This is a genomic window from Collimonas sp. GW821-FHT07E08 (assembly GCF_059418905.1).
Genome location: NZ_JBWKQR010000001.1, coordinates 55,803 through 113,473 on the forward strand (window position 1 = coordinate 55,803; position 57,671 = coordinate 113,473).

Genomic DNA, 57,671 nt, shown 5'->3' on the forward strand with positions numbered 1-57,671 from the left:
GACGTATCGAACAATGATTGCACAAAATGCAATTTCGCGTCGGCGAGTGTAAATAACTTGAGTGATGTTAGCGTTATCAGCTAAAGTTGCGCTCTTTTTTCTATCTTTTCCTGTCCAGTGTCATTCAGGGAGAATGCAAGGACAGTGCTGTCGATGGACGTAGGCAGTATGATCGGCGCTGGCTGCAGCGAGCAGCGGCGATATTCTAAAAAAAACGTAATCTAATCGGAGAGGACAAATGGCAAAACCAGCGCTCTACAAATCCCTTTATGTGCAAGTATTGACCGCCATCGTGATCGGCGTCGTGCTTGGACATCTGTACCCGGAAACCGGGGCGGCGATGAAGCCGCTCGGCGACGGTTTCATCAAGCTGATCAAGATGATCATCGCGCCGGTCATTTTCTGTACCGTGGTGATCGGCATCGCCGGCATGGAAGACATGAAGAAAGTCGGCAAGACCGGCGGCCTGGCCCTGCTGTATTTTGAAATCATGAGCACCGTGGCCTTGATCCTGGGCCTGGTAGTGGTCAATGTCTGGCATCCGGGCACCGGCATGCACGTCGACCTCAGCGCGCTCGATACCAAGAGCATTGCTGCATATACGGGTCCGGGCAAGATGGAATCCGCCAGCGACTTCCTGTTCCACATCATTCCAAGCAGTTTTGTTGATGCTTTTGCCAAGAACGAGATCTTGCAAGTATTGCTGATCGCGATACTGTTCGGTTTTGCGCTGCATAAATTCGGCGGCCGCGGCACGCTGGTGTTTGATTTTGTCGAAAAATTCTCGCATGTGCTGTTCGGCATGGTCGGCCTGATCATGAAGGTCGCACCTATCGGCGCCTTTGGTGCGATGGCTTTCACTATCGGCAAATACGGCCTCGGCTCCTTGCTGTCGCTGGGCCAGCTGATGGGCGCGTTCTACCTGACCTGCCTGTTGTTCATTTTCGGCGTGCTGGGAGTAGTCGCCAAGGTGCACGGCTTCAGCATCTGGAAGTTCGTCAAGTACATCAAGGAAGAACTGCTGATCGTGCTCGGCACCTCGTCGTCGGAATCGGTGCTGCCGCGCCTGATGGGTAAGATGGAAAACCTTGGCGCCAAGAAATCGGTGGTCGGCCTGGTGATCCCGACCGGTTATTCATTCAACCTGGACGGCACTTCGATCTACCTGACGATGGCGGCGGTATTCATCGCCCAGGCTACCGATACGCCGATGAGCCTGTTCCAGCAGCTGACCTTGCTGGCAGTCTTGCTGCTGACATCCAAGGGCGCCGCAGGCGTCACCGGCAGCGGATTCATCGTGCTGGCGGCGACCTTGTCGGCAGTCGGCCATGTGCCGGTCGCCGGCCTGGCGCTGATCCTCGGCATCGACCGTTTCATGTCGGAGGCGCGCGCCTTGACCAACACCATCGGCAACGGCGTGGCGACGATCATCGTGGCGAAGTGGACCGGCGAACTGGATGAGCAGCAGTTGCATCGCCAGCTGGATAACAAGGGCATCGATGCGGAGCAGGAACTGGCCAAGCACGATGCCGCGGTTGAGCAGGCGGACCAGCGCACGCATTCGTAAGTGTGTTTTCAGGGCTGGCGCCCTGAAATGAAAAAAAGGAGATGCGATCGCATCTCCTTTTTTTACGTCCGCAGCTTGCCGGATCAGTTCAGCTTGACCGCATGCTCCCGCGTTTCATGGAACACCACCTGCGGCCAGCGCTCCTGCGTCAGGCGCAGGTTCACGCCCGAGGTCGCCAGGTAAGCCATGTTGCCGGCCGCGTCGTAGGCAACGTTATGGCCGGCCGAGGATTTCTCGAAATCGGCCAGGATCTTCTTGTCGTCGCAGGTGATCCAGCGCGCGCTGCTGATGCTGGTGCCTTCGAATACGGCGTCGACGCCATATTCGTTGAGCAGGCGGCTGGCCACCACTTCGAACTGCAGCACGCCGACGCCGCCCAGCACCAGGTCGCTGCTGGTGACCGGCTTGAAGACCTGGATCGCGCCTTCTTCGCCGAGCTGCTGCAAGCCCTTGTGCAGCTGCTTGATCTTGAGCGGATTGCGGATCCGCACCGAGCGGAAGAAATCCGGCGCGAAGTAGGGGATGCCGGTGAACTGCAGCAGTTCGCCTTCGGAAAAGCTGTCGCCGATCTGCATGTTGCCGTGGTTGGGCAGGCCGATGATGTCGCCGGCGTACGCCTCTTCCACCTGTTCGCGGCTGGAAGCCATGAAGGTCACCACGTTCGATACCTTGATTTCGCGGTTCAGGCGCAGGTGCTTGATTTTCATGCCGCGCTGGAAATGGCCGGAGCAGACGCGCAGGAACGCAATGCGGTCGCGGTGCGCCGGGTCCATGTTGGCCTGGATCTTGAATACGAAACCGGAGAAGCTGGCTTCTTTCGGCTCCACGGTGCGCACTGTCGCATCGCGCGAGCCTGGCGGCTGCGCCCAGTCGATCAGCGCGTTGAGGATTTCGCGGATGCCGAAGTTGTTGATGGCGGAGCCGAAGAATACCGGGGTTTGCACGCCGGCCAGGAATGCTTCCTGGTCGAACGGATGCGAGGCGCCGTGCACCAGTTCGACTTCCATCCGCAGCTGTTCGATTTCGCGCGGGAACATTTCATCGAGGCGCGGATTGTCGATGCCCTTGATCACTTCGAACGTCTGGTCGGCCTTGTCGTTGCCGGCGGCGAACAGCAGGATCTCGTCGCGCAGCAGGTGATACACGCCGCGGAAAGTCTTGCCCATGCCGATCGGCCAGGTCACCGGCGCGCACTGGATCTTCAGCACCGATTCCAGCTCGTCCAGCAGTTCCAGCGGATCGCGGGTTTCGCGGTCCATCTTGTTCATCAGGGTGATGATCGGCGTGTTGCGCATGCGGCAGACGTTGAGCAGCTTGATGGTCTGGGTTTCGACGCCCTTGGCGGCGTCGATCACCATCAGCGCCGAGTCGACCGCGGTCAGCACGCGGTAGGTGTCTTCCGAGAAGTCCTGGTGGCCCGGGGTGTCGAGCAGGTTGACCACGTGGTCGCGGTATTCGAACTGCATGACCGAGCTGGCGACCGAAATGCCGCGCTGCTTTTCGATGTCCATCCAGTCCGAGGTCGCGTGGCGGCCGCTTTTGCGGCCCTTGACGGTGCCTGCCAGCTGGATCGCGCCCGAAAACAGCAGCAGTTTTTCGGTCAGCGTGGTTTTGCCGGCGTCCGGGTGGGAAATGATGCCGAATGTACGGCGGCGCGCCACTTCGCTGGCGATCTGTTCGACGGAGACATTGTGGGCGACGATGTCGGCGCTTTCGGCCGCGTCATTGTCGTTTGGCTGCTCGGAGACGGGTTCTTGCATGATGCGTGGTTCAGGCGATCTCGGCCGCCTGCCTTGAGAATAAATAATGGATGCGAGAAAAAAGACGGAAAACCTGCCGGCCGCGGTTGCGGCTGCATGTTGGCAGAGCCGGGCGGTTTCACGCAGTTTCGATAACCCGCGATTATAACGTATGTAGTGTAGCGGACGGCGGTTGGCAAAACGGCCATGGCTTTAATTCGCTGCCTGCTGGTTTCCTCGGTGTTGTTATTGTAGTAATTTCATGCGGCAGCCAAAACAGTTGCCGATATGCCGAGGCGTTAGCTATGGCGCTCTGTATAATTCCATCCTCATGTCAGTATCAGAATCCAACAAACCAGCGCGATCAAGTGATCGCCCAAGTTCCCAGCGCACCGCTGGCCGTCCATCCCAGCCGCGCCCGGCATCGCCACGCCCGGAGCCTGTGCGGCCGTTACCTGAGCGCAACCCCTTGCCGCCGGTCGTGTTTCCCGAGGAACTGCCGGTTTCCGGCAAGCGCGGCGAAATTTCGGCGGCGATCGCGGCCAACCAGGTCGTCATCGTCTGCGGTGAAACCGGTTCCGGCAAGACTACCCAGCTGCCGAAGATCTGCCTGGAACTGGGACGCGGCCAAACCGGCCTGATCGGCCACACCCAGCCGCGCCGGATCGCCGCTTCGTCGACCGCCAAGCGCATCGCCCAGGAACTCAACTCGCCGCTGGGCGAACATGTCGGCTACAAGGTGCGTTTCAACGACACCCTGACCAAGGGCGCCTGGATCAAGCTGATGACCGACGGCATCCTGCTGGCCGAGACCCAGACCGATCCCCTGCTGCGCCAGTACGACACCATCATCATCGACGAGGCGCACGAACGCAGCCTGAACATCGATTTCCTGCTGGGTTACCTGAAGCAGCTGCTGCCCAAGCGTCCCGACCTGAAAATCATCATCACTTCGGCCACCATCGACGCCGACCGTTTCGCCCGCCATTTCGGCACGGCTGACAAGCCGGCGCCGGTGATCGAGGTGTCCGGCCGCCTGTACGCGGTTGAGGTGCGCTACCGGCCGGTCGACAACGCCGACCGCAGCGGCGTCAATCCCGCTGCCGCGGCGGCCAAGCCGAACGCGCCGCAAAGCGCGGCCCAGCGCGACCGCGAGCAACGCGACCTGATGGATGCGGTGGTGGACGCGGTCGACGAACTGGCGCGCATCGGCTCCGGAGACGTGCTGGTGTTCCTGCCGGGCGAACGCGAAATCCGCGATGCCGCCGAGGCGCTGCGCAAGCATCATCCTGCCCACGTTGAAATCCTGCCCTTGTTCGCGCGGCTGTCGGCGCAGGAGCAGGAGCGCGTATTCAAGCCGTCCAATGCGCGCCGCATCGTGCTGGCGACCAACGTGGCGGAAACTTCGCTCACGGTGCCGGGCATCCGCTATGTGGTGGATGCCGGCCTGGCGCGGGTGAAACGCTACAGCTACAGGAACAAGGTGGAGCAGCTGCAGATCGAGCCGATTGCACAGTCAGCGGCTAACCAGCGCGCCGGCCGTTGCGGCCGGGTTGCCGCCGGCGTCTGCATCCGCCTGTACGAAGAGCAGGACTACCTGCAGCGGCCGAAATTCACCGAGCCGGAAATCATGCGTTCGTCGCTGGCTTCCGTCATCTTGCGCATGAAGTCGCTGCACCTGACGGACGTCGAGACTTTCCCGTTCATTGAACCGCCGCCGGGACGCGCCATCGCCGACGGCTACCAGCTGCTGCAGGAACTGGGCGCGGTCGACGACAGCAACCAGCTGACCAAGACCGGCCGCCAGCTGGCCAAGCTGCCGCTCGATCCGCGCGTCGGCCGCATGATCCTGGCGGCGCTGGACAATGTCTGCCTGAGCGAAATGCTGGTCATCGCCGCCGCCTTGTCGGTGCAGGATCCGCGCGACCGGCCGCTGGAAGCGCAGGGCGCGGCCGACCAGGCGCACAAGAAGTTTGCCGACGAAAAGTCGGAATTCCTGAGCTACCTGAAAATCTGGAAATGGTTTGAAGAGGCGATCGAGCACAAGAAAACCAACCGCCAGCTGATGGATAACTGCCGCGCAAATTTCCTGTCGCAACTGCGCTTGCGCGAATGGCGCGACGTCCATTCGCAGCTGCTGACGATCGTGCGCGAGCAGGGCTGGCGCCTGAACGAAGCGCCGGCTACCTATGAACAGCTGCATTGCGCCTTGCTGACCGGGTTGCTCGGCAACGTCGGTTTCAAGGCCGACGAAGACACGCATTACCTTGGCGCGCGCGCCATCAAGTTCCATCTGTGGCCGGGTTCGCATTTGTCGAAGAAAGCCGGCAAGTGGGTGATGGCTGCGGAACTGGTCGACACCAGCCGCCTGTATGCGCGCTGCATCGCCCAGATCCAGCCGGAATGGCTGGAGAAGGTCGGCGCCCACCTGTTGAAGAAATCGTATGGCGAGCCGCGCTGGGAAAAGCGCACGGCGCAGGTCTCGGCGTCGGAGCGCGCTACCTTGTACGGACTGGTGGTGTATAGCCAGCGCCGCATCAATTTCGGCTTGATCAATCCGCAGGAAGCGCGCGAGATATTCATCCGCGATGCGCTGGTCGGCGGCGAATTCGAGACCAAGGCGCCGTTCTTCGCACACAACCAGAAACTGATCCGCGAGATCGAGAACCTGGAGCACAAGTCGCGCCGGCTGGATGTGCTGGTGGACGACGAGCTGATTGCCGCCTTCTACGACAAGCTGGTCCCGGCCGATATCTGCAACGGCATCGCGTTTGAAAAATGGCATAAAGATGTCAGCGTGCAAACGCCCAAGCTGCTGTTCCTCAACCGTGACGACCTGATGCGGCATGAAGCGGCCGGCATCACTACCGAGCTGTTCCCGAAAGTGATGCGGGTGGCCGGCATCGAAATGGCTTTGTCCTATCATTTCGAACCCGGCACGCCGCGCGACGGCGTGACGCTGACGGTGCCGCTGTATGCGCTGAACCAGGTATACGCCGATCGCTGCGACTGGCTGGTGGCCGGCATGCTGAAGGAGAAAGTCCATCTGCTGCTGAAATCCCTGCCGCAAAAGATACGCCGCAATTGCGTGCCGCTGCCGGACTACGCTGCCGGCTTCTGCGAGCGGATACAGGCGCGCCATGTGTTCGGCCACGGCAGCCTGCTGGACGCCCTGATGGCGGACATCCGCACCGAAACCAGCGTCGCCGCGCGCAGCACGGACTTCAAGCTGGAAACCTTGCCGGCCCATCATTCGATGAACTTCAAGGTGGTCGACGAGCATGGCCGCCAGCTTGACATGGGGCGCAACCTGGCTGCCTTGCAAGCTGAGTTCGGCGGCCAGGCGCGCGAGAGTTTCCAGAAGCTGGCGAGCGTGACGGTGGCTGACGACAGCGCAGCCGCAGCCGACGCTGATGCGCCGCAGACGGGGAAAACGGCGGCGCCGGCGGCAAACCGCGTTGCCACCCAATCGGCTGCAAAATCAGCCGTGAAATCGGCTGTAAACCCCGGCGACAGCGCCAACGCGCAATTCAGCAACCTGACCGGCTGGACCTTCGGCGAACTGCCCGAACTGCTGGAAATCCAGCAGGGCAAGCAGACCTTGATCGGTTTTCCGGCGCTGGTGGATCGGGTCACGCACTGCGACCTGGAAGTTTTCGACGATCCGAACGAGGCGGTGCGGATCCATCATCTTGGCCTGCGCCGGCTGTTCGCCCTGCAGCTCAAGGAACAATTGAAATTCCTCGAGAAAAACATCCCCGGCCTGCAGCAGATGGGCATGCAGTTCCTGGCGCTGGGATCGCAGGAAGAGCTGCGCGACCAGATCATTCATGCCGGGCTGGAACGTGCCTGCATGCAGCTGCCGCTGCCCAGGACCGCGGCCGAGTTCGCCCAGCGCAAGGATGAAGGCAAGTCGCGCCTGGGTTTGCTGTGCAATGAAATTGCACGTCTGGCGGCGCTGATCCTGGCCGAATACCACGGCTTGCCGAAGCGTTTGCAGGGCGCCAAGGGCCATCCGCAGGCGATGGCCGATATCCAGGCGCAGATGCAGTCGCTGGTCGGCAAGCGTTTCATTGCCGACAACGACTATGCCAACCTGACCCATTTCCCGCGTTACCTGAAGGCGGTCAACGTGCGGCTGGAGAAGCTGCGCGCCGATCCGAGCCGCGATACGCGGCTGATGGCTGAATGGATGCAGGTGGCGACGCCCTGGCAGCGGGCGCAGAAGGACCGCTGCGGCAAGAGCGATCCGAAGCAGGCCGAGTTCCGCTGGCTGCTGGAAGAGCTGCGGGTGTCGCTGTTTGCGCAGGAATTGCGCACGCCGATGCCGGTTTCGGTCAAGCGCTTGCAGAAAGTATGGGAAACCATGCAGCGTTAGAAGCAATAGACCGCCGGTAGCGCGTGAAACCGCTGTTTTAAAAGGGTTTTCGCGTAAAATTGCGCCAAATACACACCATAAACTATTGCAGGCAGAACAAGAGGAAATACGCAATGAGCATCAAGTCCGACAAATGGATACGCCGCATGGCGCAGGAAACCGGCATGATCGAGCCTTTCGAGCCGGGCCAGGTGCGCGAGGCCAACGGCCACAAGATCGTGTCCTACGGCACGTCGTCGTACGGCTACGATATCCGCTGCGCCAACGAATTCAAGATTTTCACGAATATCAATTCGACCATCGTCGATCCCAAGAATTTCGACGAAAAATCGTTCGTCGACTTCAGCGGCGATGTCTGCATCATCCCGCCCAATTCGTTTGCGCTGGCGCGCACCATGGAATATTTCCGCATCCCGCGCAGCGTGCTCACCATCTGCCTCGGCAAGTCTACCTACGCGCGTTGCGGCATCATCGTCAACGTCACGCCGTTCGAGCCGGAATGGGAAGGTTATGTCACGCTGGAATTCTCCAACACGACGCCGCTGCCGGCCAAGATCTATGCGGGCGAGGGCTGCGCCCAGGTGCTGTTTTTCGAGAGCGATGAAATCTGCGAAACGTCCTACAAGGACCGCGGCGGCAAGTACCAGGGACAGCACGGCGTGACGCTGCCGAAGACCTGACATGCCGAAGAACAAGCGCCCGGCGCCGCGGAAATCCAGCATTTCCCCCGAAGATAAAGACGAAGCCGTCACCCAGCAGCTGTGCAACCTGGCGATAGACCTGGCAGAGCAGGATGGCGACGAAGCCGACGGCGTTGCCGCCGGCGCCGTCTTGCAGCAGGCCGGCATCGATTTCCACAAGATCATCAAGAAGAGCCTGCAGCAAAAAAAGGATGACATCCTGTATGACGCGATCGAGCGTGCCAAGTACGCCGATCTCGACGCCTGGCGATTCCTGAAAGAGCAGGTCGAAGAGGCCTCGGAGATTTTGCTGGTGCGCCGGGATGAAGGCAAGGTGCTGGAGCTGAATGCGTTCGTGGTGCCGTTCTTCGCGCATGCCGCGGGCGGCCTCAAGCGCGAGCAATGCTTCCAGGACCAGGAAGCCTTCGATGCGTTGTCGGCCAGCTTCAAGCAGGCGCAGCTGGAGGGGCCGGACGCCACCGTAGTGCTGGTCAGCCATGCCTACCACCTCGATGAAATCGACAGCATCCGCTACAGCCATCTGTTTGAAATGAACCGCGATGCATTCGGCGCCATGGCCGACAAGAAACTGGCGGCGACCACCGCCATTGAGCGCAGCATCAGCGGCTGGCCGGAAAACCTGTTCGGGCCGGACGACGAGGCGGTCGAACTGCGTTTCTTGCTGGGCTTTTCACTCAAGGCGACCGACGATGCATTTTATGCAGTGCCGGAAGATGAAGCCGGCGCCGACGCATACTTCGGTGCGCGCGAAGAGCGCTTCCACAGCTGGACCGAGCAGGTCGCGCCTTTGCTCAAGCGCTGCCTGGTGACCGACGGCAGCGAAATCGAACTGCATTTCCTGTACCAGGACCTGTTCCACGGCGGCAAGGAACGCGGCATTGCCGAGTACTTCACGCTGCAGATGATGTCCGAGCTGAACCATGGCCTCGACCAGCATGGCGTTGCGTCTTTCGACGCCAACGCCGTGGTCGGTCCGGCCGATGTGCGCGGCGACATGATGCTGCGGGTGAATTTGTACGGCAAGGACGGCGCCTTGCTGGCTTCCTCGGAGAAGCCGCTGGCCGCCGGCGCCGACCTCCAGGTGGAAGTCGACGATACCTACGATGCGCTGCGTACCATCGGCGTCACGGCGCTGGCGGTGGCGCTGCGATTTGAAGCCGACGGCCAGCCGTCGGAAGTACAGCCTTACGGGGTCGCCTAGACGGGGTCGCCGAGACGCGGCAGCCTGAGGCTGTCGCGGCATCAGGCAAGATATTCTGGAGAGTTGAGTGACTGAAGAAGACGCAAAGAAGATTGCCACCCATCGGCATTACAAAGGTGGCTTGTACCGCTATATCGGCCTGGCAAGGCATTCGGAAACCGAAGAAGCCATGGTGGTCTACGAGCACCTGTGGCCGCATGCGCCGGGCCTGTGGGTGCGGCCGGCGGAGCTGTTCAACGGTTTGCTGGAAAACGGCGCACGACGCTTCGCGCCGCTGTAAAGCCGGGATCGGAGATATAAAAAAACCGGGAGGCTCGATCGAGCCTTCCGGTTTTTTGTTGGCCATGCCGATGACCGGGGTTACTGCCGCACGCAATCCACGAAGTAATCGCGCTTGCCGTTCACCTCCCGTTTTACCAAGCCATGCACGTCGGTTTCAAAGCCCGGGAATTTCTCGTTGAAATCACGCGCAAACTTCAGGTAGTCGACGATGGTCTTGTTGAAGCGCTCGCCCGGGATCAGCAATGGAATGCCCGGCGGATAAGGCGTCAGCAGGATCGAGGTGACGCGGCCTTCGAGCTGGTCGATAGGGACGCGGTCGATTTCACGGTGGGCCATCTTGGAGAAAGCGTCGGATGGCTTCATGGCCGGCTGCATGTCGGACAGGTACATTTCTGTGGTCAGGCGCGCCACATCGTATGACTTGTAGGTTTCATGGATCTGCTGGCACAGGTCGCGCAGGCCGAGCCGCTCGTAGCGCGCGTTCTTGCCGTGGTTGGCGGCGGCGAACTCGGGCAGGATGCGCCAGATCGGCTGGTTCTTGTCGTAGTCGTCCTTGAACTGCTGCAAGGCGGTCAGCAGCGTGTTCCAGCGGCCCTTGGTGATGCCGATGGTGAACATGATGAAGAACGAATACAGGCCGCATTTCTCGACGATAACGCCATGCTCGGCCAGGTATTTGGTGACGATCGAGGCCGGGATCCCGCTCTCGCCGAACTTGCCTTCCAGCGACAGGCCCGGCGTGACGATGGTGGCCTTGATCGGGTCGAGCATGTTGAAGTTGGGCGCCAGGTTGCCGAAGCCGTGCCAGTCGTCCTCGGCGCGGATGACCCAGTCTTCGCGGCTGCCGATGCCGTCTTCCGAGAAGCTGTTCGGTCCCCACACCTGGAACCACCAGTCCTTGCCCCATTCTTCGTCGATCTTCTTCATGGCGCGGCGGAAATCCAGCGCTTCCAGGATGCTTTCCTCCACCAGCGCAGTGCCGCCAGGCGCTTCCATCATGGCCGCGGCGACGTCGCAAGAAGCGATGATCGAGTACTGCGGCGAAGTCGACGTGTGCATCAGGTAGGCTTCGTTGAAAGCGTCCTGGTCCAGCTGCACGCTCTCCGATTCGCGCACCAGGATTTGCGAGGCTTGCGACAGGCCGGCCAGCAGCTTGTGGGTCGACTGGGTCGAGAAGATCATCGATTTCTTGGCGCGCGGGCGATCCTTGCCGATGGCGTGCATGTCTTTGTAGAAATCATGGAAGGTGGCGTGCGGCAGCCACGCTTCGTCGAAGTGCAGGGTGTCGATCTCGCCGTCGAGCATGTTCTTCAGGGTTTCGACGTTGTAGATCACGCCGTCGTAGGTCGACTGCGTGATGGTCAGGATGCGCGGCTTCTTGTTGGCGGCTTCGCGCGCGAACGGATTGGCTTCGATTTTCTTGCGGATGCTTTCCAGCGTGAATTCTTCCAGCGGGATCGGGCCGATGATGCCGAGGTGGTTGCGGGTCGGCATCAGGAATACCGGGATCGCGCCGGTCATGATGATCGAGTGCAGGATCGATTTGTGGCAGTTGCGGTCCACCACCACGATATCGCCCGGAGCCACGGTCGAGTGCCACACCATCTTGTTGCTGGTGCTGGTGCCGTTGGTGACGAAGTAGCAATGGTCGGCGTTGAAGATGCGCGCAGCGTTGCGTTCGGAATCGGCTACCGGACCGGTATGGTCGAGCAGTTGGCCGAGTTCTTCCACCGCGTTGCAGACGTCGGCGCGCAGCATGTTTTCACCGAAGAATTGATGGAACATCTGGCCGATAGGCGATTTCAGGAAAGCCACGCCGCCCGAGTGCCCTGGGCAGTGCCAGGAATAGGATCCGTCCTGGGCGTAATGCACCAGCGCGCGGAAGAAGGGCGGCGACAGGCCGTCCAGGTACGATTTCGCTTCACGGATGATGTGGCGCGCCACGAACTCCGGCGTGTCCTCGAACATGTGGATGAAGCCGTGCAGTTCGCGCAGGATATCGTTCGGGATGTGGCGCGAGGTGCGGGTTTCGCCGTACAGGTAGATCGGGATGTCGGCGTTCTTGTGGCGGATTTCTTCGACGAAGGCGCGCAGCGATTTCAGCGCGTGGTCGGTTTCTTCGAACGAACCGGCGCCGAACTCTTCGTCGTCGATCGACAGGATGAACGCCGATGCCCGCGACTGCTGCTGGGCGAACTGCGACAGGTCGCCGTAACTGGTGACGCCCAGCACCTCCATGCCTTCTGCCTCCATGGCGTCGGCAAGTGCGCGGATGCCGAGGCCGGAAGTGTTTTCGGAACGGAAGTCTTCGTCAATGATGACGATGGGGAAGCGGAATTTCATCAAGGTCTCCAGGAGACGGTGGTTGATAACAAGGCTGCCAATCGAAATGGCGCTTAAAAGTCGTTGTCCCGGCTGGCGCTAAAAAGCGCTCCGGGAACTGCTTGGGTATAGAGCACGTGCAGCCTGCTGTTCCAGCACAGCCGCAGATGGCGGCTGCACCAGAATCGTGATCAATTTCAGCCTCGCGGCCGCTGAAAAAAGAAAGTCGAATTTTCGCAGATATGCACGGATTAGGGGATAAAGATGAGGGAATTCCTGCAGAAAACAACAGTTGTCATTCCATCACCGGGCCGGGTCAGCTGCTGGCCCCGTCGAGGCTGGGCGAACGGCGCTGGTAAACCACAAACGCGTAGTCGAAACCGTTGGCCTCGGAATGGTGGGTTTCGCGCGAGATTTCCTGCCACTGGAGCGGATCGCGCGCCGGGAAAAAGGCGTCGCAGTCGAAACTGTGCTGGATTTCGGTGACGATCAGCCGCTGCGTCAAGTCCTGCGCCGCGGCGTAGATCTCCGCGCCGCCGATGATGAAGGCTTCGGCGTCGCCGACCATGGCGGCAGCCGCGGCCAGCGAAGGCGCGCTTTCGACGCCGTCATGGCGCCAGCCGGGATTGCGCGTGATGACGATATTGCGCCGTTGCGGCAGCGGCCGGCCTATCGATTCAAAGGTTTTGCGGCCCATGATGATGGGGTGGCCCGAGGTAGTGCGTTTGAAATGCGCCAGGTCCTCCGGCAAATGCCAGGGCAGGGTGTTGCGGATGCCGATGCCGTTGCGGGCGTCGGTCGCGACAATAATGGTGAGGCGAGGAGTCATGGGCGCTGTGGTGCATAGGCCTGCTTATTTGCAGGCTGGGTAAAAAAGGGTGATATTACTATAAAGTCTTGCAAGGAACTTTGTCCGCTTGTCATTGCTCTTAAATGCCAGGGCCTGTTAACCTGGGGGCAGGAATTTTTCTTCATTTTTCACTTGTATGGTGTTATTTTGCTGCCGGTTTGGCAATTCTTGCCATGGCGCAGTCTTTGCATGGCTGGTGATGCAAGGGCCGATACAAAGTGTTGCCAACCAGTTTCTTGATGGACATAAAAAATTATAGAACACTGATAAACTACCGCCTACTCTCGATGCAGCCAGCGCCGGCGCACTCGGGCAGGTCATAACAGCAGTGTCAGATGGGAATCCAATGCATTTAAATTTGTTTCAGCGGGCGCAGCCGCGCATCCCCGCTCTAGCGCGGGCACGCTCAGTTGTCCTGCCGGTTGCCTTGCTGCTGCCATTAATAGGCGGCAATGCTTCCGCCTTCGATTTCAATAATGTTGCCAGGCAGGCAAAGGAACTTGCGGCAAGTTCGTACAGCAAGCCAGAGGGCAACCTGCCGAAAGAAATCAGCAACCTCGAATACGAGCAATACAAGGACATCCGCTTCCTTCCTGAAAAATTTATCTGGCGCAGCCAGAAGCTGCCCTTTGAACTGGCGTTCTTCCACGAAGGATATGCCTTCGACCAGCCGGTCAAGATCAACGAGATCAACGGCCAGAGCGTGAAGGAAATCCGCTTCGACCCCAACGACTTCGACTACGGCAGCAACAAGGTCGATACGCGCAAGCTGCGCTCTCTGGGTTTCGCCGGCTTCCGCGTGCATTACCCGCTCAACACGAATAAATACAAGGATGAGGTTTTGTCGTTCCTCGGCGCCAGCTACTTCCGCGCCCTGGGCAAGGACCAGACCTATGGCCTGTCGGCACGCGGCCTGGCGATCGATACCGGCCTGAGTTCGGGCGAAGAATTCCCGCGTTTTACCGAGTTCTGGATCGAACGGCCGAAAGCCAGCGACAAGGAGCTGACCATCTATGCCTTGCTCAATTCGCGCCGCGTCACCGGCGCTTATCGTTTCCTGCTGAAGCCGGGTTCGGACACCACGGTCGACGTCAAGGCCCAGCTGTACCTGCGCGAAAATGTTAGCAAGCTAGGGCTGGCGCCGCTGACCAGCATGTACCTGCATGGCGATAACCAGCGTTCGCAAGGCGAGGATTACCGGCCTGAAGTGCACGACTCGGACGGTTTGTCGGTAGCCTCCGGCACCGGCGAATGGATCTGGCGGCCGCTGGTCAATCCGAAGCGGCTCCTGGTGACGTCTTATTCGCTGAGCAACCCGGCCGGATTCGGCCTGATGCAGCGCGACCGCGATTTCGCCAGCTACCAGGACCTCGATGCCAAGTACGAACGGCGTCCCAGCGCCTGGGTCCAGCCCAAGGGCAACTGGGGCAGCGGCAGGGTAGAACTGGTGCAGATACCGACGCCGGATGAAACCAATGACAACGTGGTGGCGTTCTGGGTGCCGGAAACCGCGCCCAAGGTTGGTCAGCCTTTCAATCTGGAATACACTTTGTCATGGCAGAAGGATGCCGAAAAGCGGCCGCCTTTGTCATGGGTGACGCAGACCCGGCGCGGCTTTGGCTTCCAGAAGAAGAGCGACGACAACAGCCTCGGCCTGGTGGTCGATTTCGAAGGGCCCGTATTCAAGAAGCTGTCCGACAAGGTCCAGCCTGAAGGCGTGGTCAGCGCCGACGACAACGGCAAGGTGCTGGAGACCAAGGTGTTCCGCAACGACGTTACCGGCGGCTGGCGCATGATGGTGCGGGTACGGCGCAACGAAGAAAACAAACCGGTCGAACTGCGCGGATTCTTGCGTGGCGGCAGCACAACCTTATCTGAAACCTGGAGTTACATATTACCGCCCAACTAGACCGCAAGCAGTTGCCCGAAGCGGGCCTGCCGGATAATTGTGATCGCTATCTAGAGCGCCTGCCCTTGTCGGCGGAGCGGCGTGCGAGTTTGTCCAGACAGCTGGCGGTGGACGGCGATGCGCCAATGGCCGCCTTGCACCGGGCCTTGGCTGGGGAAGCCGGCGCCGCGCCGCCGCTGGCCGCCGACCTTGCCAACCTTAATCCTGCCTATGGTTCGGTGGCGGCGCGGCTGCAGCTGGCTTTTACGGAAGCGCCGGTTGCCGGGCAAGCCATGCCGGCCGAGCCGCATCAGATGCCGGACGTCTGCACCGATGGCTCAGGCCGCACCCGCATCGCGATTGCACCGCCGCTGCAGCGTACGCCGATCGTGGCCCATCCGTGGGGAACCTTGAATCCGCTGGTGCGCTGGATCGAAACCGCCAACAAGCAGTTTGACTTGCGGCCGCGCGCCAAACAGCGGCGCCATAAAAAGGCGGCGCGTTCGACCGAGCTGCCGCAGCCGGAACCGCTGCCGGTCGCCGAGGCAGACAGCCAGGACCAGCACAAGAGCAAGTCGCGCGGCAACCTGCGGCGCATCGTGCTGCTGTTGCTGATGCTGGCGCAGACGGCAATGGCGACGTATTTCATGAGCGCGGTGCTGCCTTACCACGGCGACAAGCCGCTGGAACTGGTCACGCTGGGCTTGTTCGCCTTGCTGTTCTGCTGGGTTTCGGCCGGTTTCTGGACTGCGATGGCCGGTTTCCTGGTGCTGATGCGCGGCACCGACCGTTATGTGATCTCGCGCGAAGATGCCGCGCCAGGGCCGATTCCAGCCAGCGCCAGGACCGCGATCGTGATGCCGATCTGTAACGAAGACGTGACCAGGGTCTTTGCCGGCCTGCGCGCAACCTACGAGTCGGTTGCCGCCAGCGGTGAACTGGACCGTTTCGACTTCTTCGTATTGAGCGACAGCGGCGACAGCGATATCTGCAGCGCCGAGCTGGACGCCTGGTCCAGCCTGTGCCGCACCGTTGGCGGCTTCGGCCGCATCTTTTACCGGCACCGGCGCCGCCGCGTAAAGCGCAAGAGCGGCAATATCGACGATTTCTGCCGGCGCTGGGGCGCCAGCTACAGTTACATGATCGTGCTCGATGCCGACAGCGTCATGAGCGGCAGCTGCCTGACCACCCTGGTGCGCCTGATGGAAGCCAATCCCACCGCCGGAATTGTGCAGACCGCGCCGCGCGCCGCCGGCCGGGATACCTTGTATGCGCGCATCCAGCAATTTTCGACGCGCGTCTACGGCCCCTTGTTTACCGCCGGCCTGCACTACTGGCAACTGGGCGAGTCGCACTATTGGGGGCACAACGCCATCATCCGCCTGCAGCCGTTCATGGAGCATTGCGCGCTGGCGCCGCTGCCAGGCGAGGGCGCCCTGGCCGGGGAGATCCTGTCGCATGACTTCGTCGAAGCCGCGCTGATGCGGCGCGCCGGCTGGGGTGTGTGGATCGCCTACGACCTGGCCGGCAGCTACGAGGAAATGCCGCCCAACCTGCTCGATGAATTGAAGCGCGACCGCCGCTGGTGCCAGGGCAACCTGATGAACTTCCGCCTGTTCCTGGCGCGCGGCATGCATGCCGTGCACCGCGCGGTGTTCGTGACCGGCGTCATGGCGTATCTGTCGGCGCCGCTGTGGTTCCTGTCGCTGATGCTGTCGACGGTATTGCTGGCGGTGCATACGCTGGTGGCGCCGGAATATTTCGTGACGCCTGGACAGCTGTTCCCGGTGTGGCCGGAATGGCATCCAGACCGCGCCCTGGCCTTGTTCAGCGCAACCGCAACTTTGCTGTTCTTGCCCAAGGTGCTGAGCGTGGTGCTGATCTGGGTCAAGGGCGCGCGCGAGTTCGGCGGCGCCATACGCCTTACGCTGAGCATGATCATGGAGCTGCTGTTCTCGATGCTGCTGGCGCCGGTGCGCATGCTGTTCCATACCCGTTTCGTGATCGGCGCTTTCCTGGGCTGGACCATCAGCTGGAAATCGCCGCCGCGCGAAGATGCCGAAACCAGCTGGGGCGAAGCGATGCGCCGCCACGGCGGCCATACGCTGCTGGGCCTGCTGTGGGGCGGCGGCGTGTATTGGCTGGAGCCGGGATTCCTGTGGTGGCTGTTGCCGATTGTCGGTTCGCTGGTGCTGTCGATCCCGTTGTCGGTGTTCTCCAGCCGGGTGACGCTCGGCCGCAGCTTCCGCCACGCCCGCCTGTTCGTGATCCCGGAAGAGGTCGACCTGCCGGCTGAACTGGCGGCCACCACCGTGTATAACGACAACGGCAAGGTGCTGGCGAAATTCAACGATGCGGTGATCGACCCGGTCATGAACGCCCTGGTGTGCGCGGCGGTAAGCGCGCGTCCGGCGGTGCCGGCCAGCGCCCTGGCGGCGCGCGCGGCGCTGCTGCAGGCTGCATTGAAAGGCGGCCCCGACGGTTTGTCGCCGCGTCAAAAGAATGCATTGCTGGATGATCCCTTGACCTTGTCCCAGCTGCATTTCGAAGTCTGGAATTCGGAGCAAGCCAACCGGCGCTGGCAGGCCCTGACGGCTGCAGCGCGCTGAGCCAGCTCATCGTTCTAATTCAATAAGGAGCACCATGTTACGACGTGATTTTCTGAAGGCGTCGGCGGCACTCGCTGCCGCCGGTTTTCCTGCAGCTTCGCTGCTGGCCGCGGGCACCGCGCCGGCACAATTGAAATTCCTGGGCCAGCCGCAAGCCTTTGATTACGCCTGGCTCAAGGGCCATGCAAAACAACTCGCCGGCAAAGCCTATGAACCGCCGGTGAACCATATCCCGCCCGAGGTCAAGGCGCTCGACTGGGACCAGTACCAGGCAATCAGCTACCGCGACGGCCATGCCTTGTGGGGCGAGGACCAGCTGCGTTTCCAGGTCAAGTTTTTCCACCTCGGCCTGTTCTTCAAGAGCCCGGTGCAGATCTACGAATTGAAGAACGGCCAGGCGCAAGAGCTGGCTTACGACTCGGCCATGTTCAACTACGGCAAGAGCGGCCTGAAGGCTGACCATATGCCGAAGGATCTCGGCTTTGCCGGCTTCCGCGTGAATTTCCATACCGACCTCGAGCGCGACATCACGGCGTTCCTGGGCGCCAGCTATTTCCGCGCGGTCGGCGCCGAATGGCAGTACGGCTTGTCGGCGCGCGGCCTGGCCATCGATTGCGGCATGGACAAGCCGGAAGAATTCCCGATGTTTACCAGTTTCTGGCTGGAGCGCCCTGCCAAGGATTCCGGCAAGCTGGTGGTCTATGCGCTGCTCGATTCGCCTAGCGTCGCCGGCGCTTACCGCTTCGAAATCCAGCCGTCGGCCACCATGGTGATGGATGTGGATGTCGCGCTGTATCCGCGCAAGACCATCGAACGGATGGGCGTGGCGCCGCTGACCAGCATGTTCCAGTATGGCGAGAACGACCGCCGCGTCGGCGCCAGCGACGACTGGCGTCCGGAAATCCATGATTCCGACGGCCTTGCCATGCAGCGCGGCAACGGCGAATGGATCTGGCGTCCTCTGGTCAATCCTGAACACTTGCGCTTCAACGCTTACCAGGATGAAAATCCGCGCGGTTTCGGCCTGCTGCAGCGCGACCGCAATTTCGACCACTACCAGGATGACGGCGTGTTCTACGATCGTCGTCCGAGCCTGTGGGTGGAGCCGAAATCAGGCTGGGGCAAGGGCGCGGTACAATTGGTGGAAATCCCCACTGCCGACGAAACCTTCGACAATATCGTCGCCTTCTGGAATCCGGCCGACAAGCCGCAAGCGGGTCAGGAACGGCTGTTTGCCTACCGCCTGCACTGGGGCAGCAAGATGCCGTTCACGCCGCCGCTGGCGCAAGTCATGGCGACCCGCACCGGCATGGGCGGCGTGGTCGGCCAGAAGCGGGCTTATTACTCACGCCGTTTCGCGATCGATTTTGCCGGCGGCGACCTGGCTTTGCTGGGCAAGGACGCCAAGGTCAAGCCGATGATCAGCGTTTCGCGCGGCAAGGTCGAGATTACCTCGGCGCGTCCGCTGGATGCGATCCACGGCTATCGCGTGATGTTCGACCTGAAGCCTGTCGACGACAGCGTCGAGCCGATCGATATCCGGGTCTACCTGGCGGCGGACAGCCAGCCGCTGAGCGAGACCTGGCTGTACCAGTGGACTCCGCCGGCGCCGGCCAAGCGCATTTATTAGCAGGCAGTTACAGCCGAACCACGAGTCAAAAGCAGGGCGGCCATTTGTGTCCGCCCTGCCTGGCCGCGTTCAGAACCGCCTGCTAGATTTACAATATACTGTTGGGCTTGGGTTAGCTTTTTGCCCTGCCTATTTTTGGAGTATTTCCATGTTTGGTTGGTTCGAAAGACTGTTGTATCCGTATCCGGATACGGTCATGACGCCGCCGCCGCGCGGTTTTTTTGCGTTTGTCTGGGCCTGCACCAAGGGTCTGCGTCCCTACATCATTGCGATGACCTTGCTGACCGCCGTCACCGGCGCGTTCGAAGCCTTGCTGTTTGCCATGATGGGTCGCATCGTCGACTGGCTGGGCCATGTGCAGCCGGCGGAACTGTGGAGCCACGAAAGCCGCAACCTGCTGCTGCTGGCGGGGATACTGCTGGCCAGCCCGGTGATCGTCGCCTTGCAAAGCATGTTCAAGCAGCAGGCGCTGGCGGGCAACTTCCCGATGCTGCTGCGCTGGAAATTCCACCGCCTGATGCTGAACCAGAGCATGCACTTTTACCAGGACGAGTTTGCCGGCCGGGTTGCCACCAAGGTCATGCAGACCTCGCTGGCAGTGCGCGACGTCTGCATGATCCTGTGCGACATCCTGGTGTTCGTGATGATCTATTTCGTCACCATGGTGGCGGTGGTCGGCAGTTTCGACGGCTGGATGCTGGTGCCGTTCCTCGGCTGGCTGGCGCTGTATGCCTCGGCGCTGCGTTATTTCGTGCCGCGCCTGAGCAAGGTCGCCAAGGCCCAAGCCGATGCGCGTTCGCTGATGACCGGCCGCATTACCGACGCTTACACCAACATCGCTACCGTCAAGCTGTTCTCGCATGCAGGCCGGGAAGCTGGTTATGCGCGCTCGGCGATGCAGGAATTCCTGCAGACAGTGCACGGCCAGATGCGCCTGGTGACCGGGTTTGAAATCGTCAACCACACCTTGAGCATGCTGCTGATCCTGAGCACCGCCGGCGTTGCGCTATGGCTGTGGACCCAGGGCCTGGTCGGCATCGGCGCCGTCGCGGCGGCGACCGCGATGGCCTTGCGCCTGAACGGCATTTCGCACTGGGTGATGTGGGAGTTCGCTTCCTTGTTCGAGCAGGTCGGCACGGTGCAGGACGGCATCAACACATTGTCGCGCCAGCAGGCAGTGGTGGACCAGGCCAGCGCCAAGCCGCTGCAGGTCAAGCAGGGCACGCTCGATTTCGAGCGTGTCGGTTTTGCCTATGGCGGCCAGCGGCCGGTGATCGACCAGTTGTCCCTGCATATCCGTCCCGGCGAAAAGATCGGCCTGGTCGGCCGTTCCGGCGCGGGTAAATCGACTATCGTCAACCTGCTGCTGCGGTTTTACGATGTCGAGCAGGGCCGCATCCTGATCGATGGCCAGGATATTGCGCACGTCACGCAAGACAGCCTGCGGGCGCAGGTCGGCATGGTGACGCAAGATACGTCCCTGCTGCACCGTTCAGTGCGCGACAACCTGCTGTACGGCCGCCCTGACGCCACCGACGCCGACATGCTGATGGCGGCGCAGCGGGCCGAGGCGCATGACTTCATCCTGACCTTGACCGATCCCAAGGGCCGCACCGGCTATGACGCCCACGTCGGCGAACGAGGCGTCAAGCTGTCCGGCGGCCAGCGCCAGCGGATTGCGATCGCGCGCGTGATGCTGAAAGATGCGCCTATCCTGTTGCTGGATGAAGCCACCAGCGCGCTCGATTCGGAAGTCGAAGCGGCAATCCAGGCCAGCCTGTACCGGCTGATGGAAGGCAAGACGGTGGTGGCGATTGCGCACCGTTTGTCGACCATCGCCGCCATGGATCGCCTGATTGTGCTCGACAAGGGCCGCATAGTGGAAGAGGGCGACCATCGCAGCTTGCTGGAGCGCGGCGGCCTGTATGCGCGCTTGTGGGCGCACCAGAGCGGCGGTTTCCTCGGCGAGGAAGTGGACGAAGATGTGCTCCCGGGCGAGGCCCAGGCTGCACTGGCTTGAAACAAACTCAAAAAAAGCGCTGTTCGTTGTTCCTGAAATCCGATTACTCCTGAGTTTGCACCGATGACTGTTGATCCAACCGATAAATCCGCTTTGCCAACCGCGTTCGGCCACTCCGGCCGGCGCTGGCTGACGGCCATCCTGGCGCTCCTGATCGCAGCGGGAGCGGGCTTCCTGGTATGGAAGGCGTTCGGGCAGCGGCCGCCGCCGGCGCCTAAACCTGCGCCGGTGCGGCTGCAGACTGAAACGGTGCAGCGCGGCGATATCGAACAGGCGGTGCTTGCCAGCGGCAAGCTGCAGCTGCATAAATACAGCGACGTCGTGGCCCAGGTGTCGGGCCAGATCAAGGATGTGCTGGTGTCGGTGGGCGACGAGGTCAAGGCAGGCAAGATGGTGGTCGAGATCACGCCGACCCTGCCGTCGGCGCGGCTGGAAAGCAACCGCGCCCAGCTGGCGCGGCTGCAGGCGGAGCTGGCGGACCAGCGCGCGCAGCTCGATTTCGCCGAGCTGCAGTTCAAGCGCCAGACGCAGCTGAAAGCGGAAAACGCCACGCGCGAAGAATCTTTCGAGTCGAGCCGCATGAGCATGTATTCGGCGGCGGCAAGGGTGGAGGCGATCAATGCCCAGATCCGCCAGACCGAAAGCACCATGAAGGACGATGAAGAAACGCGCAGCCATACGCAGGTAGCGGCGCCGATCAGCGGCACCGTGGTGTCGGTGGCGGCGCGTCCGGGCCAGGCGATAGGCGTCGGCCAGACGATGGTGCCGCTGTTGCGTATCGCCGACCTGGGCCGGCTGACGGTGCAGGCCAGGGTGGCGGAAATCGACGTGCCGCTGCTGCGCAAAGGGATGACTGCCTATTTCAGCACGCCCGGTTATCCGGGCAAGCGCTGGTCGGGCAAGTTGCGGCAAGTTGTGCCGGTGCCGGCCGACAGTTCGGGCGAGCAGGGCAAGCAGACTTTCTACAACGTCTTGTTCGAAGTAGACAATCCGCAACAGGAACTGATGAGCGGCATGAGCGCCCAGGTCCGCTTTGTGCTGGCGCAAGCCCAAAATGCGGTGCTGCTGCCGGCGGCGCTGCTGGGCAAGCCGGAAGCCGACGGCAGCTATCTGGTGAGTGTGGCCGGGGTCGGCCAGCAGGCCAGTCCGCGCAAGATAAAAATCGGCATTCGCAGCGAACAGATGGCGCAGGTATTGTCTGGATTGGAGCCGGGTGAGCAAGTGGTGGTGGCTGGGGCGGCTGCGGTTGCGCCAGCACCGGCGCCGGCGGCAAAAAATGCCGCGGCGGCTGCGGCCTCCGCGCCGAAAGCGCGCTGATGGAGCTGCCGATGAATCGCTTTTTCCTTCGCCGCCGTTGTGCCATGGCCGTTTGTGCGAGCGCGCTGCTGCTATCGGCCTGCGCCAGCCAGGTCGAGATCAGGGAGCCGACGCCCAGCGTGGAGATTCCGCAAAGCTGGGACCTGTCCGCCAACACCGGCGAGCAGGACTGGCCGGACAGCGGCTGGTGGAAGCGCTTCGGCAGCGACGAGCTGAGCCAGCTGGTGGCGCAAGGGCAGAGCAGCAACCTGGAAATTGCCGCCGCTATCTCGCGTGTGCGCCAGGCCGAGGCGCAAGCACGGATTGCCGGCGCGCCTTTGCTGCCCAATGCGGATTTTTCAACCAGCATCAACCGTGCGCTGCCGCTCGCCTCTAGCGGCAGCGCCGTGACCTCTACCAGCGGCCTGGTCGAGATCGGCTATGAAGTCGATTTCTGGGGCAAGAACCGGGCCGGGCTGGCCGCCGCGGAAGCGTCTTTGCAAGCCAACCGCTATGACCGGGAAACGGTGGCGCTGACCGTCACCAGCGGCATTGTCTCGACTTACCTGCAAGTGCTGTCGCTGCGCGACCGTATCGAAATCGCCCAGCAAAACGTCGACAATGCGGAGCGGGTGCTGAAACTGGTGTCGGCGCAAAGCCGCGCCGGCTCTGCTTCGCCGCTGGACCTGGCGCGGCAGCGCTCGGCGGTGGCCGGGCAGAAAGCCGTGATTCCCGATCTCAAGCAGCAGGAGCGCGAAGCGCAGACTGCATTGGCGATACTGCTGGGACGGCCGCCCCAGACGTTCACCGTCAACGAGGCGGGACTGGCCAAGATCTTGCTGCCGCAGGTGACTCCCGGCTTGCCGTCGGAATTGCTGTCGCGGCGCCCCGACATACGCCACGTCGAGGCTGAATTGGCCGCCGCCAACGCCAACGTCGCCAACGCCCGCGCCGCACTGTTCCCCAGCATCCGCCTGACCGGTTCGGCCGGCGGCCAGAGCAACGCATTGCTGTCGCTGTTCAACGGCCCCAACATGCTGGCCAACCTCGGCGCCGGGCTGGTGGCACCTATTTTCGACGCCGGCCGCCTGAGCAGCCAGCGCGACCTGGCGATCGCCCAGAAACAGGAGCTGGTGCAGATTTACCGTTCGACGGTGATCGCGGCATTGTCCGAAGTCGATACGGCGCTGGGGCAGATCCGCAGCCTGGATGAGCAGCGCAAGTTGAAGGTCACGGAAATGGAGCAGGCGCGCTTTGCTTTCGAATTGTCGGAAATTCGTTATCGCGTCGGCGCCGAAGATTTGATGACGGTGCTGGATACCCAGCGTTCCTTGTCGGAGGTGCAGAACGAACTTGGCCAGATCAAGCTCAAGCGCCTGAAAGCCACGGTATCGCTGTATAAAGCCTTGGGCGGAGGCTGGCAGGACGTGCAGGCCAGGCCCGCCGCCGAGCCGACACAGGGCAGCTAGCGCTGCCTATACCGCGACCGGCGCCTTGATGTGCGCTTGCGGGTGATAGTCGAGGATCTCGAAATCCTCGAACCGATAATCGAAAATCGATTCCGGCTTGCGCTTGATCTCCAGGCGCGGCAGCGGCCCCGGGCTGCGCGACAGCTGCTCTTCGACTTGCGCCGCGTGGTTGGAATACAAATGGCAATCGCCGCCGGTCCAGATGAAGTCGCCAACCTCCAGGCCGCACTGCTGGGCCATCATGTGGGTCAGCAAGGCGTAGGAGGCAATGTTGAAGGGGACGCCCAGGAAGATGTCGGCGCTGCGCTGGTAGAGCTGGCAGGACAGCTTGCCGTCGGCCACGTAGAACTGGAAGAAGGCGTGGCAGGGCGGCAGTTTCATCTGCGGGATATCGGCGACGTTCCAGGCTGAAACGATCAGCCGGCGCGAATCCGGGTTGTGCTTGATCTGCTCGACAACCTGCTTGATCTGGTCGATGTGCGCGCCGCCCGGCGCCGGCCACGAACGCCACTGAAAGCCGTAGATCGGCCCCAGGTTGCCGTCGCTGTCGGCCCATTCATCCCATATCTTTACGTCGTTGTCTTTTAGGTACTTGATATTGGTGGAGCCCGCCAGGAACCAGATCAGTTCGTGGATGATCGAGCGCAGGTGCAGTTTCTTGGTCGTCAGCAAGGGAAAGCCGTCTTGCAGGTTGAAACGCATCTGGTAGCCGAACACGGAGCGGGTGCCGGTGCCGGTGCGGTCGGTTTTGACTGTGCCATGTTGTTGCACATGACGCATGAGATCTAGGTATTGGCGCATTTTTTTGTGATAACGGAAACGGATCGTGAGATTGTAACGCATTGCCGCGGCCGGATCGCCGGCGCCGCCAATCCGGTATTGTCATAGCAATATCAGCATTGGCGTTTTGCTCCGGCCATTTATTTTTGTTGTACGCGCAGAAGATAAATGATTGATAATCAAAAGCGCATGCGGGTGGTTTTACCAGTCGCCGCATCGGGGCGACGGTTACAAATTAATGATTTTAGCTATGAACTTTTTGCAGAGGGTCTTCTCGAACGCTGTAGACCTATGTCATACATGGTCATTTCATTGTTATCGAAGCGCTGACCCGTTAGTGCAAGCAATACCTTCCAGGAGACCCCATGCTTAAATCAGAGAATTCGTTTTTCGGCGGCAAGCGAGAAACACCGACACCAAACTCCCCGTTCAGCGCCAGCAGCAACCTGACTTCCGGCAGCACCTCCATTCCAAAGGCGAATAATCCTGTGAGCACTCAAGCCAGCCATTCCGCATCCAGCACCAACGAAGTTGGCAGCAAGCTGATCGTCGGCCCGAACATCAAGCTCAAGGGCGTCGAAATCACCGATTGCGACACCTTGGTGGTCGAGGGCCGGGTTGAAGCGACGATGAATTCGCGCGTGATCCATATCGCTGAAAAAGGCGCTTTCAAGGGTTCGGCTGAAATCGACCTGGCCGAAATCTACGGTGAATTCGACGGCGACCTGACTGTCCGCGAAAAGCTGGTGATTTATTCGACCGGCAAGGTTTCCGGCAAAATCCGCTATGGCAAGGTTGTCATCGAAGAAGGCGGCCAGCTGACCGGTGAAGTGCAAGTCGGCACCTCGGCGGCGCCCAGCGCCGCCAAGCCGGCTGCAGTTACCGCTGTAGCATAAGAGGCTGCCCCCGGCAGGGGCGGCCTGCCGACAAGGCGCACGGCCTGCCTGGCCGGCGTTGTCTGTTTGCGGCAAAAACCAGAGTGGCGGCAAGCCACCCTGGTTTTTTGTCATGTACATGCAGGCATGCGACAATAGCGGCTTTGGCTCAACGCTAAAGCGCTTTCCGCCTCACACAAAACCATGAGCTATCCAGAATACATTCTTACCTTGTCCTGCCTCGACCAGCGCGGGATCGTCCACCGCGTCTCCGGCTTCCTGGCGGACCACGGCTGCAACATCATCGATTCAGCCCAGTTCGGCGACGCCCAGTCCCAGCTGTTTTTCATGCGCGTGCATTTTTCATCGGAAGATGCGGCGGTTGCCGAAGAGCGCCTGAGGGCGGAATTTTCCGCGCTGGCCGACACCATGCAGATGCAATGGCAACTGCATGATGCGTGCAAGAAGCCGCGCCTGATGCTGATGGTGTCGAAAATCGGCCATTGCCTGAACGACTTGCTGTTCCGTTACAAGAGCGGCCTGCTGCCGGTGGAAATTTCGGCCATCGTATCGAACCATACCGATTTCTACCAGCTGGCCGCCAGCTACAACATTCCGTTCCACCATCTGCCCCTGGCCGCAGGCGCTTCGAAGGAAGCCAAGCAGGCGCAGGAAGCGAAGGTGCTGGACATCGTCGAAGCCAATAACATCGACCTGGTGGTGCTGGCGCGTTACATGCAGATCCTGTCGCCGGCCATGTGCACCGCGCTGGCCGGGCGCGCCATCAATATCCACCATTCCTTCCTGCCCAGCTTCAAGGGCGCCAAACCTTATTACCAGGCGCATGAGCGCGGCGTCAAGCTGATCGGCGCCACCGCCCATTTCGTCACCGGCGACCTGGACGAGGGGCCGATCATCGAACAGGACGTGGCGCGCGTCGATCACGCGATGGAGCCGGAAACCTTGACGGCAATCGGGCGCGACGTCGAGTGCGTAGTGCTGGCGCGGGCGGTGAAATGGTTTGTCGAACACAGGATCTTGCTCAACGGGCACAAGACGGTGGTGTTCAAGTAAGAGCGAAAAAAAATGGCCTCGATGTGAATCGAGGCCATTTTTTCATTGCGTCGCGGGATGGCGCGGCGGCTTTCAGCGCAAAGCGTCCACCAGTTTTTCCAGCTTGACCGCATCGGCGCTGAACTGGCGTATGCCTTCCGACAGCTTTTCAGTAGCCATCGCATCGTCGTTCAGCATGGTGCGGAAGGTAGTCTCGTCCAGGTCGATTTTCTTCAGGCCGCTCAGCTTCGCCTCTTCAGGGTTGAGTTTGCGATCGACCGGGGCGTCGCTCTCGGCCAGTTTCTGCAGCAGGTCGGGGCTGATGGTGAGCAGGTCGCAACCGGCCAGTTCGACGATTTGCGACGTGTTGCGGAAGCTGGCGCCCATGACTTCGGTGGCGTAGCCGAATTTGCGGAAGTAGTTGTAGATCTGCTTGACCGACTGCACGCCGGGATCGTCGGCGCCGCTGTAGTCCTGGCCGCTGGATTTCTTGTACCAGTCGTAGATGCGGCCGACAAACGGCGAAATCAGCTGCACCTTGGCTTCGGCGCAGGCAATCGCCTGCGGCAGAGAAAACAGCAAGGTCAGGTTGCAATGGATGCCGGCCTTCTGCAGCACCTCGGCCGCCCGTATGCCTTCCCAGGTAGAGGCGATCTTGATCAGCACGCGTTCGCGGTCTATCCCGGCGGCTTCATACAGCTTGATCAGGGCGTGCCCTTTGTCGATGCTGCCTTGGGTATCGAACGACAGGCGGGCATCGGTTTCGGTGGAGACCCGGCCCGGGATGATTTTCAGGATTTCCTTACCGAATGTGATCAGCAGGTGGTCAATGATGTCGGCAGTCGACAGCTGCGCGTGTTCCTTGACGGTCTGGCTCAGCAGCGGCTGGTACTCTGGCTTTTGCACGGCTTTCAGGATCAGCGATGGATTGGTGGTGGCGTCGCGCGGCGCAAACGCCTTGATCGACTGGAAGTCGCCGGTGTCGGCAACAATGGTGGTGAATTGCTTGAGTTGTTCGAGTTGGTTCATGGCAGCGTAGAAGGGCAGGGACGGTTAGTCGGAAATACTGCGCGGGAGTACTGCGGAAATACCACCCTGCCATTCTACGCAATTTACAGCGGTTTGCCACGCATGGACAGATCAGCAATATCCTGCGTGGCCATAGCCCAAGTATTCAGCTGATGCGTTCTTCGGTCTTGGCATCGAACAGGACTGCTTTCGACAGGTCGAACGCCAGTTGCATCTGGTCCTTGGGTTTGGCTGCAGCGCGCGGGTGGGTCCGGCAGGTGACGCGGGCGTTATTGAAAGTAGTGAACACCAGCGTGTCGGGGCCGGTAGGTTCGGTCAGCTCGACGGTGCAGCCGACTTCGGTCGGATGGTAGCTGCCATTGCTGTCGCTGACTTCCGAACCGCGTGCGCTCTGGGCGTCGGTAACGTGCTCCGGACGGATGCCAAGGATGATTTCGCGGCCGATCCAGGATGCGATCTGCGGATTCTGCGCCTGCACCGGCGCCAGCGGCAGCAGGGTTTTTTGTCCCGCGTGTTCGAGTTCGAACGCCGGGCCGTGGCCGTTGGCGACCAGGTTGCCGCGCATGAAATTCATCGACGGCGAGCCGATGAAACCGGCCACGAACAGGTTGCTTGGATTGTCGTAGATTTCCTGCGGGCTGCCGAATTGCTGCACCACGCCGTCTTTCATTACGGCGATACGGTCGCCCAGCGTCATCGCTTCAATCTGGTCATGCGTGACGTACACAATGGTGCTGCCCAGGCGCTGATGCATCAGCTTGATTTCCGCGCGCATTTCGACCCGCAGCTTGGCGTCCAGGTTGGACAGCGGTTCGTCGAACAGGAACAGCGACGGATCGCGCGCAATGGCGCGGCCCATGGCGACGCGCTGCCGCTGCCCGCCCGACAGCAGGGCCGGCTTGCGGTCCAGCAGGTGGGTGATCTGCAGCGTGGTGGCGACGCGGTCGACGATCTGTTTCTGTTCTGCTTTCGGCACCTTGCGGATGCCCAGGCCGAACGAAATGTTTTCGCGCACCGTCATGGTCGGATACAAGGCGTACGACTGGAACACCATGGCGATGTCACGCTCCTTGGGCGCTACGTCGTTGACGCAGCGGTCGCCGATCATGATCTGTCCTTCGGATACCGTTTCCAGCCCCGCAATCATGTTCAGCAGCGTCGATTTGCCGCAGCCGGAACCGCCGACCAGGATCAGGAACTGGCCGTCTTCGATTTCCAGGTCGATGCCCTTGAGGACTTCATTGCCGTTCGGGTAAACCTTGCGCACATTGCGAATTGATAAGCTTGCCATCTTTAAATCATTCCTTAAATAATTTTACTTATTTGTTATGGGGCAGAGCTGCCTCTGCCTTTAGCCCTTGACCGCTCCGGCGGTCAGGCCGCGCACAAAATATTTACCCGCCAGCAGATACACCACCAGTGTCGGCAAGGCGGCAATGATGGCCGCCGCCATGTTGACGTTGTATTCGGTCACCCCGGTGGACGTATTCACCAGGTTGTTCAGGGCGACCGTAACCGGCTTGGCGTCGGAGCCGCCGAACACCACGCCGAACAGGAAGTCGTTCCAGATTTGCGTGAATTGCCAGATGAAGCAGACCATGAAAATCGGCAGTGACAGCGGGAAGATGATTTTCCAGTAAGTCATGAAGAAACCTGCACCGTCGATACGGGCCGCCTTGACCAACTCTTCCGGCACTGTCACGTAGTAGTTGCGGAAGAACAGCGTGGTGAATGCGATGCCGTAGACGATATGTACAAACACCAGGCCGGGCGTGGTGTTGGCCAGGTCGACCGTGCCCAGCAGGCGCGCCATCGGCAGGATCACTACCTGGAACGGAATGAAGCAGCCCACCATCAAGGCCGTGAACAGGATTTCCGAACCGCGGAAGCGCCAATGCGCCAGCACGTAGCCGTTGAGCGAGCCGACGAAGGTCGAAATCAGGACCGCCGGCACCGCCATCTTGATCGAGTTCATGAAGAACGGCTCCAGGCCGTTGCAGTCGACGCCGGTGCAAGCGGTGCTCCAGGCTTTGCCCCAGGCCGCGCCGGTGGGGGACATCGGCAGGGACAGCAGGTTGCCCGAGCGGATTTCATCCAGTGTCTTGACCGAGGTGCTCAGCATGACATACAGCGGAGCCAGGTAGTACAGCGCGCACAGGACCAGCAGCGCATAAATGACGATGCGGCCGACGCTGAGCTTGCTGTTTTCGTTATAGACGGTGTTGCTGGTGCTGTCAGCGGCCATTGCGCGCTCCTTTGGTTTCCAGGTACATCATGGGCACCAGCACTGCCAGTACGGTGGCCAGCATCATCATCGCCGATGCCGCACCCAAGCCAAGTTGACCGCGTGAGAAAGAAAACTGATACATGAAAATTGCCGGCAGGTCGGAGGAAGTCCCCGGTCCGCCTGCGGTCAGCGCCATCACCAAGTCGAAGCTCTTGATCGCGATATGCGCCAGCACCAGCAATACGCTGAAGAACACCGGGCGCAGGGCCGGGATCACGATGCGGCGATAGATGGTCGGCAGGCTGGCGCCGTCGACCATGGCAGCCTTGATGATGCTGTCGTCGATGCCGCGCAGGCCGGCCAGGAACAGGGCCATCACGAATCCCGAGGATTGCCAGACGCCGGCGATCACCACGGTATAGATGGAGAAATCGGAATTCACCAGCCAGTCGAAATGGAAGTTGGCGAAGCCCCAGTCGTGCATCATTTTTTCCAGGCCCAGGCCCGGATTCAGGATCCACTTCCAGGCGGCGCCGGTGACGATGAAGGACAGCGCCATCGGATACAGGTAGATTGCGCGCAAAGCGCCTTCAGCGCGGATCTTCTGGTCCAGCAGGATCGCCATGATGAGGCCGATCGCCAGGCAGAACAGGATGAACAGGCCGCCGAAAATGCCCAGGTTGGCGGCGGCTACCCACCAGCGGTCCAGGCCGAACAGCGTGGCATATTGATTGAAGCCGGAAATCTCGTAATTCGGCATCATGCGCGAATTGGTCAGCGACAGCCAGGCAGTGACGCCGATGAAGCCGTATACGAAGACCAGCGACAGGATGATGGTGGGCGACAATACCAGGCGTGGCAGCCAGGCATCGGCGATTGCCGCAATGCGCCCTTGCTGCTTGGGCGTGTGGCTTGGACTCCCGGCAGCCGCAGCTGTGTAGGGGAGGGTGTGATCGGACATGCAAGTCTCCTGAAGCAGGATCAGAGCCGGCGCCGGCGGTGTCCTGTTGGGCACCGCCGGACACGGCGGGGGCCGAATCGATGTTACTCGCTTCGGCCCCGGTTCTCATTTACTCTAAAAAATACACTAGGCAAACAGCAAAAATACTCACTTATTGTGTCTTTGCCGCTTTTGCCAGCGCCTGTACCGCGGCCTGCGAGGTCATGTTCGAATGCATGAACTTGGAAACGACGTCGAACATGGCGCCCTGTACCGCGGAGCTGACAGCCATGCCGTGCGCCATGCTTGGCTCCAGCGTGCCGGCTTTGCTGGCAGCAGCCATGTCGTCCATCGATTCGGTGGCGCAGCTGTCGAACTTGGTGCGCGGGATGTCAGGGCGGACCGGGATCGAACCCTTGTTCAGGTTGAATACTTCCTGGAACTCAGGGCTCATGATGGCGGTGGCCAGGGTCAGCTGAGCCTTTTGCGAATCAGGATTCTTGACCTTGAACATGGCGATCGAGTCGATGTTGTAGGTGTACGACTTGGCGGTGCCAGGAGCTGGTGCGCACAGGAAGTCCTTGCCAGGCTGCTTGCCGGCAGCGGTGAACTCGCCCTTGGCCCAGTCGCCCATGAACTGCATGCCGGCCTTGCCGTTGATGACCATTGCAGTCGCCAGGTTCCAGTCGCGGCCTGGAGCGTCCTTGTCGATATAACCCTTGATCTTGCCCAGCGTGTCGAAGGTCTTGATCATGGTCGGGCCGGTCAGGGTGGCCGGATCGAGCTTGACCAGCGCCTTGTTGTAGAAGTCGGCGCCGCCTACGCCCAGCGCAACGGTTTCAAACATGGTCGCATCTTGCCAAGGCTGGCCGCCTTGGGCGACGGCGATGAAGCCGGCTTTCTGGATCTTGTCTGCAGCGTCGAAGAATTCAGGCCAGGTGGTAGGCACTTTGGCGCCGGCTTTTTTCAGGACTTCAGGATTGATCCAGATCCAGTTGACGCGATGCACGTTGACCGGCGCTGCCACGTAATGGCCTTGGTATTTCATGGTGTTGGAAACCACCTTAGGCAGCAGCGAATCCCATTTGCCCGCAGTAGCTGCGGCATCGATGTTCGCCAGCACGCCTTCCTGGCCCCATTCCTGGATCGACGGTCCCTTGATCTGCGCCGCTGTCGGAGGGCTGCCTGCGATCACGCGGGCTTTCAGCGCGGTCGTGGCGTTTTCGCCTGCGCCGCCGGCAACCGCAAAGTCCTTCCAGGTGACGCCCTTGGCTTCCATGATCTTTTTCAACTCAGCGACTGATTTGGCTTCGCCGCCCGATGTCCAGTAATGCAGCACTTCGACCTCAGCCGCGTGAACCGCGGCGGCGCTGGACAACAGTGCAGTGGTTGCGAATACCGATTTTATTATTTGATTCAGTTTCATTCTTGTCTCCTGTGTTGAGAATTAGTCTGCGATGAATGCTTTGTTACCTGATGATAATCCTTGCAAAAGCTTGCCGGCACCTTATTGTGGTTGCCGCCAGGCCAGACACTACTTTGCTGCTCCCACTTCAAACCTGCATGTACGCAACGGCCGGGAAATGCCGCAAGGCGACGTTCTTTTACCTGTTCGAACCCTGCGAAATTATCCGCCCATGTGTATCATGTGAAAAACTAGTAAAACTACATGCGATCTTGAGTTTCCCTGTAAATATGAAGGATTTACTCCTTACGCCGCTTGTAATTGTAGTAATGCTACATTAATATTGCAATATAAGTTTTTTATTTATTACAAAAATTTTGATGCAGCCAACTATCCCTTTTACTTTTACGCTGTTCGGAGCGACCGGCGACTTATCGATGCGGAAGATACTTCCGGCGTTGTTTGTTGCCCATCGGGAAGGGAAGCTGCACCAGGATGGTCGCATTATTTGCGTCGCCAAGCAGGATTTCAGCCAGGAAGACTACCTGGCGTGGGTCAGCAAGAGCGCCATCCCCTATGTGAAGAGCGGCGTGGCTGGAGCCGAGGACGATGCGCATTGGCAGAGCTTCCTGGCGCGTATCACCTACCTGCCGCTGGACCTGACGGACCGCGCCGGGTATCGGGCGCTGGCACAGGCGCTGGCTGCCAGCAAGGCGGTGTCGGTGTTTTACCTGGCGACGTCGCCCTCGCTGTTCGAGCCGATCTGCGCCAACCTGGCCGCCAGCGAGATCGACCTGTCGCAGGCGCGGCTGGTGCTGGAAAAGCCCCTGGGGCACGATTTGCTGTCGTCGCGCGCGATCAACGATGCGGTAGCGCGGGTCTTCGCCGAAGAACAGATTTATCGCATCGACCACTATTTAGGTAAGGAAGCGGTGCAAAACCTGCTGGCCCTGCGTTTCGCCAACTCCTTGTTTGAACCGCTGTGGCGGCGCGAATCGGTGGCGCATGTGCAGCTGACAATCGCTGAACAGCTGGGTGTAGAGGGGCGCGGCGAGTTCTACGACGCCACCGGCGCCATGCGCGACATGGTGCAAAACCATCTGCTGCAGCTGCTTTGCATGGTGGCGATGGAGCCGCCGACCTCGCTGGATGCCGATGCGGTGCGCGACGAGAAGCTGCGCGTATTGCGCGCCCTCAAGCCGTTTTCGGCGGAAGACATGGAGCTCAAGGCGGTACGCGGCCAGTACGTGGCGGGCGCGGTCGACGACAAATCGGTTGCGGCATACCGGCAAGAGCCAGGGGTAGGGACGGAATCGCAGACCGAAACATTCGTTGCCTTGCATGCCGAGATCAATAACTGGCGCTGGGCCGGCGTGCCGTTTTTCCTGCGCACCGGCAAGCGCCTGGCGCAGCGCACGGCGGAAATCGTGATCACTTTCCGGCCTATCCCGCACGCCATCCTGCCGATGCCGGGCGGCCTGGCCGGCGGCAGCAGCAATCGCCTGGTGATCCGCTTGCAGCCGGATGAGTCGATCCAGCTGCATTGCCTGGCAAAGCAGCCGGGCGACGGCATGACGGTACAGCCGGTGGCGCTCGACCTGGCTTTCGACCAGGCCTTCAAGCAGCGCCGGGCAGAAGCCTATGAGCGTTTGCTGCTCGATGCAATCCGTGGAAATTTGTCCCTGTTCGTGCGGCGCGACGAACAGGAAGCAGCCTGGCGCTGGGTGGAACCGCTGCTGCGTCATTGGCAAAGCAGCTCGGCCCCGCCCAAACCGTATATGGCAGGCAGCTGGGGGCCGACCGCATCGTTCGCGATGATGGCGCGGGCCGGCGCCCAGTGGCCGGAAGATCGTTGAGTCCCTGACCGAAAAATTTGAGAAGCGCGGCATGGCGAAGCAATCGCCGCCGCCCATCCTACTAACAGTATTTAAGTGAAAGTTTTACACCATGTCTTCATCCACGATCATGAGCGCTAGCGAGAATCCGGCAACTAGCTATCTGGATGGTCCGCGCCTGCTGGCAGACGTCGGCGGCACCAATGCGCGTTTCGGCTTGGAGCGGGCGCCGGGCCAGATCGACTCGATACAGACCTTGCGTTGCGCCGACTATGCCGAATTCGCCCTGGCGGTCGAGGCATACTTGTCGGCCAGCGAACATCCGCAGGTGCGGCATGCGGCGATCGCGATCGCCAACCCGGTGCAGGGCGACGATATCAAGATGACCAATCACGATTGGGAATTTTCGATAGAAACCACGCGCCGCCGCCTGAACCTGGATACGCTGCTGGTGGTCAACGATTTCACCGCGCTGTCGATGTCCTTGCCGCACCTGGAGCAATCGCATTGCATCCAGGTCGGCGCCGGCAGGGCGCTGAGCGGCGGCGTGGTCGGCCTGGTCGGCGCCGGCACCGGGCTCGGCGTGGGCGGGCTGATTCCCACCGAAGGCCGCTGGATCGCGCTGGGCAGCGAAGGCGGCCACGTCACCTTTGCGCCGGGCGATGCGCGCGAAGCGGCGGTGCTGGCTTACTGCTGGCGCACTTATTCTCACGTTTCCGCCGAGCGCCTGGTTTCCGGCCCCGGCATTGAAATGATTTACCAGGCGCTGGCCGACCTGCAAGGCATTGCCAAGCCAGAGCCTTTGCAGACTGCACAGATTGTCGAACGGGCGTTGCAAGGCCAGGACGGCTTGTGCATGGAAGTGGTCGAATGTTTTTGCGCGATGCTGGGAACGGTGGCAGGCGACGTCGCGGTGACCTTGGGCACCTTGGGCGGTTTGTATATCGGCGGCGGCGTGGTGCCGCGCCTGGGCGAGTATTTCGCGCGTTCGCCGTTCCGCGCACGTTTCGAGAGCAAAGGGCGTTTCAGCAATTACCTGGCGAAGATCCCGACCTTTGTCATCACCGCGCCGTACCCGGCTTTTGTCGGCGTCGCGGCGATCCTTTCCGAGCACCTGGGAGGCGGCAATGCCGTGCCTATCCTGGAAAAGATCCGCAAGGCGCGCGACCAGTTTTCACCGGCCGAACAGAAGGTCGCCAGCCTGATCCTGGCGCATCCGCGCGCCGTGATGAGCGAGCCGATTTCAGAAATCGCCAGGCGCGCCGATGTCAGCCAGCCGACCGTGATCCGTTTTTGCCGCACCATGGGTTGCCAGGGGCTGGCCGATTTCAAGCTGAAGCTGGCTTCCGGCGTCACCGGCACGGTGCCGGTCGCGCATAGCCAGGTCCACGTCGGCGATTCCTCGCTGGATGTCGGCGTCAAGGTAGTCGACAACACCATTTCGGCGATGATGGAAGTGCGCGACAACCTCAATGCCGATACCTTGTCGCGCGTGATTGAAGTATTGAGCCAGGCCAGCCGCATCGAGTTCTACGGCTTCGGCAGCTGCGGCCTGGTGGCCGAGGACGCGCAGCAAAAATTCTTCCGCCTGGGCATTCCATCCTCGGCATATACCGATCCGCAGCTGCAGGAAGTTTCCGCCGCCATGCTGAAAAGCAGCGATGTCGTGGTGGTGATTTCGAATTCGGGACGTTTGCGCCACCTGGCGCCGGCGGTCGAGGTCGCGGTGCATTCCGGCGCTACCATCATTGCGCTGGCGCCGAGCAATTCGCAGCTGGCCAAGCGCGCGCACTACACGCTGGCGGTCGAGCACGACGAAAGCAGCATGATGCACATCCCGATGGTGTCGCGGATCCTGCTGCTGCTGTTGATCGATGTGCTGGCGGTGGGCGTGTCGCTCAACCGTTCCAGTCCGTTTGCCGAGCTGCAGCGCCAGGCCAAGCGCGGCATCCTGACCCATATCGCCTCACTGGGCGAATCGGACAGCGACAAGATCACCGCCGAGCGCGACGGCAAGCCGGTGCAATCGGCGCGCAGCGACCAAGAGGTGACCTTGTCGCCGAATGTCATTTCCCATATCAAGTAATCATCTGCAGCCTGTAGCCGCTTATTTTCTTCTTCCCGGAAAGTAAGCGGCGTCTTCCGGTGGTTCCGCCATTTCCCACACGCTTGCGTCGCTTCGCATTCGCGCAAACCGTGCGCCCATAAAAAATGCCCATTCGCACGCGAATGGGCAAAGTCTGGGAGTTACCCAGGGACGTCTCTCACTAACTGCCACTCACGCGGCAAGCACAACAGTAGTGCTGGCAGGCTCAGCCGAGGCGCCGAGCTCAAGCGGCGCGCCGGCTGTTGCCTGCTGTCTTAGAACGAGTGGCTGATACCAGTGTAGAACGTGTTCTGGTTCTGTCCAGTTAAGCCAGTGCTGTCGCCGGTCTGAACTTGGAAATCGGTGTTCGAACCATTGCGGATAGTACCGACGCTCGCGTACAGCAGAGTGCGTTTGGACAGGTTGTAGTTGGCGCCTACCATGAACAGGTTTGCGCTGCCTACGTCGTGGTTAAGCTTGACGTGATAAGCCGCGCCGATCAGCGTCAGAGCCGGAGTCGCCTGGAAGTTGGCGCCGAGCCAGAACTGGTTGGCTTTGTTGGCTGCGCCAATGCCGCTGGTCGTCAGAGGCTGGGCCGGAGCCGACAGGTTTTGCCAGCCGGCATACAGTTTTGTCGCGCCGAACGTAACGTTGCCGCCGACAGTGATTTCCTTGGAGCGGGAGAACAAGCTGTCGTAAGTGCCGTTTTCGTCATGTGCCGTATCGTACATCGCCAGCAATTCATAGGTAGGCTGTACGAAACCAATTGCGATGCCGGTGCTGTTGCCGATTCCTGAACCAGTTGGTCCGCGTGTAGTCGATCCTGCAGCTTCGCCCGCACCGTACATGAGGTGCACGTAGAGGCCGCCCATATCTGGCGTGACGTATTGGATCTGGTTGCTGGTTTGTGGCCAGTTACGACCTTTGAACAAGGTCGAAGTACTCATGTTCTGTTGGCCGGTAGGATCGATGCTCCATACCCGGTCGCTTGGCAGCGCCAGGTCACGGCCGATTTTCACGGTACCGAAGCCACCGTTCAAACCAACGGTCGAACGACGATTAAACAGGCCGGTGCCGTTGAAACGGCCGGTGTCGGCTTGGAAGCCGCTTTCTAACGTGAACAGCGCTTTCAGGCCACCGCCCAGATCTTCAACACCCTTGAAGCCGATCATGCTGGTGCCCCACTCATTGCCGCCGATGCCCCATTGGCCACCGCGGATGGTGTTGCCGTTTGCGTCTTTGCCTACTTGATTGCTTTGGTAGTTGATGCCTGCGTCAACGCGACCGTAGATGGTCACGCTGGTTTGCGCTTGGGCTGAGCCGACAAAGGCGCAAGCCAGGGCTGCTGCAACCGCGAGTGGCTTGGCCAACGGCATGGCTTTCAGAACAGATTTTCTCATTTCATCTCCTAAGTAAAAATGTGGCGTTGACCACTGCTTTCCGAGTCTTGTGTAGCTCGAAATTCTTGAACCGGACCTTCGTTCTTGCTTCTTGTAATGCCGATTTCTTTGTTGTTAAGAATGGTAAACCTGTTTATGAAATTTTTGTTTTATTTGTGTAGTTTTACTATATTTGTGTTGCTAATTTACAGCACCGGCAAATTTTTCATGCGTCGAATGCATAGTTGTGGCAACGGAAAGGTCTATTAAAAAATGCCCTTGTTTGGTGATTTTTTTATTTGTTTTCTTGTGGAAATTTTTTTATCTGTATTTTTACTACAAGTAATTTAGATACATTTATCGTGCAGTGCGGGATGGCGGACCAACACCTTATATTTTTTCCAGCAAGGCCCGAACCTGCCCCAGTTGCGGCGGTTTAGCCCCGGCATTGAGGCAAGCAGCCGATCCGCAGGCGATCGAGAAACGCAGGTGCTGCAGCCAGTCGGGTGCTGCATTTTGGCTGCCCGATGCTGCAGGTGCGGCAGCTTCCTGTATCAGCGAATAAATCAGGCCGGCAATGCCGGCGTCGCCTGCGCCCACCGTATCGACCACGGTGATCGGCGGCGGCGCTACCTGCCAGTACTGGTCGCCGGCATGGATCGCGGCGCCCTTGGAGCCCAGGGTCAGCAGCACAGTTGCGTCCGGATTGAAGCCGCGCAGCGTCGCCAGGGCGGCTTCGGTGTCGTTTGTGCGGAACAGGCCGGCCAGGTCTTCGTCCGAAACCTTGATCACATCCGCCAGCTGCGCCATCTTTTTCAGCACCGCGTCGTAGCGCTGGTCCATTACGTTGCGGAAATTCGGGTCGTAGCTTATTTTCACGCCGCGGCTGTGCAAATCCTCTGCCAGCTCGATCAAGCGCTCGGCCAGCGGCGAGCGGGTCAGGCTGATGCCGCCGAAGTGCACCCATTGCGCAGCCTGCTGCCAGCCGCTCGGCAGCGCGCCAGGGTCGAACGACAGGTCGGCGCTGTTGTCACCGATGAAATTGTATTGCGGCGGCGAGGTTTCATAGACCACCGCCAGCAACGGCGAACGCGCCGCGCGCTGCAGGAAGCGCAGGTCGAGGCCGGCTTCCTGGCTGGCAGCGTACAGTTCGTCGCCGAACCAGTCCTGGCTGATGGCGCCGGCAAACGCCGATGAAACGCCCAGGCTGGCGGCGGCGCGGGCCACGTTCCAGGTCGAGCCGCCGGTCTTGCTCAGCCACTGGTCGGCGCCGACCCGTATCAGGTCGGTCAACGCTTCGCCGGCGCTGATGAATTGAGGAAAGGTGAGAAGGGGTTTGTCAGACATGACAGCATCCATGCAATGTTTAAAGGAATTGATTCAAGTGCTTATTCAAACGTTTACTCAAGCGGACTGCCGACCGCCGCCAGTGCTTCCAGGTAGGCGCCCATCGGATGATAGAAATCGGTTTTGCCGTGCGGCGGTTTTTCCGGGCCATAGCGCCGGTTGTCCTGCCGCAGGATGCGGTACCAGCCGCCGCGTTCCTGGTCTATCAGGTGCGCGCTGCTGTAATCCCACAATTTGCCGTAGCTGTCCCAGTAAGCCTGGTCGCCGCTACGCGCCGCCAGCAGCGCCGCGGTGGCCAGCGATTCAGCTTGCACCCAGAAATACTTGTCGCCGTCGCAGACGCTGCCGTCCGGCGCCAGTCCATACACCATGCCCCCGGATACCTGGTCCCAGGCGGCCGGCATGGTGACATCGAACAGCTCCCGCGCGCGCGGCAGCAGCCAGCCGGCGTCGCCTTGCAAATGCGGACGATGGCGCTCCAGCAGCAACAGCAGCTTGGACCACTCGGTCATGTGGCCGGGCTGGAAGCCCCACGGGCGGAACATGTTGCTGCTGTCGTGGCGGTTGTACTCCCAGTCCACGCTCCAGTCGGCATGGTAGTGTTCCCAGATCCAGCCGTCCGCCAGCGCCGCCTGGCGTATCGTGACGTTGTGCGCCAGCAGCTCGGCGCGCTGCAGGTAACGTTGCTCGCCGGTGGCCTCGAACGCCGCAATCAAGGCTTCGCAGCTGTGCATATTGGCGTTCTGGCCGCGGTAAGGCGACACCACGCCGGCCGGCGTCGCCTCGTCGGCGTACAGGCCGTCCGCTTCCGACCAGAACAGTTTTTCCATCAGGTCAAAAGTGGCGCCGATGCCGTCGGCGGCTTCGCTGATGCCGATACGCAGGGCATGGGCATGCGCCAGCAGCACGAACGCCAGGCCGTAGCAATGCTGGGTGCGATCGGCTGCGACGCCGTTTTCGAGCACCCAGGCGTAACCGCCGTATGACGGTTGCCAATGCTGTTGCTGCAGGAAGCGCAAACCATGGCGGGCTGCCTCGCGGTATTCTTCCTTGCCGTCGAGGCGCCAGGCGAGGGCGTAGCAGAACACCATCCGGCTGCTGTTGACCAGGTGCCGGCTGGCGCTGTCGTAGACGCTGCCGTCGTCGTTCAGGTAATGGAAAAAACCGCCGGCTGGATCAATCGCGCGCGGATGGAAGAAGGCGATGTCGCGCCGCATCCTGTCGCGCAGGAATGCTGGATCGCGGTAGTCGGGCGCTGCGGAATCTGGTCTCATGTCTGTATTTTTTATAGGTGCGTCGCGAGCGGCACGGGGCGGCGTCAGCGAAAAAACGAATCGAACTGCATGTCGAACTGCTGCAAGGCTTTTTGCGCGTTCTGCATTTTCTTGCGGAATTCAGGGCCGCGCTTGAGCGCCAGGCCGACCGCCAGGATGTCGATCACCACCAGGTGCGCCAGGCGCGCCGAGATCGGCGTATAGGGATCGATGTTGAAGCTGAGGTCGATCGGCACCAGCACCGTGGCGAGCTCAGCCAGCGGCGTGCCGCTGGGGCCCAGCACGATGATGTCGGCGCCGCCTTTTTTGGCCAGCTGCACGCTGCGCAGCAGGGCTGCATTGCCGCCGCGCTGCGAGATGGCTACCACTGCATCGCCCGGTTGCAGCAGCGATGCCGCGATACTGTGGATATGCGGATCGGAGTAGGCGACGGTGGGAACGCCGGAGCGGAAGAATTTGTGCTGGGCATCTGCTGCCACGATACCGGAAGTGCCCTGGCCGTAGAATTCGATCTTGTTCGCCTTGAGCAAGACGTCCAGCGCCTTCTGGATCGCATCGGCGCTCAGGTGGTTGCGCAGGTCGAGCAGGGTGTTGATCGAGCGGCTGCAGATCTTGTTGACCAGGTCGGCGGCGATATCGTCCTGCGCCAGCATTTCGTTCGCGCCCGGCAGCGCCACCGCCAGGCTTTGCGCCAGCTTCAGCTTGAAATCATGCCAGCCTTCGTAGCCGATGGCGCGGCAGAAACGCACTACCGTCGGCTCCGACACTTGTGCGTTCTTGGCCAGGGCAGTAATGTTTTCCGCCAGCGCCAGCTGCGGATTGTCGAGAATCGTCAGCGCGACCTTTTTCTCCGACTTCGACAGCAAGTCGATCTGGGTCCGGATCGCATCCAGCAGCATCGTCATTCGAGTTCCAGCCCGGTCAGAGTTCTGGCAGCGCTTCTTCACGCCATTGCAAGCCGTCGCGTGCAATCAGGGCGCTAGCCGCAGCGGGGCCCCAGGTGCCGGCGGTGTACGGAATAGGATCGTCTTCTTCCTGGTCCCAGAATTCCAGGATCGGTTCCACCCATTCCCATGCCGCTTCCAGTTCGTCGCTGCGCATGAACAGCGTCAGCTGGCCGCGCAAGACGTCCAGCAGCAACCGTTCGTAAGCTTCCATGCGCGGCGACTTGAAACTCTCGCGGAAATTCAGTTCCAGCTCGACCGGCTTCAGGCGCATGCCGTCGCCGGGAGTCTTGGCCATCAGGTTCAGGGTCAGGCCTTCGTCCGGCTGCAGGCGGATCACCAGGCAGTTCGGCTCAAAGCTGCTGTTCGGTTGGGCGAAGATCGAATGCGGAATGGTCTTGAAACGAATCACGATTTCCGCCAGCGAATCGGCCATGCGTTTGCCGGTGCGCAGGTAAAACGGCACGCCGGCCCAGCGCCAGGTGTCGACTTCGGCCTTGAGGGCGACAAAGGTTTCCGTGCGCGAGTGCGGATTGGCGTCGGCTTCCTTGCGATAGCCGGGTACGGCGACGCCTTCGACATGGCCGGAGCGGTATTGGCCGCGCACCACGTTTTGCGCCAGCGTAGTCGGCGTGAATGGCTTCAGCGAACGCAGGACTTTCAGCTTTTCATCGCGGACCGCATCCGGCGTAATCGATACCGGCGGTTCCATGGCGACGATGCACAGCAGCTGCAGCAAGTGATTCTGCAGCATGTCGCGCAGGGCGCCCGAAGTCTCGTAGTAACCCATGCGGTTGCCGACGCCCAGCTCTTCGGCAATCGTGATCTGCACATCGGAAATCCATTCGCGGCGCCACAGCGGTTCAAACAGCACGTTGCCGAAGCGCAGCGCCAGCAGGTTCTGCACCGTCTCTTTACCGAGGTAGTGGTCGATACGGAAAATCTGCGATTCGGCAAATACTTCGCCGACTTCGGCGTTGATCTGCTTGGCGCTGGCGAGGTCGCGGCCGAGCGGTTTTTCCAGCACTACGCGTGAGTTGGAAGTGGCCAGGCCGCAGGCGGCGAGGTTCTTGCAGATTTTTGAAAACAGGCTGGGCGGGGTCGCCAGGTAAAACACATTGGTGATTGCGTGGTCGGGCCGCATGGCTTCCACCAGCGCCTTGTAGGAAGCGGCGTCGGTGGCGTCCATGCCGACATATTTGATGCGTTTGCAAAAACGCTGCCAGACCGTGGCGTCCAGGCTTTCCTTGCTGATATGCGGCTTGGCGTCTTGCTCTACGTGCTTGAGGAAATCCGCGTCGCTGCTTTCATGGCGCCCGATGCACAGGATGCGCGCTCCCGGCGGCAAGTCGTTGGCGCGGTCGCGCGCATACATTGCCGGCAGCAGCTTGCGCATCGCCAGGTCGCCGGTACCGCCAAAGATTGCCAAATCGAATTCTGCAAGAGCCATGATAATTAAGACCTATAAATTGCTGCCGCTATTGAGAGATAGATGCAGGAAGGTTGGCGCAGCCTTGGGCCTTCCCATCCTGCCGAGAAATATAACCCTGTTATGACAAAGCTGTACGCGCCAACGCAATCAGGCCGTTGGTTGAACTGTCATGGCCTTGCGGAGCAGGAGCCGTGGTCAGTTCGCCCAGGATATTGCTCGCCAGGACCTTGCCCAGCTCGACGCCCCACTGGTCGAAACTGTTGACGTCCCAGATCACGCCCTGGACAAACACTTTATGTTCGTACAAGGCGATCAGCGCGCCGAGGCTGGCCGGCGTCAGCGCTTCCATCAGGATCGTGTTGCTGGGGCGGTTGCCCGGGAAGATACGGTGCGGCAGCAGGGCGGCGATCTGGTCGGCCGGCATGCCTTTGGCTTGCATTTCCGCTTGCACTTCGTCCGCATGCTTGCCGCGCATCAAGGCTTCCGACTGGGCGAAACAGTTGGCCAGCAGCGCCGCCTGGTGGCCTGGCAGCTGGTGGCTGGCGTGCAGGGTCGCAATGAAGTCGACCGGCGTAACGTCCGTGCCCTGGTGCAGCAATTGGAAATAAGCGTGCTGGCCGTTGGTGCCGACGTTGCCCCAGATGATCGGGCAAGATGCTGCTTCAAGCGTGGCGCCGTCGAGGCTGACGCGCTTGCCGTTGCTTTCCATTTCCAGCTGCTGCAGGTAGGACGGGAAGTTGCCCAGGTCTTGGTGGTAGGGGGCGATCGATACCGAACGGTAATCGAAAAAATTGCGGTACCAGACACCCAGCAAAGCCAGGATCACCGGCATGTTCTGTTCCAGCGGCGCATCCTGGAAATGCCGGTCCATGGCGTGGGCGCCGGCCAGGAATTCGCTGAAATGCTCGAAGCCGACCGCCAGCGCAACCGGCAGGCCGATCGACGACCACACTGAATAACGGCCGCCGACCCAGTCCCAGAACGGAAACATGTTGGCAGCATCGATGCCGAACGCCGTGACGCCCTGGACATTGGTGGAAACGGCAACGAAATGTTTGCGCAGGTCGGATTCTTGCGCGCCGGCTGCATTCTGCAAAAACCAGTTGCGCGCCGAATGCGCATTCATCATGGTCTCTGCAGTGGTGAAGGTTTTCGAGGCGATCACGAACAGCGTGGTTTGCGGATCGACCTGCCTGAGCACGGCGTCAAGGTCGTCGCCGTCGACATTGGATACGAAGTGCGGCGTCAGGCCGGCCTGTTGATAAGGACGCAAGGCTTGGCACACCATCTTGGGGCCAAGGTCGGAGCCGCCGATGCCGATGTTGACGATATCCTTGATCGGCTTGCCGCTGCAGCCCAGCCAAGCACCGGAACGAACTGCGGCGGTGAAAGTCTGAACTCTTTCAAGCACTGCATGCACATCGGCGCTGACCTGCTGGCCGTCCAGCTCCAGGGCCGGCAGGCGCGGCGCCCGCAGGGCTGTGTGCAGGACTGCGCGGTTTTCGGTGGTGTTGATTTTGGCGCCGGCAAACATCGCCTGGCGCCGGGTTTCGAGCTGGCGTTCCCGGGCCAGGGCAAACAGGTGGCCCATGGTCTCCGCGGTGACATTGTTTTTTGCATAATCGAGGAACAGGCCGGCTGCCTTGACGGAGAACTGTTCAAAGCGCGACGGGGCGGCGGCGAACAGTTCGCGCAACGACGTATCTTTGACTGCTGCGTAATGGGCATGCAAGGCTTGGAAGCTGGCGGTAGTATTAAGCGCTGGTTGTGGCATATCCGGAGTCTTTATTGTCGGTCAGGAATTTATACGACTATACAACAGTTATCGGTAATTTCACTACAAAATATTTTGTAGCGCGCTTGTTTAGCGTGGCTTTGCGGTCTGCGTTGGCCGGGCGGCCTGTGGTTTTCTCCAGATAACGGTCATAGCTTGTCGTACGGCTAAGGGTGCTGCTTCGTAGGTGAGGCGGGCTGCCTTGAAAGATGGATGAGGGCAGGCAAGGGTGGAAAAAAGGGCGGTAAATTAGCGTTGCCGCATTATTTTGTAGTAAAATTTCAAATTCCTACTGTTTCAAGGATCTAATCATGTCTGTTCAAGCCAGCGTCGCCAAAGTCACCGAACGTATCGTTGCGCGCAGCCAGCCTTATCGTAGCGCTTATCTGGCGCGCCTCGAGCATGCGCGTCGCCAGGATGTACAGCGCGGAGCACTGTCGTGCACCAATCTTGCACACGGTTTCGCCGCGTTTCCAACGAATGATAAATTGAGACTGAAACAGGACAAAAGTTCATCGGTTGCGATCGTCTCTTCGTATAACGACATGCTGTCGGCGCACCAGCCGTTCGAGCGTTACCCGCAAATCATCAAGGATGCAGTCCATGCTGCCGGCGGCGTCGCCCAGTTTGCCGGCGGTACGCCAGCGATGTGCGATGGCGTGACCCAAGGCCAGCCCGGCATGGAACTGTCCCTGTTCTCGCGTGACGCGATTGCGATGGCGACTGCGATTGCGCTGTCGCACAACATGTTCGACGCTGCGGTCTATCTCGGCATTTGCGACAAGATCGTGCCGGGATTGCTGATCGGGGCGCTGCATTTCGGCCATCTGCCGGCGGTGTTCATCCCTGGCGGGCCGATGACCAGCGGCATGACCAACAAGGAGAAGGTGAAGATCCGCCAGCTCTACGCTGAAGGAAAGATCGGCCGCGCCGAACTGCTGGAGGCGGAAGCCAAGTCATACCACAGCGCCGGCACCTGCACTTTCTACGGCACCGCCAACAGCAACCAGATGCTGATGGAAGCGCTGGGCCTGCATCTGCCGGGTTCCGCATTCATCACGCCAAACACGCCGTTGCGCGATGCCCTGACCGCCGAGGCGGCGCGCCAGGCATTGAAAATCACTGACCGCGGCAACCAGTATCTGCCGGTCGGCCACGTGGTGAGCGAGAAGAGCATCGTCAACGCCATCGTCACGCTGCTGGCGACGGGCGGCTCCACCAACCACACCTTGCACCTGGTGGCGATCGCCAAGGCGGCCGGCATCGTCATCGACTGGAACGATTTCGATGCGCTGTCGGCGGTAGTGCCGCTGGTCACCCGCATCTATCCGAACGGCGACGCCGACGTCAATCACTTCCATGCCGCCGGCGGCACCGGTTTCGTGATCCGGGAATTGCTGGATGCCGGCCTGATGCATGAGGATGTCAAGACCATCCTCGGCGATAGCCTGCGTGCCCATTGCGCCGAACCATTCCTGGAAGGCGAATCGGTGGTGTTCAAGCCGGCCCCTGCCGTGAGCGGCGACGATTCGGTGCTGCGCACGGCCACTGCGCCGTTTTCCGCCGATGGCGGCTTGCGCCTGCTGACCGGCAACCTGGGGCGCTCGGTCATCAAGATTTCCGCGGTCAAGAAAGAACATTGGGTAGTGCAGGCGCCGGCAGTAGTGTTCCATTCGCAAGAAGCGTTCATGAAGGCGTTCCGCGCCGGCGAACTGGACCGCGATTTTGTCGCCATCCTGAGTCATCAAGGCCCGCGCGCCAACGGCATGCCGGAACTGCATGCATTGACGCCGGCGCTGGGCATCCTGCAGGACGCCGGCCGCCATGTAGCCCTGGTTACCGACGGCCGCATGTCAGGCGCCTCCGGCAAAGTGCCGGCAGCGATCCATGTGACGCCCGAAGTGCTGGCCGGCGGTCCGCTGGGCCTGGTGCGCGACGGCGACATGATCCGCATGGATGCCGAGCAAGGTATACTGGAAGCCTTGGTGCCGGCCGAAGAATGGGTGCAGCGCCAGCCGCTGGCGATCGACCTGACCGCTAACCACGTCGGCATGGGCCGCGAGCTGTTTGCCATGTTCCGCACCACGGTGAGCGCAGCGGAAGAGGGCGCCACCAGCTTTGGTTTGCCGCCCGTCCTGCATGATCCGGAAGCTGCCGTACATTCAGAACAACCACAGAAAGCAACGATATGACCTCCACAAATCTTCTTTACGGCAACCAGCTGCTGGACATCATGCGGGCGTCGCCGGTGATCCCGGTGATCGCGATCGACGATATCGAGCATGCGGTGCCGCTGGCCAAAGCCTTGGTCGCAGGCGGGATCCGCGTGCTTGAAGTGACCCTGCGCACGGTGCATGGCTTGCCGGCCATCCGTGCCATCGCCGAGCAGGTGCCGGGCGCGATTGTCGGCGTCGGTACGTTGACCCAGGCTGACGAATTCGTCGCCGCGCGCGATGCCGGCGCGGTGTTCGGTGTCTCGCCCGGCTTGACGCCGGCCTTGATTGCTGCCGCCAAATCCAGCGGCCTGCCGCTCTTGCCTGGCGTGATGACGCCGTCCGAAGTGATGGCGGCGCGCGAAGCCGGCTTCCGCCAGCTGAAGCTGTTCCCGGCAGTGCCGGCCGGCGGCGTCGGCATGCTGAATGCGATTGCCGGTCCCCTGGGCGACGTCACGTTCTGCCCGACCGGCGGCATTTCGCTGGAAAGCGCGCCGGATTTCCTGGCCTGCAAGAACGTCGCCTGTGTCGGCGGTTCCTGGCTGACGCCGAAAGATGTGCTGAAGTCCGGCGACTGGGCGCGCATCACCGCCTTGGCCGCTGCCGCCAGCAAATTGCGCAAGACGCTCTGATCCATCTCCCTCATCCTCCCGCCGTCACGGTTAGCCAACAGTGACGGCGGCTGCAAGCCGCATTTCATTTTCCCTTCTGTTTTTCTATTGCGCGTCAATCCCGGGATTTCGTCAAACCGGAATCCGCAGGCGTTCGGCCATGCTTCTGCCTGCCCGTTTTTCGGGTAGGTAGGGCTTGGCCGGCGCGATTGTTTTGATTTCATTGGCCGTCAGATGTTATTCGTTGTTATAAATTGAATTGCGTATATCAATAGTATTTGACTATATTTCCCATTGGAAATTATCAATATGAAAAGATGTTTCAGAACTTCATAATTTGCCGGCGTATCCCCGCACATGACAAAACATAGAGGCCAAATTATGAAGATATCCAGGCAGTTTTCACTCTCGCGCATCGCGGCCTTGGGCTTCGGCGCATTGCTGGCATCCAGTGCCACCGCCCAAACCATGACCCGAGACAATGGCTCGCCGATCGGCGACAACCAGAATTCGCAGACCGCCGGTCCAAGCGGGCCAGACGTGCTGCAAGACACGCATCTGATTGAAAAGCTGCAGCGCTTTGACCGCGAACGGATTCCAGAGCGCGTGGTCCATGCGCGCGGCACCGGCGCCGCAGGGGAGTTTGTCTCCTCCGGCGATTTGTCCGGACTGACGCGCGCCAGCCTGTTTGCCGGCGCCGGTAAAAAGACGCCTGTGTTCGTGCGTTTCTCTACCGTGATCCACCCAAGCGGCTCGCCGGAGACGCTGCGCGATCCGCGCGGTTTTGCCACCAAGTTCTATACCGACCAAGGCAACTGGGACCTGGTCGGCAACAACCTGCCGGTGTTTTTTATCCGCGACGCCATCAAGTTTCCCGACATGGTCCATTCGCTGAAACCGTCGCCGATCACCAATACGCAGGACCCCAACCGCTTCTTCGATTTTTTCAGCCACCAGCCGGAAAGCACCCACATGCTGACGCGCGTGTATTCCGACCTCGGCATCCCGGCTTCTTACCGCATGATGGATGGCAACGGCGTCCACGCATTTAAAATGGTCAACGCGCAGAACCAGGTCAGTTATGTGAAATTCCACTGGAAAAGCCGGCAAGGCGTGAAGAACCTCACGCGCGCCGAAGCGGCCAAAGTACAGGGCGAAGATTTCAATAACCTGACCGATGACCTCTACGCTGCAATCAAGCGTGGCGAATTTCCAGAATGGGACCTGTACGTGCAGGTGGTGAAGCCTGAAGATTTGGGCAAATTTGCTTTCGACGCCCTGGACGCCACCAAGATCTGGCCCGGCATCGCCGAAACCAAGGTTGGCACCATGACCTTGAACAAAGTGCCGGAGAACTTCTTTGAAACCACCGAATCGGTCGCCATGGCGCCATCGCACCTGGTGCCGGGCATCGAGCCGTCGGAAGACCGCATGTTGCAGGGCCGCCTGTTCTCGTATGCGGACACGCAGTTCCACCGCCTGGGCGCAAACAACCAGCATTTGCCAATCAACCAGCCATTGGCGAAGGTGAATAATTACAACTCCAACGGCGCCGGCGCTGTCGCCAATCCGCCCGGCGATGTCAATTACCAGCCGTCGCGCCAGGCCGGCAGCTATGCCGACGATGCGCAATACAAGGCGGTGCAGACGCCACTGAGCGGCAGCACGCAACAGGCGCGCATCGCCAAAACCGACAACTTCAGCCAGGCCGGCGATTTCTATCGCGCATTGTCCAGGCAGGAGCAGGAGAACCTGATCGGCAATCTTGCCAGCGACCTGGTAAAGGTCGCCAATCCCGAAACCAAGCAAATCATGCTTAGCCATTTTTACAAGGCCGACGCTGATTACGGCACACGCTTGACTGCCGCAGTGAAAGGCAACCTGGCCGACGTCCAGGCGCGGGCGAAAAAGCTCGAGGGCTGATTGCCCGGGCTGCGATAGTCAGCCAGGCATGTGCAGCTGAAGCTGGCCTGCATGCCGCGTCGCCAACATCGCAATGGCATGCGAGATCGCCGTTTGCCGGCGGTCTCGCATTTTTGTTTATTCGGCGGCAAACGGGCTTGCCGCTGGCGAAAAAGCCTCTTTTGATCTCTTCTCAGACATTTGGGTAATAGCTTTCGATAAACCCATTACTGGACGTCATCAAGAAAATTGGCTATAATGGCAAACTCTCAACATCATGGTGCTGCCTCAACGGCACATTTTTGGGTTTCGTGACTCGCGTCAGCGGGTTGTCTCACGCTTCGGCAACGCCGGAGTTTCACCAAAGTCGGGGAATTCCTCGCATTCTTTGCCGCCCCATGCGGCAGTCGGCTTGTTCAATGTCCTCCCTGCGGGAAGACCGGACGAGATTATAAAAAATTGAGTTTGTATGTCGCGCTGACAGGTTCCGGCCATGCCGTTCCGTGTTTTGCGGTCATGCAATATGCAGCGGAAAAGAAGAACCGTTGGCGTAGCCGCAGGCAAAAAGCCGGCGTGCCGCGCCGCGAGTTTTCCGTCGCTGCCTATGCAAGGGAGTAAGCATGACGAATCGCTATCGCAACGCCATGGCCGGCGCCGCCGTCACACTGCTGGTGGTGGCCGCCGTCGCCTGGTCGATCGGCCCTGCGGTCATCCGCCAGTACCAGGGCGACCTGGTCTATTACACCGGCCGTCACCTGGTGCTGGTCGCCTGGTCGATGTCGCTGGCGCTGCTGTGCGGGATCCCCGCCGGCATCGTGCTGAGCCGGCCGTACTTTTCCCGCCACGCCGAAAAATGGATGCAGATCTTCAATATCGGCAACACCATCCCCTCCATGGCGGTGCTGGCGCTGGCGCTGGCCATGTTCGGCATCGGCGACAAGCCGGCCATCCTCGCCTTGTGGCTGGCCTCGCTGCTGCCCATCGTGCGCAATACCCATGAAGGCTTGAAACAGGTTTCTCCGGCGATGAAAGAGGCGGCCAAGGGCATAGGCATGCGGCCGCTGCAGGTGCTGTTCCGGGTCGAGCTGCCGAATGCCTTGCCGATCATCGTCGGCGGCGTCCGCACCGCATTGGCGATCAATGTCGGCACCGCGCCATTGTCCATCCTGATCGGCGGCGAGAGCCTGGGCGGCCTGATCTTCCCTGGCATTTACCTGAACAACCACGGGCAGTTGCTGCTGGGCGCCACCGCCACCGCCGTACTGGCGCTGATGCTGGACGCGATCGTTTCGCTGGGCAGCAACGCTTACCTGAGCAAGCGCGGCCTGCTGCGCTGAGCGCCATCCATTCTGACTAGGAACAAACATGCATAAATTCCGTATGACAGCATTGCTGGCTTTCACGCTCGGCCTGTTCGGCGTGACGCAAGCGAATGCGGCCGGCTTGGTGGTCGGCGGCAAGAACTTTACCGAGCAGCTGATCCTGTCGTCCATGACGCAGCAATACCTGAACGCGAAAGGCTACACGGCCAGCCTGAAAAACGGCCTTGGCACCACCATCATGCGCCAGGCGCTGGAAAGCGGGCAGATCGACATCGTCTGGGACTACACCGGCACCGCGCTGGTCGTCTACAACAAGATAGATGAAAAGCTGGACCGGGACCAATCCTACCAGCGGGTCAAGGAACTGGACGCGCCGCGCAAGCTGGTCTGGCTGCAGCCATCCGAACTGAACAATACCTATGCCTTGGCGGTCCCGCGGCAACGCGCCGAGGAAGAGGGCCTGAACACCATCGAGGACCTGGCCGATAGAATCAACCAGGCAGGCAAACAGGATCCGGATAAAAAATACCTGATGGGCATGGATTTCGAATTCGCTTCGCGCCCCGACGGCCTTGAGCCGCTGCAAGCACTGTACGGTTTCAGCCTGGAGCGCAGCCAGGTGAAGCAGATGGATGCCGGCCTGGTGTATACCGCCCTGCGCAACGACCAGCTGAATGTCGGCCTGACTTATTCATCCGACGGCCGGGTGCAGGGCTTCAACCTGAAGCTGCTGCAGGATAACAAGGGGTTCTTCGCCTTTTACAGCGCGGTGCCGGTAGTGCGCCAGGAGATCCTGGACGCCAATCCGAAGCTTGCCGAACAGCTCAACGCGCTGTCGGCAAAGATCGATACCGCAAAGATGACCGAGATGAACAAAAAAGTGGATATCGACCAGTTGCCGATAGCCCAGGTCGCTGCAGATTTCCTGCGCGCCGAAGGCTTGATATAAGGATGCCGCATGAATTTTCTTGATTATTTGACGAGCGCCTGGCCCGAAATCCTGCAGCTCACGATCCAGCACTTGATGCTGGTAGGGATAGCGGTCGGCCTGGCGATCCTGATCGGCGTGCCGCTCGGCATCGTGATGATCCGCCACCGCTGGCTGGCCAGTCCGATGATGGGCCTGGCGACCGTCATCCTGACGCTGCCGTCGATCGCCTTGTTCGGCTTGATGATTCCGCTGTTTTCCCGTTTCGGCCAGGGACTGGGGCCGTTGCCGGCGATTACCGCGGTATTCCTGTACTCGCTGCTGCCGATCATGCGCAACACCTACCTGGCGCTGGACGGCATCGACCACGGCATCAAGGAAGCCGGCATCGGCATCGGCATGACGTTCTGGCAGCGTTTGCGGCTGGTCGACCTGCCTTTGTCGGTGCCGGTCATCCTGGGCGGCGTCCGCACCGCCGTGGTCATGAACATCGGCGTGATGGCGGTGGCGGCGATCATCGGCGCCGGCGGCCTGGGGGTCCTGATCCTGCACGCCATCAGCCAAAGCAACATGCAAAAACTGGTAGTCGGCGCGGTGCTGATCAGCGTGCTGGCGATTGTCGCCGACATGCTGCTGCAGGTGCTGCAGCGGCTGCTTACACCGAAAGGAATGCAAAAACCATGATTCAACTCGACCAGCTCAGTAAAGTATTCACCCAAAAAGACGGCACCAAGGTCAAGGCCGTGAACGCGGTTGACCTGACGGTTGCCGAAGGGGAGATCTGCGTATTCCTGGGGCCTTCCGGCTGCGGCAAGACGACTACCCTGAAAATGATCAACCGCCTGATCACGCCGACTTCCGGCCGTGTGCTGCTAGACGGCGAAGATACCACCGGCCTGGATGAAGTCAGCCTGCGCCGGAAAATCGGCTATGTCATCCAGCAGGTCGGCCTGTTTCCCAACATGACCATCGAAGAAAACATCACCGTGGTGCCGCGCCTGCTCGGTTGGGACAAGAAGCGCTGCCACGAGCGCGCGACCGAACTGATGGCGATGGTGGCGCTTGATCCCAAGCGATTCCTGAGCCGGTATCCGCGCGAGATGTCGGGCGGCCAGCAGCAGCGCATCGGCGTGATCCGGGCGCTGGCGGCCGATCCTCCGGTTTTGCTGATGGACGAACCGTTCGGCGCGGTCGATCCGATCAACCGCGAATCGATCCAGAATGAATTTTTCCAGATGCAGCGGGCGCTCAACAAGACTGTCATCATGGTCAGCCACGATATCGACGAAGCAATCAAATTGGGCGACAAGATCGCGATTTTCCGCGCCGGCAAGCTGGTGCAGGTGGACCATCCTGATACCTTGCTGGCGCGTCCGAAAGATGAATTCGTCGGCTCGTTCGTCGGCCAGGATGCTACCTTGAAACGGCTGCTGCTGGTGCGCGCCGGCGACGCCGCCGCCAATTCGGCGACGGTGCTGGAAGACGCCAGCATGGCTGCCGCCTATGGCGTGATGGACGATAACGACTACCGCTACGTGACGGTCACCAACGCCGCCAACCATGCGCTCGGCTATGTCGCCAGGCGCGATGCGCGCAGCGGGCAGGGCGCTTGCATCGACAAGATGAAGCCGTTCCCGGTCAGCGCGGCACCGGATGAAAACCTGCGCGTGGTGCTGTCCAAGATGTACAAGCACAGTACCAGCTGGATGCCGGTGATCGGCCAGGACAACAGTTACCTGGGCGAGGTGACCCAGGATTCGATCGCCGATTACCTGAGTTCCGGCCGCACGCGCGCTTGACCGGTTTCGTCCGGGCAGGGAAATGCGCGGGGTTTACGTCATGAGGCGTAAACCCCGCGTTGCATTTACAATGCAAGGTTTTGCCAGCCTCATTTCTCATTTCAAAATCCATGACCAGGTACCCAAGGTGTTCCCACGGAGCTAGCGCATGACGGCTGGCGTGATTGCTTTGGTATTGTGCGCAGCCTTGCTGCATGCGTCCTGGAACGCCATGCTGAAAAGCAGCGGTGACCGTTTATGGGCCATCACCCTGATGACCATCGGTTCTGCGGTGGCGTCTGTTCCCATTGTGCTCTGGGCGCCGCTGCCAGCCCCTGCCAGCTGGCCATATATCCTGATGTCGGTGGTCCTGCATGCCGGCTACAACCTCTTTTTAGTCCGCGCGTACCGGGCCGGCGATTTCGGCCAGTCTTATCCGATCGCGCGTGGCTCCTCGCCGCTGCTGGTGTCGCTTGGCGCCGCCCTGTTTGCCGGCGAGCAGCTGGGAATCCTGACCCTGGCAGGGGTGGTGCTGATCTCGGCCGGCATCATCAGCCTGGCGCAAATCAAATTCAGGCGCGGCAACAGCGTGGCTGGCAGCCGGCAGTGGGATGCGCCGCTGTCGGCGTTCACCACCGGCGTTTTCATCGCCGGCTATACCATCGTCGACGGCCTCGGTTCGCGCCTGGCCGGCAGCGCTGCGTCCTATGCCGGCTGGATGTTCCTGCTCGACGGTTTGCCCTTGCTGGCGATTTACCTGTCGATGCACGGCAGCCTGCGGATTGGCTTGCGCGAGCGCGCTACCTGGAATGCGCTGGGCGGCGGCGCCATGTCACTGCTGGCATATGGCATCGTGATCTGGGCGATCACGCTGGCGCCGATGGGACCGGTCTCGGCCCTGCGCGAAACGTCGGTGCTGTTTGCGGCATTGATCGCGCGCATGTTCCTGGGCGAAGCGCTGACTTTGCGCAGGCTGTTGTCCTGCGCGGTGATTGCGTTGGGCGCCGTGATGCTGGGCTGGTCGGCTTGAATCGACGCTGGCGGCAAGAGAATAAAAAAAGGCCGCTGGAAATTTCCAGCGGCCTTTTCATTTATTGCGAGCAGTGCAGGGCGATCATCAAGATCGCCCAGGTTACTTAGCGGTCGCCAAACGAGCGACGGGCGCCGCTGTCGTTCGAACGATTGCCTTTGTAGCCGCCGCCACCGCCGTCTTTGCGCGGTGCGCCTGGCTTGCTGAAGGTACGGCCGCCTGGTTTGGCAGGGCCGCCACGATTGTCGCCTGGTTTCCAGCCGCCTGGCTTGTGGTTCGAGCGCGGAGCCGAAGCCGAACGCTTTGGTTCGAAGCCTTCAACCACATCGACCGGGATCAGTTGCTTGGTGAAACGCTCGATACGCTTGACGTTGACGCCTTCAGCGTGGTTCACCAGCGATACCGCGACACCGTTACGGCCTGCACGGCCGGTACGGCCGATACGGTGGACGTAGTCTTCCGGGAATTTCGGCAGGTCGTAGTTGAATACGTGGGTGATGGCTGGGACGTCGATACCGCGAGCGGCAACGTCGGTAGCCACCAGCACGCGGACTTGACCGCGGCGCAGGCTGTCCAGGGTACGGTTACGCGCACCTTGGTGCATGTCGCCATGCAGTGCGGCAGCAGCGAAACCGGCGATGTTCAGGCGGTCGGCGATCGTGTCGGCGTCACGCTTGGTGGCAGTGAATACGACTGCCTGGTCCATGGTGACGTCGCGCAGCAGGTGGTCCAGCAGGCGATTCTTGTGCGACAGGTCGTCGACGAAGTGAACCTTCTGTTGAATGTTTTCATGCTTGGTGGCCGAACCGGCGATCTGGATGATCATCGGGTTCTTGGTGATGCGTTTTGCCATGTTGCCGACCACGCCGTCCAGCGTAGCGGAGAACAGCATGGTTTGACGCGATTCAGGCGTTGCGTCGACGATTTTTTCGATGTCGTCGATGAAACCCATGTCCAGCATGCGGTCAGCTTCGTCCAGCACCAGGATTTGCAGTTGCGAGAAATCGATCTTGCCCGATTCCATGTGGTCGATCAGGCGGCCTGGAGTAGCAACCAGGATTTCAGGATTCTTCGCCAGCAATTGCATCTGCTTAGGGTAAGGCATGCCGCCCAGGATCGAGATCGCCTTGACGCGCTTCATGTGCGAACCGTACTTGTCGGTCGCAGTGGTTACTTGCAGCGCCAGTTCGCGGGTCGGCGTCAATACCAGCATCTTCGGCTGTGCAGGCTTGAAACGTGGACGCTCGCCGCGTGAACGGGAAGCTTGCATTTCTTGATTCGGTGTCTTGCCTGCGGCGGCCGGGGCAGCTTGCTGCTCCGAGGCGAATTTGTGCAGCGCAGGCAGCATGAATGCTGCGGTCTTGCCGGAGCCGGTTTGCGAGGAAACCAGCAGGTCACGGCCTTCGATGGCAGCAGGGATGGCTTGTTCTTGGACGCTTGTCGGTTTTGTGTAGCCAGCTTCGGTCAGTGCTTTGATAACGGACGTGTGGAGGCCTAGTGATTCAAAAGTCATTTTTTTCTTTCGTAAAGTGCAGCGTCATGAACTACAGACAATCGCTATGCGATGAATGCAGCGAACGCAAAAAAGCAACGCCAACCAACGAAATGACTAAGAAACAAATACAAAGAAATTTCGGCACAAAAGCTTTGCGCCGGGACGGTGTCAGGATCGACACACAAGGCGGGAGGGCTTTTACAATGCGATGTTCCAATTTGAGGCCGGAACACGCTTAGGCTTGCGCAGCTACTTATTGTTTTTACAGCGCCACCGGATCAGAACCCGGTAACTTGCTGTCTGCGTTCGTTATTGCAACGCAGCACAGAATAATACAATACTTTTACGGTTGATGCACCTTATTCATGCGATTGCCGCAAATTAGGACCGGTTTGCAGCTGTACCGTTGTTTGCGGCGCATTTTCAGGGATTGCAGTTGCAGCATAGGCAACTGTTGCTGCAGTCGGATAATGCCGTCGCCTGGATAGCCTGCAGACAAACGCCCAGCTATGCCGGGCGTTTGATTTGTTTGTGCTAACCGCGTTGCCACAAATTATTCGGCGATGCCGCCCACCACGTGCGAGAAACCGCCGTCGACATAGGTGATTTCACCGGTGATGCCGCTGGACAGGTCCGACAGCAGGAAGGCAGCGGCGTTGCCGACATCCTCTACAGTCACATTGCGGCGCAGCGGGGCGTGCTCGGCGACAAACCCCAGGATCTTGCCAAAACCCTTGATGCCGCTGGCGGCCAGGGTCTTGATCGGCCCGGCTGAAATGCCGTTCACGCGCACGCCCTTGGGGCCCAGCGAGCCGGCCAGGTAGCGCACGCTGGCTTCCAGCGACGCCTTGGCCAGGCCCATCGTGTTGTAGTTGGGGACCACGCGTTCCGAACCCAGGTAAGTCAGCGTCAGCAGCGCCGAATTCGGGCGCAGCATCGGCAGCGCGGCTTTCGCCATTGCCGGGAAGCTGTAGGCGGAAATGTCGTGCGCGATCTTGAAGCCTTCACGCGACAAGCCGTCGAGGAAATCGCCCGCAATGGCTTCGGCAGGAGCAAAACCGATGGCATGGACCAGGCCGTCCAGGTGGTCCCAGGACTTGCCGAGGTCGGCAAACAGGGCGTTGATCTGCTCGTCGCTGCCAACGTCGCAGTCGAAAATCAGTTCGCTGCCGAACTCTTTGGCGAAATTGGTGATGCGTTCCTTGAAGCGCTCGCCGACGTAGGTGAAGGCCAGCTCGGCGCCTTCGCGCTTGCAAGCTTGCGCAATGCCGTAAGCAATCGAGCGGTTGGACAGCAAGCCCGTGATCAGAATTTTTTTGCCTTGCAGGAATGCCATATTGACTCCAGAGATGCGCGCCGCGGGTGCTGCGGACGCTTGGGTGTGTAGTTCTTGTTGAACAGGGCAAGATTGTAGGGGTTCGCCGCGCTCACGGCAACTCTGGCGGCTTGTTCACCAATCATGCATTTTTGCTATCGGGCATCGAATGAAAAAAAGCCCATGGTGCGCGCAAGGCGGCGCCATGGACCTTTTTGACCGGCATTGCTGGAGCTATCAGCCGCGCGAGCCCCGGGAGGACGCCAGGACCACCGGCTTGGTGTTCTTTTTAGCCGCGACCTTGTTCTTGCTGCCGTGGCTAGTGCTTGCCGTTGCCTTATGGTATTGCACGTTATGGCCGGCTTTCCTGCCGCCGGAATTCGAGGCCACCATGCGGTTCGGCACTTGCAGCTGCAGGCTTTGGCCATGGCTGATGCTGTCGCGGTGCAAGCCGTTCCAGGCTTTCACCTGCGCCACGCTGACCCGATAGCGCGAGGCGATCGAAGCCAGGGTGTCGCGTTTGCCGACCTTGACATAGATGCGGCGGGTTTCAGGCGCGTCCGGGGTGACTGCCATGGTGGCGTTGTCGGCTACCTCGGCGGTGATGTCGCTGCTGGCGGCTTCGGTTTTCGGCACCAGGATGGTAGAGCCGGCCTTGAGCAGCATTCTTGGCGGTATGTGGTTGACTTCCCGGATGATCGCCGGCGTGGTGTCGAAGCGGGCGGCGATGGTTTCAATCCGTTCG

41 protein-coding genes (1 of these 41 only partly in view) are annotated in these 57,671 nt (G+C 60.5%); 23 read left to right on the plus strand and 18 right to left on the minus strand.

Features of this window, described 5'->3' with window-relative positions; all coding sequences use genetic code 11:
• Window positions 1-238 precede the first annotated feature (238 nt).
• Window positions 239-1,567, plus strand: coding sequence for a C4-dicarboxylate transporter DctA (locus tag AC07RZ_RS00290; protein WP_144740353.1), 1,329 nt, complete (start codon window positions 239-241; stop codon window positions 1,565-1,567).
• Window positions 1,568-1,650: 83 nt separating this feature from the next.
• Here the strand turns inward: AC07RZ_RS00290 and AC07RZ_RS00295 are convergent, their stop codons facing one another.
• The gene (locus tag AC07RZ_RS00295; protein ID WP_494666464.1) at window positions 1,651-3,327 is read right to left on the minus strand and encodes a peptide chain release factor 3; all 1,677 of its coding nucleotides are present in this window, start codon (window positions 3,325-3,327) and stop codon (window positions 1,651-1,653) included.
• 310 nt (window positions 3,328-3,637) lie between these two features.
• Between AC07RZ_RS00295 and hrpA the strand changes: the two genes are divergently transcribed.
• The 4 genes from hrpA to AC07RZ_RS00315 all read left to right on the plus strand — a co-directional run bounded on the left by hrpA (window position 3,638) and on the right by AC07RZ_RS00315 (window position 9,866).
• Complete coding sequence (gene hrpA / locus AC07RZ_RS00300; protein WP_494666465.1) at window positions 3,638-7,684, plus strand: ATP-dependent RNA helicase HrpA; 4,047 nt, start codon at window positions 3,638-3,640, stop codon at window positions 7,682-7,684.
• A 113-nt stretch (window positions 7,685-7,797) separates the two neighbouring features.
• Entirely contained in the window at window positions 7,798-8,364 is a 567-nt protein-coding gene (dcd, locus tag AC07RZ_RS00305) for a dCTP deaminase (RefSeq protein WP_092398441.1), read from the plus strand.
• 1 nt (window position 8,365) lies between these two features.
• Window positions 8,366-9,586, plus strand: coding sequence for a hypothetical protein (locus tag AC07RZ_RS00310; protein WP_494666466.1), 1,221 nt, complete (start codon window positions 8,366-8,368; stop codon window positions 9,584-9,586).
• A gap of 67 nt (window positions 9,587-9,653) precedes the next feature.
• Window positions 9,654-9,866: a DUF1653 domain-containing protein gene (locus AC07RZ_RS00315; protein ID WP_098493158.1), complete on the plus strand. Its 213-nt coding sequence runs from the start codon at window positions 9,654-9,656 to the stop codon at window positions 9,864-9,866.
• A gap of 80 nt (window positions 9,867-9,946) precedes the next feature.
• Here AC07RZ_RS00315 and AC07RZ_RS00320 read toward each other — a convergent pair whose 3' ends face one another.
• Both AC07RZ_RS00320 and AC07RZ_RS00325 read right to left on the minus strand, forming a co-directional pair.
• A complete protein-coding gene (locus tag AC07RZ_RS00320) occupies window positions 9,947-12,211 on the minus strand; it encodes an arginine/lysine/ornithine decarboxylase (protein WP_092398435.1) in 2,265 nt (754 codons plus the stop codon).
• A gap of 295 nt (window positions 12,212-12,506) precedes the next feature.
• Window positions 12,507-13,019, minus strand: a complete 513-nt coding sequence (locus AC07RZ_RS00325; protein ID WP_494666467.1) for a dihydrofolate reductase — start codon at window positions 13,017-13,019, stop codon at window positions 12,507-12,509.
• A gap of 367 nt (window positions 13,020-13,386) precedes the next feature.
• On the opposite strand from AC07RZ_RS00325, the gene AC07RZ_RS00330 reads away from it, so the two are divergent.
• The 6 genes from AC07RZ_RS00330 to AC07RZ_RS00355 all read left to right on the plus strand — a co-directional run bounded on the left by AC07RZ_RS00330 (window position 13,387) and on the right by AC07RZ_RS00355 (window position 23,952).
• Window positions 13,387-14,949, plus strand: a complete 1,563-nt coding sequence (locus AC07RZ_RS00330) for a glucan biosynthesis protein G (RefSeq protein WP_494666468.1) — start codon at window positions 13,387-13,389, stop codon at window positions 14,947-14,949.
• Complete coding sequence (mdoH, locus tag AC07RZ_RS00335; RefSeq protein ID WP_494666773.1) at window positions 14,922-17,537, plus strand: glucans biosynthesis glucosyltransferase MdoH; 2,616 nt, start codon at window positions 14,922-14,924, stop codon at window positions 17,535-17,537. Before AC07RZ_RS00330 ends, mdoH begins: the two co-directional genes overlap by 28 nt.
• Before the next feature lie 34 nt (window positions 17,538-17,571).
• Window positions 17,572-19,167, plus strand: a complete 1,596-nt coding sequence (locus tag AC07RZ_RS00340) for an OpgD/OpgG family glucan biosynthesis protein (protein ID WP_494666469.1) — start codon at window positions 17,572-17,574, stop codon at window positions 19,165-19,167.
• A 148-nt stretch (window positions 19,168-19,315) separates the two neighbouring features.
• Window positions 19,316-21,187 (plus strand): ABC transporter ATP-binding protein, encoded by a 1,872-nt coding sequence (locus AC07RZ_RS00345; protein ID WP_494666470.1) that lies wholly within the window; start codon window positions 19,316-19,318, stop codon window positions 21,185-21,187.
• A gap of 63 nt (window positions 21,188-21,250) precedes the next feature.
• The gene (locus tag AC07RZ_RS00350; protein WP_494666471.1) at window positions 21,251-22,504 is read left to right on the plus strand and encodes an efflux RND transporter periplasmic adaptor subunit; all 1,254 of its coding nucleotides are present in this window, start codon (window positions 21,251-21,253) and stop codon (window positions 22,502-22,504) included.
• A gap of 44 nt (window positions 22,505-22,548) precedes the next feature.
• Window positions 22,549-23,952, plus strand: coding sequence for an efflux transporter outer membrane subunit (locus tag AC07RZ_RS00355; protein WP_494666472.1), 1,404 nt, complete (start codon window positions 22,549-22,551; stop codon window positions 23,950-23,952).
• A gap of 6 nt (window positions 23,953-23,958) precedes the next feature.
• Here AC07RZ_RS00355 and AC07RZ_RS00360 read toward each other — a convergent pair whose 3' ends face one another.
• Window positions 23,959-24,753, minus strand: coding sequence for a thymidylate synthase (locus tag AC07RZ_RS00360; RefSeq protein ID WP_494666473.1), 795 nt, complete (start codon window positions 24,751-24,753; stop codon window positions 23,959-23,961).
• A gap of 344 nt (window positions 24,754-25,097) precedes the next feature.
• Between AC07RZ_RS00360 and AC07RZ_RS00365 the strand changes: the two genes are divergently transcribed.
• Window positions 25,098-25,628, plus strand: a complete 531-nt coding sequence (locus tag AC07RZ_RS00365) for a polymer-forming cytoskeletal protein (protein WP_144740391.1) — start codon at window positions 25,098-25,100, stop codon at window positions 25,626-25,628.
• A 183-nt stretch (window positions 25,629-25,811) separates the two neighbouring features.
• Window positions 25,812-26,681, plus strand: a complete 870-nt coding sequence (gene purU / locus AC07RZ_RS00370; RefSeq protein WP_092398417.1) for a formyltetrahydrofolate deformylase — start codon at window positions 25,812-25,814, stop codon at window positions 26,679-26,681.
• A 72-nt stretch (window positions 26,682-26,753) separates the two neighbouring features.
• Here the strand turns inward: purU and tal are convergent, their stop codons facing one another.
• From tal to AC07RZ_RS00395, 5 genes are all read right to left on the minus strand, one after another.
• Window positions 26,754-27,689, minus strand: a complete 936-nt coding sequence (tal, locus tag AC07RZ_RS00375) for a transaldolase (RefSeq protein ID WP_494666474.1) — start codon at window positions 27,687-27,689, stop codon at window positions 26,754-26,756.
• Window positions 27,690-27,834: 145 nt separating this feature from the next.
• Complete coding sequence (locus tag AC07RZ_RS00380; protein WP_494666475.1) at window positions 27,835-28,980, minus strand: ABC transporter ATP-binding protein; 1,146 nt, start codon at window positions 28,978-28,980, stop codon at window positions 27,835-27,837.
• A 60-nt stretch (window positions 28,981-29,040) separates the two neighbouring features.
• On the minus strand, window positions 29,041-29,934 hold the full coding sequence (locus AC07RZ_RS00385; protein ID WP_144740403.1) for a carbohydrate ABC transporter permease: 894 nt from the start codon (window positions 29,932-29,934) through the stop codon (window positions 29,041-29,043).
• Window positions 29,924-30,877, minus strand: a complete 954-nt coding sequence (locus tag AC07RZ_RS00390) for a carbohydrate ABC transporter permease (RefSeq protein WP_144740406.1) — start codon at window positions 30,875-30,877, stop codon at window positions 29,924-29,926. The genes AC07RZ_RS00385 and AC07RZ_RS00390 overlap by 11 nt, the downstream gene beginning before the upstream one ends.
• A 151-nt stretch (window positions 30,878-31,028) precedes the next feature.
• Window positions 31,029-32,282 carry an ABC transporter substrate-binding protein gene (locus tag AC07RZ_RS00395; protein ID WP_494666476.1) on the minus strand — a complete coding sequence of 418 codons (1,254 nt, stop codon included), beginning with the start codon at window positions 32,280-32,282 and terminating at the stop codon, window positions 31,029-31,031.
• Between the two features lie 359 nt (window positions 32,283-32,641).
• Here AC07RZ_RS00395 and zwf (AC07RZ_RS00400) point away from each other — a divergent pair, with 359 nt between their 5' ends.
• Complete coding sequence (gene zwf, locus AC07RZ_RS00400; RefSeq protein WP_494666477.1) at window positions 32,642-34,117, plus strand: glucose-6-phosphate dehydrogenase; 1,476 nt, start codon at window positions 32,642-32,644, stop codon at window positions 34,115-34,117.
• 91 nt (window positions 34,118-34,208) lie between these two features.
• Window positions 34,209-36,182: a glucokinase gene (locus tag AC07RZ_RS00405; RefSeq protein ID WP_494666478.1), complete on the plus strand. Its 1,974-nt coding sequence runs from the start codon at window positions 34,209-34,211 to the stop codon at window positions 36,180-36,182.
• Window positions 36,183-36,457: 275 nt separating this feature from the next.
• On the opposite strand, the gene AC07RZ_RS00410 is transcribed toward AC07RZ_RS00405, so the two are convergent.
• The 6 genes from AC07RZ_RS00410 to pgi all read right to left on the minus strand — a co-directional run bounded on the left by AC07RZ_RS00410 (window position 36,458) and on the right by pgi (window position 44,332).
• Window positions 36,458-37,582, minus strand: a complete 1,125-nt coding sequence (locus AC07RZ_RS00410; protein ID WP_144740416.1) for a porin — start codon at window positions 37,580-37,582, stop codon at window positions 36,458-36,460.
• A gap of 369 nt (window positions 37,583-37,951) precedes the next feature.
• A complete protein-coding gene (locus AC07RZ_RS00415; RefSeq protein WP_494666479.1) occupies window positions 37,952-38,908 on the minus strand; it encodes a carbohydrate kinase family protein in 957 nt (318 codons plus the stop codon).
• Between the two features lie 53 nt (window positions 38,909-38,961).
• Window positions 38,962-40,182: an AGE family epimerase/isomerase gene (locus AC07RZ_RS00420; protein WP_494666480.1), complete on the minus strand. Its 1,221-nt coding sequence runs from the start codon at window positions 40,180-40,182 to the stop codon at window positions 38,962-38,964.
• 44 nt (window positions 40,183-40,226) lie between these two features.
• The gene (locus AC07RZ_RS00425; protein ID WP_092398567.1) at window positions 40,227-41,081 is read right to left on the minus strand and encodes an SIS domain-containing protein; all 855 of its coding nucleotides are present in this window, start codon (window positions 41,079-41,081) and stop codon (window positions 40,227-40,229) included.
• 22 nt (window positions 41,082-41,103) lie between these two features.
• Window positions 41,104-42,576 carry a glucose-6-phosphate dehydrogenase gene (gene zwf, locus AC07RZ_RS00430; protein ID WP_494666481.1) on the minus strand — a complete coding sequence of 491 codons (1,473 nt, stop codon included), beginning with the start codon at window positions 42,574-42,576 and terminating at the stop codon, window positions 41,104-41,106.
• A 100-nt stretch (window positions 42,577-42,676) separates the two neighbouring features.
• Window positions 42,677-44,332 (minus strand): glucose-6-phosphate isomerase, encoded by a 1,656-nt coding sequence (gene pgi, locus AC07RZ_RS00435; protein WP_494666482.1) that lies wholly within the window; start codon window positions 44,330-44,332, stop codon window positions 42,677-42,679.
• A 311-nt stretch (window positions 44,333-44,643) separates the two neighbouring features.
• Between pgi and edd the strand changes: the two genes are divergently transcribed.
• From edd to AC07RZ_RS00475, 8 genes are all read left to right on the plus strand, one after another.
• On the plus strand, window positions 44,644-46,524 hold the full coding sequence (gene edd / locus AC07RZ_RS00440) for a phosphogluconate dehydratase (protein WP_494666483.1): 1,881 nt from the start codon (window positions 44,644-44,646) through the stop codon (window positions 46,522-46,524).
• Window positions 46,521-47,177 carry a bifunctional 4-hydroxy-2-oxoglutarate aldolase/2-dehydro-3-deoxy-phosphogluconate aldolase gene (locus AC07RZ_RS00445; protein ID WP_144740435.1) on the plus strand — a complete coding sequence of 219 codons (657 nt, stop codon included), beginning with the start codon at window positions 46,521-46,523 and terminating at the stop codon, window positions 47,175-47,177. The genes edd and AC07RZ_RS00445 overlap by 4 nt, the downstream gene beginning before the upstream one ends.
• A gap of 360 nt (window positions 47,178-47,537) precedes the next feature.
• Entirely contained in the window at window positions 47,538-49,079 is a 1,542-nt protein-coding gene (locus AC07RZ_RS00450) for a catalase (protein WP_494666484.1), read from the plus strand.
• A 599-nt stretch (window positions 49,080-49,678) separates the two neighbouring features.
• On the plus strand, window positions 49,679-50,395 hold the full coding sequence (locus AC07RZ_RS00455) for an ABC transporter permease (RefSeq protein ID WP_494666485.1): 717 nt from the start codon (window positions 49,679-49,681) through the stop codon (window positions 50,393-50,395).
• Window positions 50,396-50,423: 28 nt separating this feature from the next.
• Window positions 50,424-51,329, plus strand: coding sequence for a glycine betaine ABC transporter substrate-binding protein (locus AC07RZ_RS00460; protein ID WP_494666486.1), 906 nt, complete (start codon window positions 50,424-50,426; stop codon window positions 51,327-51,329).
• Window positions 51,330-51,338: 9 nt separating this feature from the next.
• Complete coding sequence (locus tag AC07RZ_RS00465) at window positions 51,339-51,992, plus strand: ABC transporter permease (RefSeq protein ID WP_092398381.1); 654 nt, start codon at window positions 51,339-51,341, stop codon at window positions 51,990-51,992.
• Window positions 51,989-53,107 carry an ABC transporter ATP-binding protein gene (locus AC07RZ_RS00470; protein WP_494666487.1) on the plus strand — a complete coding sequence of 373 codons (1,119 nt, stop codon included), beginning with the start codon at window positions 51,989-51,991 and terminating at the stop codon, window positions 53,105-53,107. Before AC07RZ_RS00465 ends, AC07RZ_RS00470 begins: the two co-directional genes overlap by 4 nt.
• Before the next feature lie 148 nt (window positions 53,108-53,255).
• Window positions 53,256-54,116 (plus strand): EamA family transporter, encoded by an 861-nt coding sequence (locus tag AC07RZ_RS00475; protein WP_494666488.1) that lies wholly within the window; start codon window positions 53,256-53,258, stop codon window positions 54,114-54,116.
• A 106-nt stretch (window positions 54,117-54,222) separates the two neighbouring features.
• Here AC07RZ_RS00475 and AC07RZ_RS00480 read toward each other — a convergent pair whose 3' ends face one another.
• From AC07RZ_RS00480 to AC07RZ_RS00490, 3 genes are all read right to left on the minus strand, one after another.
• Complete coding sequence (locus AC07RZ_RS00480; RefSeq protein ID WP_092398376.1) at window positions 54,223-55,629, minus strand: DEAD/DEAH box helicase; 1,407 nt, start codon at window positions 55,627-55,629, stop codon at window positions 54,223-54,225.
• Between the two features lie 535 nt (window positions 55,630-56,164).
• The gene (fabI, locus tag AC07RZ_RS00485; RefSeq protein ID WP_092398374.1) at window positions 56,165-56,947 is read right to left on the minus strand and encodes an enoyl-ACP reductase FabI; all 783 of its coding nucleotides are present in this window, start codon (window positions 56,945-56,947) and stop codon (window positions 56,165-56,167) included.
• A gap of 216 nt (window positions 56,948-57,163) precedes the next feature.
• Window positions 57,164-57,671, minus strand: partial view of a transglycosylase SLT domain-containing protein gene (locus AC07RZ_RS00490; protein WP_494666489.1) — the final stretch only. 1,004 nt of this gene lie beyond the right edge of the window; only the last 508 of its 1,512 coding nucleotides appear in the window; its start codon lies beyond the right edge, outside the window — the gene reads right to left on this strand; the stop codon is at window positions 57,164-57,166.

Coding starts and splice junctions, on each gene's coding strand:
- AC07RZ_RS00290 (WP_144740353.1), top strand. CDS start 239: ATGGCAAAACCAGCGCTCTACAAATCCCTTTATGTGCAAGTATTGACC.
- AC07RZ_RS00295 (WP_494666464.1), bottom strand. CDS start 3,327: ATGCAAGAACCCGTCTCCGAGCAGCCAAACGACAATGACGCGGCCGAA.
- hrpA (WP_494666465.1), top strand. CDS start 3,638: ATGTCAGTATCAGAATCCAACAAACCAGCGCGATCAAGTGATCGCCCA.
- dcd (WP_092398441.1), top strand. CDS start 7,798: ATGAGCATCAAGTCCGACAAATGGATACGCCGCATGGCGCAGGAAACC.
- AC07RZ_RS00310 (WP_494666466.1), top strand. CDS start 8,366: ATGCCGAAGAACAAGCGCCCGGCGCCGCGGAAATCCAGCATTTCCCCC.
- AC07RZ_RS00320 (WP_092398435.1), bottom strand. CDS start 12,211: ATGAAATTCCGCTTCCCCATCGTCATCATTGACGAAGACTTCCGTTCC.
- AC07RZ_RS00325 (WP_494666467.1), bottom strand. CDS start 13,019: ATGACTCCTCGCCTCACCATTATTGTCGCGACCGACGCCCGCAACGGC.
- AC07RZ_RS00330 (WP_494666468.1), top strand. CDS start 13,387: ATGCATTTAAATTTGTTTCAGCGGGCGCAGCCGCGCATCCCCGCTCTA.
- AC07RZ_RS00340 (WP_494666469.1), top strand. CDS start 17,572: ATGTTACGACGTGATTTTCTGAAGGCGTCGGCGGCACTCGCTGCCGCC.
- AC07RZ_RS00345 (WP_494666470.1), top strand. CDS start 19,316: ATGTTTGGTTGGTTCGAAAGACTGTTGTATCCGTATCCGGATACGGTC.
- AC07RZ_RS00350 (WP_494666471.1), top strand. CDS start 21,251: ATGACTGTTGATCCAACCGATAAATCCGCTTTGCCAACCGCGTTCGGC.
- AC07RZ_RS00355 (WP_494666472.1), top strand. CDS start 22,549: ATGGCCGTTTGTGCGAGCGCGCTGCTGCTATCGGCCTGCGCCAGCCAG.
- AC07RZ_RS00360 (WP_494666473.1), bottom strand. CDS start 24,753: ATGCGCCAATACCTAGATCTCATGCGTCATGTGCAACAACATGGCACA.
- AC07RZ_RS00365 (WP_144740391.1), top strand. CDS start 25,098: ATGCTTAAATCAGAGAATTCGTTTTTCGGCGGCAAGCGAGAAACACCG.
- purU (WP_092398417.1), top strand. CDS start 25,812: ATGAGCTATCCAGAATACATTCTTACCTTGTCCTGCCTCGACCAGCGC.
- tal (WP_494666474.1), bottom strand. CDS start 27,689: ATGAACCAACTCGAACAACTCAAGCAATTCACCACCATTGTTGCCGAC.
- AC07RZ_RS00380 (WP_494666475.1), bottom strand. CDS start 28,980: ATGGCAAGCTTATCAATTCGCAATGTGCGCAAGGTTTACCCGAACGGC.
- AC07RZ_RS00385 (WP_144740403.1), bottom strand. CDS start 29,934: ATGGCCGCTGACAGCACCAGCAACACCGTCTATAACGAAAACAGCAAG.
- AC07RZ_RS00390 (WP_144740406.1), bottom strand. CDS start 30,877: ATGTCCGATCACACCCTCCCCTACACAGCTGCGGCTGCCGGGAGTCCA.
- AC07RZ_RS00395 (WP_494666476.1), bottom strand. CDS start 32,282: ATGAAACTGAATCAAATAATAAAATCGGTATTCGCAACCACTGCACTG.
- zwf (WP_494666477.1), top strand. CDS start 32,642: ATGCAGCCAACTATCCCTTTTACTTTTACGCTGTTCGGAGCGACCGGC.
- AC07RZ_RS00405 (WP_494666478.1), top strand. CDS start 34,209: ATGTCTTCATCCACGATCATGAGCGCTAGCGAGAATCCGGCAACTAGC.
- AC07RZ_RS00410 (WP_144740416.1), bottom strand. CDS start 37,582: ATGAGAAAATCTGTTCTGAAAGCCATGCCGTTGGCCAAGCCACTCGCG.
- AC07RZ_RS00415 (WP_494666479.1), bottom strand. CDS start 38,908: ATGTCTGACAAACCCCTTCTCACCTTTCCTCAATTCATCAGCGCCGGC.
- AC07RZ_RS00420 (WP_494666480.1), bottom strand. CDS start 40,182: ATGAGACCAGATTCCGCAGCGCCCGACTACCGCGATCCAGCATTCCTG.
- AC07RZ_RS00425 (WP_092398567.1), bottom strand. CDS start 41,081: ATGCTGCTGGATGCGATCCGGACCCAGATCGACTTGCTGTCGAAGTCG.
- zwf (WP_494666481.1), bottom strand. CDS start 42,576: ATGGCTCTTGCAGAATTCGATTTGGCAATCTTTGGCGGTACCGGCGAC.
- pgi (WP_494666482.1), bottom strand. CDS start 44,332: ATGCCACAACCAGCGCTTAATACTACCGCCAGCTTCCAAGCCTTGCAT.
- edd (WP_494666483.1), top strand. CDS start 44,644: ATGTCTGTTCAAGCCAGCGTCGCCAAAGTCACCGAACGTATCGTTGCG.
- AC07RZ_RS00445 (WP_144740435.1), top strand. CDS start 46,521: ATGACCTCCACAAATCTTCTTTACGGCAACCAGCTGCTGGACATCATG.
- AC07RZ_RS00450 (WP_494666484.1), top strand. CDS start 47,538: ATGAAGATATCCAGGCAGTTTTCACTCTCGCGCATCGCGGCCTTGGGC.
- AC07RZ_RS00455 (WP_494666485.1), top strand. CDS start 49,679: ATGACGAATCGCTATCGCAACGCCATGGCCGGCGCCGCCGTCACACTG.
- AC07RZ_RS00460 (WP_494666486.1), top strand. CDS start 50,424: ATGCATAAATTCCGTATGACAGCATTGCTGGCTTTCACGCTCGGCCTG.
- AC07RZ_RS00465 (WP_092398381.1), top strand. CDS start 51,339: ATGAATTTTCTTGATTATTTGACGAGCGCCTGGCCCGAAATCCTGCAG.
- AC07RZ_RS00470 (WP_494666487.1), top strand. CDS start 51,989: ATGATTCAACTCGACCAGCTCAGTAAAGTATTCACCCAAAAAGACGGC.
- AC07RZ_RS00475 (WP_494666488.1), top strand. CDS start 53,256: ATGACGGCTGGCGTGATTGCTTTGGTATTGTGCGCAGCCTTGCTGCAT.
- AC07RZ_RS00480 (WP_092398376.1), bottom strand. CDS start 55,629: ATGACTTTTGAATCACTAGGCCTCCACACGTCCGTTATCAAAGCACTG.
- fabI (WP_092398374.1), bottom strand. CDS start 56,947: ATGGCATTCCTGCAAGGCAAAAAAATTCTGATCACGGGCTTGCTGTCC.